This window comes from Metapseudomonas resinovorans DSM 21078 (assembly GCF_000423545.1).
Classification (GTDB): Bacteria; Pseudomonadota; Gammaproteobacteria; order Pseudomonadales; family Pseudomonadaceae; genus Metapseudomonas; species Metapseudomonas resinovorans.
Map to the genome: position 1 here is coordinate 1 of NZ_AUIE01000001.1, position 57671 is coordinate 57671.

General features: G+C 63.9%; 50 protein-coding genes (1 of these 50 running past the window's edge). 29 read left to right on the forward strand and 21 right to left on the reverse strand.

Features of this window, described 5'->3' with window-relative positions; genetic code table 11:
- Positions 1–99 precede the first annotated feature (99 nt).
- The 5 genes from G559_RS0100010 to G559_RS0100030 all read left to right on the forward strand — a co-directional run bounded on the left by G559_RS0100010 (position 100) and on the right by G559_RS0100030 (position 6374).
- Positions 100–1776: an FAD-binding protein gene (locus G559_RS0100010; RefSeq protein WP_028626264.1), complete on the forward strand. Its 1677-nt coding sequence runs from the start codon at positions 100–102 to the stop codon at positions 1774–1776.
- A complete protein-coding gene (locus tag G559_RS0100015) occupies positions 1773–2531 on the forward strand; it encodes a glucose 1-dehydrogenase (protein WP_028626265.1) in 759 nt (252 codons plus the stop codon). Before G559_RS0100010 ends, G559_RS0100015 begins: the two co-directional genes overlap by 4 nt.
- Before the next feature lie 13 nt (positions 2532–2544).
- Positions 2545–3603, forward strand: coding sequence for a ferredoxin--NADP reductase (locus tag G559_RS0100020; protein ID WP_028626266.1), 1059 nt, complete (start codon positions 2545–2547; stop codon positions 3601–3603).
- Positions 3604–3961: 358 nt separating this feature from the next.
- Positions 3962–4735: an SDR family NAD(P)-dependent oxidoreductase gene (locus G559_RS0100025; protein WP_028626267.1), complete on the forward strand. Its 774-nt coding sequence runs from the start codon at positions 3962–3964 to the stop codon at positions 4733–4735.
- 64 nt (positions 4736–4799) lie between these two features.
- The gene (locus G559_RS0100030; protein WP_028626268.1) at positions 4800–6374 is read left to right on the forward strand and encodes a FadD3 family acyl-CoA ligase; all 1575 of its coding nucleotides are present in this window, start codon (positions 4800–4802) and stop codon (positions 6372–6374) included.
- Between the two features lie 38 nt (positions 6375–6412).
- Here G559_RS0100030 and G559_RS0100035 read toward each other — a convergent pair whose 3' ends face one another.
- The 5 genes from G559_RS0100035 to G559_RS0100055 form a co-directional block, all read right to left on the reverse strand.
- Positions 6413–7111 carry a transglutaminase-like cysteine peptidase gene (locus tag G559_RS0100035; protein ID WP_028626269.1) on the reverse strand — a complete coding sequence of 233 codons (699 nt, stop codon included), beginning with the start codon at positions 7109–7111 and terminating at the stop codon, positions 6413–6415.
- Positions 7112–7412: 301 nt separating this feature from the next.
- Positions 7413–7712, reverse strand: a complete 300-nt coding sequence (locus G559_RS0100040; protein ID WP_028626270.1) for a hypothetical protein — start codon at positions 7710–7712, stop codon at positions 7413–7415.
- Positions 7713–8005: 293 nt separating this feature from the next.
- Positions 8006–9439 (reverse strand): AdeC/AdeK/OprM family multidrug efflux complex outer membrane factor, encoded by a 1434-nt coding sequence (adeC, locus tag G559_RS0100045; RefSeq protein ID WP_028626271.1) that lies wholly within the window; start codon positions 9437–9439, stop codon positions 8006–8008.
- On the reverse strand, positions 9436–12570 hold the full coding sequence (locus G559_RS0100050; protein WP_028626272.1) for an efflux RND transporter permease subunit: 3135 nt from the start codon (positions 12568–12570) through the stop codon (positions 9436–9438). The genes adeC and G559_RS0100050 overlap by 4 nt, the downstream gene beginning before the upstream one ends.
- An 11-nt stretch (positions 12571–12581) precedes the next feature.
- Positions 12582–13724 carry an efflux RND transporter periplasmic adaptor subunit gene (locus G559_RS0100055; protein WP_028626273.1) on the reverse strand — a complete coding sequence of 381 codons (1143 nt, stop codon included), beginning with the start codon at positions 13722–13724 and terminating at the stop codon, positions 12582–12584.
- A gap of 202 nt (positions 13725–13926) precedes the next feature.
- On the opposite strand from G559_RS0100055, the gene G559_RS0100060 reads away from it, so the two are divergent.
- From G559_RS0100060 to G559_RS0100075, 4 genes are all read left to right on the forward strand, one after another.
- The gene (locus tag G559_RS0100060) at positions 13927–14568 is read left to right on the forward strand and encodes a TetR family transcriptional regulator (protein ID WP_028626274.1); all 642 of its coding nucleotides are present in this window, start codon (positions 13927–13929) and stop codon (positions 14566–14568) included.
- Between the two features lie 528 nt (positions 14569–15096).
- Positions 15097–16833 carry a type I secretion system permease/ATPase gene (locus G559_RS0100065; protein ID WP_028626275.1) on the forward strand — a complete coding sequence of 579 codons (1737 nt, stop codon included), beginning with the start codon at positions 15097–15099 and terminating at the stop codon, positions 16831–16833.
- A 66-nt stretch (positions 16834–16899) separates the two neighbouring features.
- Positions 16900–18183, forward strand: coding sequence for an HlyD family type I secretion periplasmic adaptor subunit (locus G559_RS0100070; RefSeq protein ID WP_371926442.1), 1284 nt, complete (start codon positions 16900–16902; stop codon positions 18181–18183).
- 1 nt (position 18184) lies between these two features.
- Positions 18185–19528 carry a TolC family outer membrane protein gene (locus G559_RS0100075; RefSeq protein ID WP_028626277.1) on the forward strand — a complete coding sequence of 448 codons (1344 nt, stop codon included), beginning with the start codon at positions 18185–18187 and terminating at the stop codon, positions 19526–19528.
- 142 nt (positions 19529–19670) lie between these two features.
- On the opposite strand, the gene metR is transcribed toward G559_RS0100075, so the two are convergent.
- Positions 19671–20588, reverse strand: a complete 918-nt coding sequence (metR, locus tag G559_RS0100080) for a transcriptional regulator MetR (RefSeq protein WP_028626278.1) — start codon at positions 20586–20588, stop codon at positions 19671–19673.
- A 109-nt stretch (positions 20589–20697) separates the two neighbouring features.
- Between metR and metE the strand changes: the two genes are divergently transcribed.
- Positions 20698–22992, forward strand: coding sequence for a 5-methyltetrahydropteroyltriglutamate--homocysteine S-methyltransferase (gene metE / locus G559_RS0100085; protein ID WP_028626279.1), 2295 nt, complete (start codon positions 20698–20700; stop codon positions 22990–22992).
- Between the two features lie 40 nt (positions 22993–23032).
- On the opposite strand, the gene G559_RS0100090 is transcribed toward metE, so the two are convergent.
- Positions 23033–23938, reverse strand: a complete 906-nt coding sequence (locus G559_RS0100090) for a LysR family transcriptional regulator (RefSeq protein WP_028626280.1) — start codon at positions 23936–23938, stop codon at positions 23033–23035.
- 168 nt (positions 23939–24106) lie between these two features.
- Between G559_RS0100090 and G559_RS0100095 the strand changes: the two genes are divergently transcribed.
- From G559_RS0100095 to G559_RS0100115, 5 genes are all read left to right on the forward strand, one after another.
- On the forward strand, positions 24107–25615 hold the full coding sequence (locus tag G559_RS0100095) for an aldehyde dehydrogenase family protein (protein ID WP_028626281.1): 1509 nt from the start codon (positions 24107–24109) through the stop codon (positions 25613–25615).
- A gap of 99 nt (positions 25616–25714) precedes the next feature.
- Positions 25715–25888: a hypothetical protein gene (locus G559_RS30655; protein ID WP_169338764.1), complete on the forward strand. Its 174-nt coding sequence runs from the start codon at positions 25715–25717 to the stop codon at positions 25886–25888.
- A gap of 3 nt (positions 25889–25891) precedes the next feature.
- Positions 25892–27373 (forward strand): purine-cytosine permease family protein, encoded by a 1482-nt coding sequence (locus tag G559_RS0100105; RefSeq protein ID WP_028626282.1) that lies wholly within the window; start codon positions 25892–25894, stop codon positions 27371–27373.
- Positions 27366–29051 carry a choline dehydrogenase gene (betA, locus tag G559_RS0100110; protein WP_028626283.1) on the forward strand — a complete coding sequence of 562 codons (1686 nt, stop codon included), beginning with the start codon at positions 27366–27368 and terminating at the stop codon, positions 29049–29051. The genes G559_RS0100105 and betA overlap by 8 nt, the downstream gene beginning before the upstream one ends.
- A gap of 158 nt (positions 29052–29209) precedes the next feature.
- Positions 29210–30205, forward strand: a complete 996-nt coding sequence (locus G559_RS0100115) for an alpha/beta fold hydrolase (RefSeq protein WP_028626284.1) — start codon at positions 29210–29212, stop codon at positions 30203–30205.
- Positions 30206–30251: 46 nt separating this feature from the next.
- Here the strand turns inward: G559_RS0100115 and glpD are convergent, their stop codons facing one another.
- Together glpD and G559_RS0100125 are read right to left on the reverse strand one after the other, a co-directional pair.
- Positions 30252–31781 (reverse strand): glycerol-3-phosphate dehydrogenase, encoded by a 1530-nt coding sequence (glpD, locus tag G559_RS0100120; protein WP_028626285.1) that lies wholly within the window; start codon positions 31779–31781, stop codon positions 30252–30254.
- A gap of 137 nt (positions 31782–31918) precedes the next feature.
- Entirely contained in the window at positions 31919–32677 is a 759-nt protein-coding gene (locus G559_RS0100125) for a DeoR/GlpR family DNA-binding transcription regulator (protein WP_028626286.1), read from the reverse strand.
- A 102-nt stretch (positions 32678–32779) separates the two neighbouring features.
- Between G559_RS0100125 and ybaK the strand changes: the two genes are divergently transcribed.
- From ybaK to G559_RS0100145, 4 genes are all read left to right on the forward strand, one after another.
- Positions 32780–33250, forward strand: a complete 471-nt coding sequence (gene ybaK, locus G559_RS0100130; protein WP_028626287.1) for a Cys-tRNA(Pro) deacylase — start codon at positions 32780–32782, stop codon at positions 33248–33250.
- 32 nt (positions 33251–33282) lie between these two features.
- Complete coding sequence (glpK, locus tag G559_RS0100135) at positions 33283–34770, forward strand: glycerol kinase GlpK (RefSeq protein ID WP_028626288.1); 1488 nt, start codon at positions 33283–33285, stop codon at positions 34768–34770.
- A gap of 28 nt (positions 34771–34798) precedes the next feature.
- Positions 34799–35590 (forward strand): substrate-binding periplasmic protein, encoded by a 792-nt coding sequence (locus tag G559_RS0100140; protein WP_028626289.1) that lies wholly within the window; start codon positions 34799–34801, stop codon positions 35588–35590.
- 99 nt (positions 35591–35689) lie between these two features.
- Positions 35690–36472 carry a PhzF family phenazine biosynthesis protein gene (locus tag G559_RS0100145; RefSeq protein ID WP_028626290.1) on the forward strand — a complete coding sequence of 261 codons (783 nt, stop codon included), beginning with the start codon at positions 35690–35692 and terminating at the stop codon, positions 36470–36472.
- A 98-nt stretch (positions 36473–36570) separates the two neighbouring features.
- Here the strand turns inward: G559_RS0100145 and G559_RS0100150 are convergent, their stop codons facing one another.
- The 4 genes from G559_RS0100150 to G559_RS30840 form a co-directional block, all read right to left on the reverse strand.
- Positions 36571–37680, reverse strand: coding sequence for an ABC transporter ATP-binding protein (locus G559_RS0100150; protein WP_028626291.1), 1110 nt, complete (start codon positions 37678–37680; stop codon positions 36571–36573).
- The gene (gene argF, locus G559_RS0100155) at positions 37677–38594 is read right to left on the reverse strand and encodes an ornithine carbamoyltransferase (RefSeq protein ID WP_028626292.1); all 918 of its coding nucleotides are present in this window, start codon (positions 38592–38594) and stop codon (positions 37677–37679) included. Before argF ends, G559_RS0100150 begins: the two co-directional genes overlap by 4 nt.
- A 184-nt stretch (positions 38595–38778) precedes the next feature.
- Positions 38779–39348: a site-specific integrase gene (locus G559_RS28325; RefSeq protein ID WP_371926443.1), complete on the reverse strand. Its 570-nt coding sequence runs from the start codon at positions 39346–39348 to the stop codon at positions 38779–38781.
- Between the two features lie 4 nt (positions 39349–39352).
- On the reverse strand, positions 39353–39523 hold the full coding sequence (locus G559_RS30840) for a hypothetical protein (protein ID WP_245586460.1): 171 nt from the start codon (positions 39521–39523) through the stop codon (positions 39353–39355).
- 232 nt (positions 39524–39755) lie between these two features.
- Between G559_RS30840 and G559_RS0100165 the strand changes: the two genes are divergently transcribed.
- The 3 genes from G559_RS0100165 (at position 39756) to grxD (ending at position 42857) form a co-directional block, all read left to right on the forward strand.
- Entirely contained in the window at positions 39756–40193 is a 438-nt protein-coding gene (locus tag G559_RS0100165; RefSeq protein WP_028626293.1) for a hypothetical protein, read from the forward strand.
- 135 nt (positions 40194–40328) lie between these two features.
- Positions 40329–42437, forward strand: a complete 2109-nt coding sequence (locus G559_RS0100170; RefSeq protein ID WP_028626294.1) for a molybdopterin oxidoreductase family protein — start codon at positions 40329–40331, stop codon at positions 42435–42437.
- Between the two features lie 93 nt (positions 42438–42530).
- Positions 42531–42857: a Grx4 family monothiol glutaredoxin gene (gene grxD, locus G559_RS0100175; RefSeq protein WP_028626295.1), complete on the forward strand. Its 327-nt coding sequence runs from the start codon at positions 42531–42533 to the stop codon at positions 42855–42857.
- Positions 42858–43036: 179 nt separating this feature from the next.
- Here grxD and bfr read toward each other — a convergent pair whose 3' ends face one another.
- Together bfr and G559_RS0100185 are read right to left on the reverse strand one after the other, a co-directional pair.
- Entirely contained in the window at positions 43037–43507 is a 471-nt protein-coding gene (gene bfr, locus G559_RS0100180; protein ID WP_028626296.1) for a bacterioferritin, read from the reverse strand.
- A gap of 204 nt (positions 43508–43711) precedes the next feature.
- The gene (locus tag G559_RS0100185) at positions 43712–43930 is read right to left on the reverse strand and encodes a bacterioferritin-associated ferredoxin (RefSeq protein WP_028626297.1); all 219 of its coding nucleotides are present in this window, start codon (positions 43928–43930) and stop codon (positions 43712–43714) included.
- Positions 43931–44215: 285 nt separating this feature from the next.
- Between G559_RS0100185 and G559_RS0100190 the strand changes: the two genes are divergently transcribed.
- Entirely contained in the window at positions 44216–44818 is a 603-nt protein-coding gene (locus G559_RS0100190; RefSeq protein WP_028626298.1) for a peroxiredoxin, read from the forward strand.
- Positions 44819–44888: 70 nt separating this feature from the next.
- Here the strand turns inward: G559_RS0100190 and rnt are convergent, their stop codons facing one another.
- Both rnt and pyrC read right to left on the reverse strand, forming a co-directional pair.
- On the reverse strand, positions 44889–45563 hold the full coding sequence (gene rnt, locus G559_RS0100195; RefSeq protein WP_028626299.1) for a ribonuclease T: 675 nt from the start codon (positions 45561–45563) through the stop codon (positions 44889–44891).
- Positions 45560–46606 (reverse strand): dihydroorotase, encoded by a 1047-nt coding sequence (gene pyrC / locus G559_RS0100200; protein WP_028626300.1) that lies wholly within the window; start codon positions 46604–46606, stop codon positions 45560–45562. The genes rnt and pyrC overlap by 4 nt, the downstream gene beginning before the upstream one ends.
- A 167-nt stretch (positions 46607–46773) precedes the next feature.
- On the opposite strand from pyrC, the gene G559_RS0100205 reads away from it, so the two are divergent.
- From G559_RS0100205 to modC, 6 genes are all read left to right on the forward strand, one after another.
- The gene (locus G559_RS0100205; RefSeq protein ID WP_036996753.1) at positions 46774–47772 is read left to right on the forward strand and encodes a flagellar protein MotY; all 999 of its coding nucleotides are present in this window, start codon (positions 46774–46776) and stop codon (positions 47770–47772) included.
- Positions 47773–47901: 129 nt separating this feature from the next.
- Complete coding sequence (locus tag G559_RS0100210) at positions 47902–49119, forward strand: argininosuccinate synthase (RefSeq protein WP_028626302.1); 1218 nt, start codon at positions 47902–47904, stop codon at positions 49117–49119.
- Between the two features lie 92 nt (positions 49120–49211).
- A complete protein-coding gene (gene gloA / locus G559_RS0100215) occupies positions 49212–49604 on the forward strand; it encodes a lactoylglutathione lyase (protein ID WP_028626303.1) in 393 nt (130 codons plus the stop codon).
- 57 nt (positions 49605–49661) lie between these two features.
- On the forward strand, positions 49662–50108 hold the full coding sequence (locus tag G559_RS0100220) for a diguanylate cyclase domain-containing protein (protein WP_028626304.1): 447 nt from the start codon (positions 49662–49664) through the stop codon (positions 50106–50108).
- Between the two features lie 75 nt (positions 50109–50183).
- Complete coding sequence (gene modB, locus G559_RS0100225; protein ID WP_028626305.1) at positions 50184–50870, forward strand: molybdate ABC transporter permease subunit; 687 nt, start codon at positions 50184–50186, stop codon at positions 50868–50870.
- Positions 50871–50873: 3 nt separating this feature from the next.
- Complete coding sequence (modC, locus tag G559_RS0100230) at positions 50874–51959, forward strand: molybdenum ABC transporter ATP-binding protein (RefSeq protein ID WP_028626306.1); 1086 nt, start codon at positions 50874–50876, stop codon at positions 51957–51959.
- A gap of 63 nt (positions 51960–52022) precedes the next feature.
- Here modC and G559_RS0100235 read toward each other — a convergent pair whose 3' ends face one another.
- The 4 genes from G559_RS0100235 to uca all read right to left on the reverse strand — a co-directional run.
- Entirely contained in the window at positions 52023–53516 is a 1494-nt protein-coding gene (locus G559_RS0100235; RefSeq protein WP_028626307.1) for a sensor domain-containing diguanylate cyclase, read from the reverse strand.
- 55 nt (positions 53517–53571) lie between these two features.
- Complete coding sequence (locus G559_RS28330; protein ID WP_051246321.1) at positions 53572–54426, reverse strand: DUF4824 family protein; 855 nt, start codon at positions 54424–54426, stop codon at positions 53572–53574.
- Complete coding sequence (locus G559_RS0100245; RefSeq protein ID WP_028626308.1) at positions 54423–55493, reverse strand: DUF2157 domain-containing protein; 1071 nt, start codon at positions 55491–55493, stop codon at positions 54423–54425. Before G559_RS0100245 ends, G559_RS28330 begins: the two co-directional genes overlap by 4 nt.
- Positions 55494–55597: 104 nt before the next feature.
- Positions 55598–57671, reverse strand: partial view of an urea carboxylase gene (uca, locus tag G559_RS0100250; RefSeq protein ID WP_028626309.1) — the 3' portion only. 1535 nt of this gene lie beyond the right edge of the window; only the last 2074 of its 3609 coding nucleotides appear in the window; its start codon lies off the right edge, out of view; it ends in the stop codon at positions 55598–55600.

Genomic DNA, 57671 nt, shown 5'->3' on the forward strand with positions numbered 1-57671 from the left:
GCGATCCACAACAGCGCGGAGATCAGCCCGCTGGTCTACCTCGACGGCGCCTACACCACCACCGCGCCGGCCTTGGCCGCTGCTTGCTGAGGACGCCGCATGACCGTGATGGAGCAGAGCCCGGAAGACCCGCTGCAGGTGGTTGACGCTGCGCAGCTCAATTGGGATGACAGTACTGACCTGCTGGTGGTCGGTTTTGGCGGCGCCGGTGTCTGCGCTGCTCTGGAGGCTCGCGACCAGGGAGCTTCCGTGCTGGCGTTGGATCGCTTCGCTGGTGGTGGCGCGACGGCGCGCAGCGGTGGCGTGGTCTATGCCGGCGGTGGAACTCCGCAACAGGCCGAGGCGGGGGTCAGCGACTCGTCCGAGGCGATGTTCGATTACCTGTGCCAGGAAGTGGGCGACGCGGTGTCCGCCGAGACGCTGCAGGATTTCTGCGAGCGCAGTAGAGACAACCTGGCCTGGCTGGAGCGGCAAGGCGCCGCCTTCCAGGGCAGCGTGCCGCCGATGAAAACCTCCTACCCGAGCGATCAGTACTTCCTCTATTACTCCGGCAACGAAGCCGTGCCGAGCTATGCCGCTACGGCCCGGCCCGCACCGCGTGGCCACCGTGCCCTGGGCTCCGGGATGTCCGGTTACAACCTGTACGCACCGCTCAAGGCCAGTGCCCTGCGCCAGGGTGTGCGTCTGCGCACTCAGTGCGAGGTACGTCGCCTGGTGCTGGATGGCACCGGTCGGGTTATCGGTGTCGAGGCCTGGGAAATTCCGGCGGGCAGCCGCGCCGCGCGACGCCATGCACGGCTGGCGCGCTGGACCGACGCCTTGCACCCCTATGCACCGGCCCTGGCCGAACGCCTGCGGCGCAAGGTGCGTGGGCTTGAACTGGCCCATGCGGAGCGGCGGCTGATCCGTGCCCATCACGGCGTACTGCTCAGTGCCGGCGGATTCGTGTTCAACCGCGCCATGCTCACCGTCCATGCGCCGCGCTACCTCGGTGGGTTGCCGCTGGGTACCAGCGGCTGCAACGGCAGCGGCATGCGTTTGGGTCACAGCGCAGGCGGTACGCTGCAGCGTATGGAAAAAGTCAGCGCCTGGCGCTTCATCAATCCCCCCTTGGCCTGGGCCAAGGGGGTGATCGTCAACGGCGCCGGGTATCGCTACTGCAACGAAGAGGTCTATGGCGCCAAGCTCGGCCACGCCATGGTGGAAGAACAGGGTGGCCGCGCGATCCTGATTATCAATCGTGCGCTGTTCCGCGAGGCGTTCGCGCAGATCGGCCCGGGCAAGGTCTGGTCCTTCCAGCGCCTGCCGGCCCTGCTCAACCTGCTGTTCAATGCCAAGCGCGGCAACAGCGTCGGCCAGTTGGCTGCACGGGTCGGTCTGCCCCGTGAAGCCCTGGAGCAGACGCTGGCGGACTACGGTGATGCCGCTCGTGGCCTGCGCGAGGATGCCTTGGGCAAGTCGCGCGGTTTCCTCGCGTCGCTGGACGAGGGGCCCTGGTATGCCCTGGACCTGTCCTTCACCAGCACGCTCTATCCCTGTCCGGTGATCACCCTGGGCGGCCTGGCTGTTTGCGAGCGCAGCGGCCAGGTGCTGGACCGCGACGGTCAGGCGGTCTCCGGTCTGTTCAGTGCCGGCCGCAACGCGGTTGGCGTTGCCTCCAACTTTTACGTATCCGGTCTGTCCCTCGCTGACTGCGTTTACTCAGGGCGCCGTGTTGGCGCTCACGTGGCCGGTCTGGTTCGGGCTGCCAAAGCTTCCCAAGGAGAACAACAATGAAACGAGTCGAAGGCAAAGTCTGCATTGTCACCGGCGCCGCCAGCGGGGCTGGGCGCGAGGACGCACTGCTGTTGGCCAGAGAGGGGGCGAAGGTGGTGCTCACCGACCTCAATGACGAGGCCGGTCGCCAGGTCGCCGCTGAGATTGGCGAGAACGCGCTGTTTATCCGCCAGGATATTTCCAGCGAAGCCGACTGGCAGAACGTCATCAGGCTCACCCTGGAAACCTTTGGCCGTCTCGATGTGCTGGTGAACAACGCCGGCATTCTGGCCCTGGCCAGCATCGAAGACACCAGCCTGGAGCTCTGGCAAAAGATCCAGCGGGTCAACAGCGATGGCTATTTCCTCGGCTGCAAGCACGCTATCGCGGCGATGAAAGACAGCGGTGGCGGTTCCATCATCAATATGTCCTCGGTGGCGGCGCTGGGCGGAATGCCGGCCTTCTGCGCCTACTCCGCCTCCAAGGGAGCCGTGGCAGCGCTGACCCGCTCGGTGGCGCTGCACTGCAAGGAGCAGGGTTACCGCATCCGTTGCAACAGCGTGCACCCGGACGGTATCAACACCCCCATGACCCAGCCCCTCACCGGTCTCCAGGACGTGCCGCAGGACGTGCTGGACCAGAACCCGAAGAATCGCATGTGCGCCCCACGCGACATTGCCAATCTGGTGCTCTTCCTGGCGTCGGACGAGTCACGCTTCATCAATGGCAGTGAACTGCGCATCGACAACGCGCAGACCGTCAGCGGCCTGTTGTAACGCGGAGATGGCCATGGGCAGCGCGCAGCCTCTCGTGATCGAACCCCAACACTCCGGCGCCTTCCACCTGGAAGTGGCGGAGGTAATCGCCGAAACCCACGACAGCCGTTCTTTGGTGCTGCGGATTCCTGCAGGGCTGGAAGAACGCTTCCGCTACAAGGCGGGGCAGTATCTCGGCTTTCGCGTGATGCTCGGTGGCAAGCGGCTGACGCGTTGCTATTCCATGTCCAGCTCGCCGGATTGCGATGCCTTGCCCAAGGTCACCATCAAGCGGGTGGAAGGCGGCCGGGTGTCCAACTGGTTCAACGACCAGGTGGGCCCCGGCGACTTGCTGGAGGTGCTGCCGCCGGCCGGGCACTTCCACCTGCGCCCCGGCGAGCATGACCTGGTGCTGTTCGGCGGTGGTTCGGGGATCACCCCGGTGTTCTCCATTCTCAAGTCGGCACTGAAGACCACCCGGCGTCGAATCAAGCTGGTGTACGCCAATCGCGACGAGGCTTCGGTGATCTTCCGCGACGAGCTGAAGGCGCTGGCCAAGGCCCACGTGGAGCAGCTGGAAGTGGTGCATGTGCTGGACTCGCTGCAGGGCTTTCTCAGCGAAGGCGAGGTGCACCAACTGGTACGTGGCCATGCGGGTGCGGAGTTCTACATCTGTGGGCCGGGGCCGTTCATGGATACCGTGGAGCGCGCGTTGCTGGCGCGAGGAGAAGCGCGTGAGCGCATTCATGTCGAACGCTTCGTCTCACCGCCCGACGCGGATTTGCAGGCGGTCATGCCAGTACCCGCCAGCGCGGCGGTGGAGGAGCTTCTGGTGGAGCTGGATGGCCAACTTAGCCCAGTGACCGTTCAACCCGGTGAGACCCTGTTGCAGAGCATGCGCAATGCCGGCCTCGATGCGCCCTATTCCTGCGAAGAGGGCTTCTGCGGCGCCTGCATGTGCAAGGTGGAGGAGGGCGAGGTGGTGCTCTCCCGCAACGATATTCTCAGCCCCGCCGAGCTGGCCGAAGGCTGGACCCTGGCGTGCCAGGGCCGCCCAGGCAGTGCGCGGCTGAAACTGAAGTTTCCGGGGTGACAGCCGGAGGCTACCGCCCTCGCGGGTGGTATTGAGCGTGTATGTCTGTGCCTTTACGCCCGGCTTCGGCCGGGTTTTTTCTTGGTGCGGAAATTGGTGGTGCGCTTGATACCAAGCCTGCCGGGTCTGAACCGGGGGAGAGGTTTTGTGGGGGCGATTTAAATCGCCATGCGGACCGAAGGTTCGCCCGATGGCTCTGCGGGGGCAGTTGCGCCGCTCTTTGCGAATGAATTCGCCGCCGCATTGATCCGTGTGAAACCCTCCCTGCAGGCGTAGTCCCAATGGACGATCATCCACCGTACCGGTTTCTGTAGACTCGCTGAAAAAACCATTCCAAGAACAAGTAATGAGGTTTCCCATGGCACGTCTGTCTAGCAAAGTCGCGGTCATCACTGGCGCCGCATCGGGTATTGGTCTGGCTTGCGTCCGGCGCTTCGTTGCAGAGGGTGCGCAGGTAGTCGGGCTGGACGTGGGGGAGCCTCGCGCGGATGTTGCGGCGAGCCTGGAGGGATTGATCCCGGCACCGCTGTTCATGGCCCTGGATGTACGTGACGAGGCGCGGGTGCAGGCCGTGATGGAAGAGGTGGTGCGCCGCTTCGGGCGTATCGATGCGCTGGTCAACGCCGCCGGAGTCGCCAGCCAGGGCAACATCACCAGCGCGCCCACCAGTGAATGGCAGCGGGTGCTGGACATCAACCTGACCGGCAGCATGCTCACCAGCAAGTACGCCCTGGTGCCGATGCTGGCGCAAAGGAGCGGCTCCATCGTCAACGTCGGCTCGATCTTCGGTGAGCAGGGCTGCGACAACAACACCGCCTACAACGTCTCCAAGGGCGGCATCAGCCAGCTCACCCGCTCCCTGGCTATCGACTACGGCCATGCCAACATTCGCGTCAACGGCCTTTGCCCGGGACTGATCGATACCCCCATGACCCAGATGGTCAAGGAGCAGGAAGCCTTCCACGCTTTCTTCGCCTCCCAGCACATGCTGTGCCGCGCGGGGCGTCCGGAGGAGGTGGCCAATGTCGCGCTGTTCCTCGCCTCGGACGATGCGTCCTTCGTCAGCGGGCAGATGATCGGTGTCGACGGCGGCTTCTCCGCCGGTCGCCGCTTCGCACCGCCACAAGCCTGATTTCTTTGCCTTCACCACGGCCGGGGTTGCCCGGCCGCTGTCCCGTCGCGCCCGAGAAAAGCCCATGCCAAACCTGGAAAGCGCCCTGACCATTCCTGAACTGCTGGCCGCTGCTGCAACGCGCTACGGCGAGTCCATGGCCATCGAGGACGACAACACCCGCATCAGCTATCACCGGCTTGACCAGTTGCGCCGTCAGGCCGCGCGCGCCTTGTTGGCGCTGGAGGTGCAGTCCGGCGAACGCGTGGCGATCTGGGCCCCGAACATCCACGAATGGATAGTCGCCGCCATCGCCCTGCAGAGCGTGGGGGCGGTGCTGGTGCCGCTGAACACGCGGATGAAGGGCTCCGAGGCGGGCTTCATCCTGCGCGAGAGCGGCGCGAGTCTGCTGTTCGTGATCGGAGAGTTCCTCGGCACGGACTACCCGGCATTGCTGGCCGGTGAGGCGCTGCCGGCCTTGCGTACGCGGGTCTGTCTGCGTGGCATGGCCGAGGGCTGCGTGAGCTGGGACGCCTTCATGGCGCTCGCCGAGGAGGTTTCTCCGGCGGAACTGGCGGTGCGCGAAAGCCAGGTTGGTCAGCACAGCCTGTCCGACCTGCTGTTCACCTCAGGCACCACCGGCAAACCCAAGGGCGTGATGACGGGGCATGGCCAGAACCTGCGTATCGTCCGCGACTGGAGCGCAATGGTCGGTTTGCGTCCCGGTGATCGCTACCTGATCGTGAACCCGTTCTTCCACAGCTTCGGCTACAAGGCCGGCTGGCTGGCGGCGTTGATGCGCGGCTGCTGCATCCTGCCGCAGCAAGTGTTCGACGTGCCGGCAATGCTGGAGCGCATTGCTCGCGAACGGGTCAGCGTACTGCCCGGTCCACCGACGTTGTACCAATCGATCCTGGCTTTCCCCGAGCGTGAGCGTTATGACCTGTCCAGCCTGCGGGTGGCGGTGACCGGCGCTGCCTCGGTGCCGGTGGAGATGGTGCGGCGCATGGGGTGCGAGCTGGGTTTCGAAACCATCGTCACCGCCTATGGCCTGACCGAAGCCTGTGGTTTCGTCACCATCTGCCGGCCGGGAGACTCGGCGGAACGGGTGGCGACTACCTCGGGTCGTGCCTTTCCAGATGTGGAAGTGCGCTGCGTGGACGGCACCGGCCAGCCGGTGCCGCCGGGCCAACCGGGGGAATTGCTGGTACGGGGCTACAACCTTATGCAGGGCTACTTCAACGACCCCGAGGCGACGGCCGAAGCCATCGATGCCGAGGGCTGGCTGCACACCGGGGATATCGGGGTACTGGACGAGGGGGGTTACCTGCGGATCACCGACCGCATCAAGGACATGTTCATCACGGGTGGCTTCAACGTGTACCCGGCGGAGATCGAGCAGGTCATCCTGCGTTATCCGGGCATCGCCCAGGCAGCGGTGATCGGTATCCCCGACGAGCGCCTGGGGGAAGTGGCCATGGCCTTCCTGCTGCCGGCTGCCGGGCAGCACGTGGATACCTGTGACTTCCTCGCCTGGTGCCGCGAGCAGATGGCCAACTACAAGGTGCCGCGTCGCGCGCAGGTGGTGGAGGCCATGCCGCTGAACGCGGCGGGCAAGGTCACCAAGGATGCGTTGCGCAGGATGGTGGAAGTCAGTTGAGTTCGTCCTGACCAGGAAGGATGCCGAGGCCACACGGCTCAGAGCGTGAAGCCTTCCTTCTCCATTCGCGCCAGCAGGCCTTGCCAGAACGGCAGTTCGGTGGTGCTGCCGACGCGTTTGAACGCACGGCCATTCACTGCGTAGAGGCCTTGGGTGTCGAAGGCGTAGCGCAAGGCCAGGTCCGTGCGGCGGGAGGCGGGGAGGATGTCGTCGACCAGGTTGTCCAGCACCAGGGGCTCGGCATCAGGGGTTTCGTAGTAGGTCACCACCATATGCGCCTGGTTCAGCTCCAGCGCGCGCGCGTAGGTGATGCGCAGCTTGTCCGGGGCGATGCCCAGTTGCAGCAGGGTGAAGTACTTGGCGAGGGCGAAGTCCTCGCAGTCACCGGCGCCCTTGGCCAGGGTTTCCACGGGAGTGGCCCAGTAGTCGCGGCGCTGCCAGAGTGCAGTGTCGTCGCTGAAGCGTACTTGGCGGTTGATCTCGCGGTTGACCGCCTGCAGCTGTTGCCGTTCGGTCAATCGACGACCGCCTTCCAGCAGGTCGTGCCAGGCCTGGAGACGGTCCTTGGCCGGGCCGCTTCGGCCGTAGCGCTTTTCCGCCTTGCGCAGCACCGGATCGACGCTCCAGGCGGCGTTGGCATCGCCAGTGCCGAGCAGCAGGCTGCCGCTGAAAAGGGTGACTGCCAGCAATTGCCAGGAAAGGGGTACGCCGAAGCGGCGTGAGACGGGCTTCTGCAACGGGTTGACTCTCCAGTGGAAAGCGGCCGGAGCCGGGTTCTGCGGTGGATCAATCCGTTGAGCGAATCACCGGAAAAGGAAATACCCTCCGCCGGTTCGAGGATGTGGGAACACTAGGGTCAGTACATGTGGCACCGCAAGCAGCAGGAGACGCACGGCAGAGTTGGCGAAGTTCCGGGAGCGGCCCAATGGCTCTGGGGCGAGGTCCGGCGTTTCTGGCCGGTTGTCGGAAACTTCGCTAACTGTCTGCCCGACGGGCGCGTAGGTTTGGGCGCGCACCCGACGGGCGGTCATTACGGGGTTACTTCCCGTATTCGACCCTCTGTTGGTGGATCAACGACTGATACTTCGGCTTTTGTCGCTCATCGGAGCGCATGCCTTCATCCTCATAAGACTGGCCAGCTGCGGTCGGCTGTTCCTCGACCATCCGGGTAAAGCTCTCGCTGGAATCCTCCCTCATCTGCAGCAGTTGCTGGTTGCGTATCCGGTACTCGTCCAGGCGGTCGCTTCCATTCTCCGCGAGGACCGTACCCGATCCCGTTATCACCGCCAGGGCCAGGAAAAGGCCGCTGAGGGTGGTCGTGCTGAATGTCGATTTCATCGTCGTTTCCTCTTGTTGCCCACTCGCCTCCCCACGAGTTGGATGAACAGGATCGGCCATTGTTACAGCGCGTGGCGGTGGCCTGACCGATGGCAAGGAAATGGACCGACGGGCACAGGCAAGCCAATGAATGGCATGGAGTTTTCCGAATTTCATGCCCGTTTTTGGGTGCCCTGTTGCAGGGCATCGGGGTGGTTGTGGCAGGCTGCGATGGGCGGAAAAATTACGCCCCCGCCAAGCATCGCGGGGGCGCCGCGTGGATTCCTCGTCCCTGAGGATAGGGGAGTCGCGGATCAAGCGTTCGGGGAGCTTTCTCCTTGTTCTTTCCAGCCGCCGCCGAGGGCCTTGTACAGGTTCACTTCGCTGGCGAGCTGGTTGAGGCGGTCACCGATCAGTTGCTGGCGGGCGCTGAACAGCTGGCGCTGGGCGTCCAGCAGGGTCAGGTAGCTGTCGACGCCGGTGCGGTAGCGACGCTCGGCGAGGCGGTAGTACTCCTCGGTGGTTTTCACCAGGGCGCGCTGGGCGCCGAGCTGCTGTTGGTAGGTCGTGCGCGCCGCGAGGCCGTCGGAAACTTCCTGGAAGGCGACCTGGATGGCCTTCTCGTACTGCGCCACCTGAATGTCCTTCTGCAGCTCGGTGTAATCGAGGTTCGCCTTCAAGCGGCCGGCGTTGAAGATCGGCAGGCTGATGCTCGGCTGGAACAGCCAGCTGCCGGAGCCGGCGTCGAACAGCCCGGAGAGCTCGTTGCTCATGCTGCCGGCGTTGGCGGTCAGGCTGACGCTGGGAAAGAACGCCGCGCGTGCCGCGCCGATGTTGGCGTTGGCCGATTTGAGCAGGTGCTCGGCCTGGACCACGTCCGGCCGACGCTGCAGCAAGTCGGACGGCAGGCCCGGCGGTACTTCGGCGAGCAGGTCCGCATCCAGCGCCAGGCCTTTGGGCAGGTCCGCCGGCAGGCCGGTGCCCACCAGTTGCGCCAGGGCATTGCGGTCCTGGGCCACCAGGCGGGTGTACTGCGCCAGGCTGACCTGGGCACTTTCCACGGCGGTGCGCGCCTGGCTCAGGGCCAGGGCGTCGGCAACCCCTACGTCGAAGCTGCGCTGGGTAAGGGCGTAGCTTTCCTGGTAGGTCTTGAGGGTGTCCCGGGTCAGTTGCAGCAGGGCCTGGTCGGCTTGCCAGTCGAGATAGGCGGTGGCCACAGAGGCCACCAGGCTTATCTGGGTGCTGCGGCGCGCCTGCTCTGTGGCGAAGTACTGTTCCAGGGACTGTTCGTTCAGGCTGCGCAGGCGGCCGAAGAAGTCCAGCTCCCAGGCGCTGGCGCCGAGGGTGGCGCTGTACTGGCCGCTGGTGGTGGCCTGGCCACTCTCGCTCAGGGAGCCGGGGAGGCGCTGGCGAGTACCGGTGCCGTCGGCCGAAACGCTGGGAAACAGCTCCGAACGCTGGATGCGGTAGAGCGCGCGGTAGGCCTCGACGTTCAGCGCGGCGGTGCGCAGGTCACGGTTGTTGTCCAGGGCGAGCTGCACCAGTTGGTGCAGCGCCGGGTCCTGGAAGAACTCGCTCCAGTCGAGGTCAGCAGCGGCGGTGTTCACCTGGGCCTCGCCCTGGCTGTACGCCTCGCCCTGGGGCCAGGCATTGTCCACGGGCGCCTCCGGGCGCAGGTAATCGGGAATCATGGAGCAGCCACCGAGCAGGGTCGCGGCGATGGCCAGGGAAATCAGGGAACGCCTCACTGCAGGGCCTCCTTCTTGATCGCGGCCTTGCTCGCCTTGTCTTTGAACAGCGAACAGACCAGCACGTAGAACAGCGGCACCCAGAAGATGGCCAGGACGGTGGCGGTGAGCATGCCGCCGATCACGCCGGTACCAATGGCGTGCTGGCTGCCGGAACCAGCGCCGTTGGAGATGGCCAGGGGCACCACGCCGAGGATGAACGCCAGCGAGGTCATGATGATCGGGCGCAGGCGCATGCGGCAGGCTTCCACGGCGGCATCGAACAGGCTCTTGCCCTGTTCGTGCAGCTCCTTGGCGAACTCGACGATCAGGATCGCGTTCTTCGCCGAGAGGCCGATGGTGGTGAGCAGGCCGACCTGGAAGAACACGTCGTTGGACAAGCCGCGCATGCTGGTGAACATCAGCGCACCGATGACGCCAAGCGGAACCACCAGCATCACCGAGAACGGGATCGACCAGCTCTCATACAGCGCCGCGAGGCAGAGGAACACCACCAGCAGCGACAGGGCGTAGAGCGCCGGGGCCTGGGCACCGGACAGGCGTTCCTCGTAGGAGAGGCCGGTCCAGGAGTAGCCGACGCCGGCTGGCAACTGCTTGGCGATTTCTTCCACCGCAGCCATGGCTTCACCCGAGCTGTGGCCCGGAGCCGCCTCGCCGAGGATTTCCACCGCCGGCACACCGTTGTAACGGGCCAGCTTGGGTGCGCCGTAGGTCCATTCGCCGCTGGCGAAGGCACTGAACGGCACCATCTGGCCCTCATCGTTGCGTACGAACCACTTGTTCAGGTCTTCCGGGTTCATTCGGGCTTCGGGTTCACCCTGCAGGTAGACCTTCTTCACCCGGCCACGGTCGATGAAGTCATTGACGTAGCTGGCGCCCCAGGCGATGGAGACGGTGTTGTTGATGTCGGCGAGGGAGATGCCGTGGGCACGGGCCTTCTCGTCGTCGATCAGCAACTGGTACTGGGGCTCGTCGCGCAGACCGTTGGCGCGCACGCGGTTGAGCACCGGGTTCTTCGCCGCCAGTTCGAGGAACTGGTCACGGGCGGCGTTCAGCGCTTCATGGCCGACACCTGCACGGTCCTGCAGGAAGAAGTTGAAGCCGGTGGCGTTACCCAGTTCCATCACTGCCGGCGGGGCGAAGGCGAAGACCATCGCGTCGCGGAAGCTGAAGAAGTGCTGCTGCGCGCGCTGGGCCAGGTCGAACACGCTCTGGCCTTCGGCGGTGCGCTCTTCCCACGGCTTGAGCATGATGAAAGCCATGCCCGAGCTCTGGCCACGGCCGGCGAAGTTGAATCCGGTCACGGTGAACACGGATTTCACGGTGTCTTTCTCATTCTCCAGCAGGTATTCGCGCATCTGGTCCACGACCACCTGGGTGCGCTCGGCACTGGCGCCGGACGGCGTCTGCACCTGGGCGAAAAGCACGCCCTGGTCTTCCTCGGGGAGGAAGGCGGTGGGAATGCGGGTGAACAGCCAGCCCATGGCGATGAGGATCACCACGTAGAGCAGCAGGTAGGGCGCCTTGCGCTTGAGGATGCCGCGCACGCCACGCTCGTAGCTCTGCACGCTGCGGTCGAAGCTACGGTTGAACCAGCCGAAGAAGCCGCGCTTCTCGTGGTGGCCCTTGGCGACGGGCTTGAGCAGGGTGGCGCACAGGGCCGGGGTGAAGATCAGCGCCACCAGCACCGACAGGGCCATGGCCGAGACGATGGTGATGGAGAACTGCCGGTAGATCACGCCGGTGGAACCACCGAAGAAGGCCATCGGCAGGAACACGGCCGAGAGCACCAGGGCAATGCCCACCAGTGCGCCCTGGATCTGGCCCATGGATTTGCGGGTGGCCTCCAGCGGTGACAGGCCTTCCTCGGCCATCACCCGTTCGACGTTTTCCACCACCACGATCGCATCGTCCACCAGCAAGCCGATGGCGAGCACCATGGCGAACATGGTCAGGGTGTTGATGGTGAAACCGAACATCGCCAGCACGCCGAAGGTGCCCAGCAATACCACGGGCACGGCCAGGGTCGGAATGATGGTGGCGCGGAAGTTCTGCAGGAACAGGAACATCACCAGGAACACCAGGACGATGGCTTCGCCCAGGGTGTGGATAACGCCTTCGATGGAGGCGGAAACCACGGGGGTGGTGTCGTAGGGGAAGACCACTTTCATCCCGGCGGGGAAGAAGGGTTCCAGTTCTTTGATGGTGGTGCGGATCGCCTTGGCGGTATCCAGGGCGTTGGCGCCGGTGGCCAGCTTGATGGCCATGCCGGAGGCGGGCTTGCCGTTGAACTGGGCGCTGATGCTGTAGTTCTCGCCACCCAGTTCGATCTTCGCCACGTCCTGCAGGCGCACCTGGGAGCCGTCGCGGTTCACCTTCAGCAGGATGTTGCCGAACTGCTCGGGAGTCTGCAGGCGGGTCTTGCCGATGATGGTGGCGTTCAGCTGGGTCCCGGGGGAGGCGGGCAGGCCGCCGAGCTGGCCGGAGGAGATTTGCACGTTCTGCGCCTGGATGGCGGTCTTCACGTCTACCGGGGTCAACTGGTAGTTGTTCAGGCGCGCCGGGTCCAGCCAGATGCGCATGGCGTACTGGGCACCGAATACCTGGAAGTCACCGACGCCCTTGGTCCGTGAGATCGGGTCCTGGATGTTGGAGACGATGTAGTTGGCCAGGTCGTTCTTGTCCATGCTGCCGTCTTCGGAGACGACGCCGATGACCAGCAGGAAGTTCTTCACCGCCTTGGTCACGCGGATACCCTGTTGCTGCACTTCTTGCGGCAGCAGCGGGGTGGCTAGCTGGAGCTTGTTCTGTACCTGCACCTGGGCAATGTCAGGGTTGGTGCCCTGCTCGAAGGTGGCGGTGATGCTCATGCTGCCGTCGGAGTTGCTCTCCGACGAGATGTAGCGCAAGCCGTCGATGCCATTGAGCTGCTGCTCGATGATCTGCACCACGGTGTCCTGCACCGTCTGCGCCGAGGCACCGGGGTAGCTGACCTGGATGCCCACCGCAGGCGCGGCGATGCTGGGGTACTGGTTGATCGGCAACTTGAGGATGGACAGACCGCCGGCGAGCATGATCACCAGCGCGATCACCCAGGCGAAGATCGGGCGATCGATGAAGAATCTCGACATCTATGGGCTCCTCAGTGGCTCTTGGCCAGGTTGTCACCCGCGGGCTGCTGGGCAGCCACATTGGTCGCCGGCGCGGCATTCACTTCGACGCCCGGGCGCACGAACTGCAGGCCTTCGGTGATCAGGCGGTCGCCCGGGTTCAGGCCTTCGCTGACCAGCCAGCGGTCACCGACGGTGCGCTCTGCTTTCAGTTGGCGCAGTTCGACCTTGTTCTCGGCGTTCACCACCAGCGCGGTGGCCTGGCCCTTGAGGTCGCGGGTCACGCCTTGCTGCGGCGCAAGGATGGCTTGTTGCTTCACCGCCGAGCCCAGGCGGGCGTGGACGAACATGCCCGGCAGCAGGGTGTGTTCCGGGTTGGGGAAGACCGCGCGCAGGGTCACCGAGCCAGTGCCTTCGTCCACCGAGACTTCGGAGAACTCCAGGCTGCCCTTGTGCGGGTACTCGCTGCCGTCTTCGAGCAGCAATGAAACTTTTGCGCCATTGCCCCCGGCCTTTTCCAGCTGACCTTCAGCCATCTCTCGCCGTAGGCGCAGGAGGTCCTTGGTGGACTGGGTGACGTCAACGTAGATCGGGTCGAGCTGCTGGATGGTGGCCATGGCCAGTGTCTGGCCGTTATTCACCAGGGCACCTTCGGTGACCGTCGAGCGGCCGACGCGTCCGGAAATCGGTGCCAGCACCTTGGTGTAGCGCAGGTCGATCTTCGCTTTCTCCAGCGCGGCCTCGGCCTGCAGGCGGGCAGCCTGGGATTCGTCATAGGCCTGCTTGCTCACGGCCTGGTCGCTGACCAGATCCTTGTAGCGATCCGCCAGCGACTGCGCCGACGCCAGGCTGGCCTGGGCGCTTTTGTAAGTGGCGGAGTAGACGGACGGGTCGATCTGGTAGAGCTGCTGCCCGGCCTTGACCTCGCTGCCTTCGGCGAACAGGCGCTTCTGGATGATGCCGTCCACCTGCGGACGCACTTCGGCAATGCGGAATGCTGCGGTGCGGCCTGGGAGTTCGGTGGTCAGGGTGAAGCTCTGGGGCTGGAGGGTGACGACGCCAACCTTGGGCGTCTCGGCGGGCGGGGGAGCCGAGGCTTCCTGACAGCCGGTCAGGGCGAGTGTGGCCAGAGCGATGGCGGAAACCAAGGCGGCAAAGGCTGGCTTCATGGGCATCTGAAGGGACCTCATTGTTTCTGGGATGCGGCCCTGGGGGAGGGCCGGGCGCAAGGCGGGTTCTGGATTCTTACAGAGGTGTACGAATATACTTACATGCGTGAATGTTTGTAAATCGAATCTTCCAGAGCCGGTGTCAGAAATTATTTCGGCGGAATGATGATTTTTCCTTTGTCAGCAATCAGATAGGTCCCAGTGGCGAATGGCCAGACGTACCAAAGAGGAAGCCGAAGAAACCCGCGTGCAGATACTCGACGCCACCGAGCGGGTATTTCACGAGAAGGGGGTTTCCCGCGCCTCGCTGGCTGAGATTGCTGCTGCCGCCGGAGTGAGCCGCGGTGCCATCTATTGGCATTTCGAGAACAAGACCGATCTGTTCCAGGCCATGCTGGAGCGAATCCACATGCCCCTGGAGGAACTGGCCCGCGCCAGCGAGAGCGAAGACGAGCCCGATCCCCTGGGACGCATGCACCAGTTGCTGGTGCGCTTGCTCAAGCGCGTGGAACTCGACCCGCAGAGCCGGCGCATCCACGAGATCCTGCGGCACAAGGTGGAGTACACCGAAGAGCTGGGTGACTTGCGGCAGAAGATGCAGGACCAGAGTGCCGAGTGCGACTTGCGCATCACCAAGGCCCTGCGCAATGCGGTGAGTCGTGGCCAGCTACCCGCCAACCTGGACTGCCGCCGTGCCGCCATCAGCGTGCATGCGTACATGGAAGGCATCCAGACCAACTGGCTGCTGGTGCCGGACGGATTTTCCCTGGCCGGCGAGGCGGAGAACCTGGTGGATAGCCTGATGGATATGCTGAATTTCAGCCCGGCGCTACGGGTCAGGACGGCGTGACACTCGGTTGCAACGCTTCAGTCCTCTTCCTGGACCGTGTGTCGGCTGTGGGGGCGAATTCGTCGACGAACCGCTGAAGCGCCACTTACTGCGACGCATCAGGCTCCACCCGCTCCACCTGCGCGCTGTGACCGCGCGGAAGGGTGGATGGAGGCGTTCGGTTCACGCGGAATCGGTGCGGCCTCTTTCCCGGTATCCGATGGGTGTGTCATTTATCCGGCGCCAATTCGGCTCGCCAACTCCCCTCCAGGTGTCTTCATTTTTCTCGAGAATCAGGCTGCACGCCGTCTGGAACGGTGCTTTCAGGGTTAATACGAAGTTCTCTCATCCGTCCGCTGGTGTCGCTGGTCGGGGTTAATCCCGCAGCCGTCCGGCAGGTGGGGTCCGTCACTGGCGGCCAGCATGAGACTTGGCTAAGGATGTCTGTAGGCTTCTGTGGGGGCAGCGCCGTTTCGCTCCAGGGGCTCGAACTATAAGAAGGCGGCCGGACCATCGCCTAACCCATCACTCAGCCAGTGGATCGCCGAGATGAAGAATTTCTCGCAGCCCCGTACCGAGTTGTCCGAAGCCCTGAACCGCTTGCGCCGCACGTTCTATGTCGTTGGCGGTTTCAGCGGGGTTATCAACCTGATGATGCTGGCGCCCGCCCTCTACATGCTGCAGGTCTACGACCGCGTGCTGGCGAGCAGCAACGTCACCACCCTGTTGATGTTGACGGTCCTGATGCTTGGGCTCTACGTGCTCATGTCGTTGCTGGAGGTGGTGCGCTCGACCGTGCTGATCCGCCTTGGCAACCGACTGGACATGAGCCTGAACAAGCGCATCTTCAATGCCTCCTTCGAACGCAACCTGCGCCGCGCCGGTGGCAATCCGGCCCAGGCCCTGCAGGATCTGTCCATGGTCCGCCAGTTCCTCACTGGCAACGGCCTGTTCGCCTTCTTCGATGCCCCCTGGACACCCATCTATCTGCTGGTGATCTTCCTCGTGCACCCGCTGCTGGGCATTATCACGCTGGTCGGTTCGGTCATCCTGTTCGGCCTGGCCCTGCTCACCGAGGTGATAACCCGTGGCCCGTTGGCGGAGGCCAACCAGGCGTCGATGGCGTCTGGCTCCTTCGCCAACAACAATCTGCGCAACACCGAAGTGATCGAAGCCATGGGGATGCTGCCGGCGATCCGCGAACGCTGGTACGGCAACCATCAACGCATTCTCGAGAAACAGACCCTGGCCTCTGACCGCGCCGCCTACATCAACGGCGCCAGCCGTTTCGTGCGCATCACCCTGCAATCGCTGATCCTCGGCGCTGGCGCGTTGCTGGCGATCAAGGGAGAGATCACGGCAGGCATGATGATTGCCAGTTCGGTCCTCAGCGGTCGTGCCATGGCGCCGGTGGAACAGGCCATCGGGGTATGGAAGCAATTGCTGTCCGCCCGCACTTCCTGGGAGCGCCTGTCCAAACTGCTGCAGGACTTCCCCGCACGCAAGGACGCCATGGCGCTGCCCAAGCCCCTGGGCGCGCTGTCGGTGGAACAGGCCATGTCGGCGGCACCCGGCGGCGTATCGACCATCCTGCGTGGGATCAATTTCAGCCTTTCGCCTGGTGAGGCCTTGGGCATCATCGGGCCGTCGGCTGCCGGCAAGTCCACCCTGGCCCGCCTGCTGGTGGGCGTCTGGCCGGCGCAGTCGGGCAAGGTGCGCCTGGACGGTGCTGACATCTACCAGTGGAACAAAGAAGAACTGGGGCCCTGGATCGGTTATCTGCCGCAGGACGTGGAGCTGTTCGAGGGCACGATTGCCGACAACATCGCCCGCTTTGGCGAGCTGAACAGCGAAGAAGTGATACTCGCGGCCAAGCGTGCCGGGGTGCACGAGATGATCCTGCACTTCGAGAAGGGCTACGACACGCCGTTGGGGATAGACGGCAGCCCGCTGTCCGGTGGGCAGAAACAGCGCATCGCCCTGGCCCGTGCCATCTATGGCGACCCTTCGTTGATCGTGCTCGACGAGCCCAACGCCAACCTCGACGACCTGGGCGAGGCGGCGCTGGTGGAAGCCATCCTCGACCTGAAGAAGCGCGGCAAGACACTGATCCTGATTTCCCACCGCCCCAGCGTGCTCAGCACGGTGGACAAGGTCCTGCTGCTGCGCGATGGCGGCATGCAGTTGTTCGGTCCTCGCGACGAGGTGTTCGCAGCGCTGCGCCAGGCCAGCGTCATGCCCTCTGTGGGCACGCCCAACCTGGCCTCGATGCGGGCAAAGGAGTAATCGATCATGCAAGCGGCAAGCGAAAGCAAGGCCCTGGTACGGGTCGAACAACCGATACAGGTGGACATGGATGACACCCGCCCGGCCCGTTGGGGCATCTGGATGGTGCTGGCTGGCTTCGGCGGCTTCCTGGTCTGGGCCGTGCTGGCTCCCCTGGATGCTGGCGTAGTGGCCAATGCCACGGTCAACGTCACCAATGCCCGCAAGACCGTCCAGCACCTCACCGGCGGCACGGTGGACTCCATCCTGGTACGCGAGGGCGACAAGGTGCGCGCCGGCCAGGAGTTGGTGCGTCTGGACCCGACCCAGGCGATTGCCGAGCAGGGTGCCCTGAGCTCCCAGTACATCGTGGCCAAGACGGTGGAAGATCGCCTGTCCGCCGAGCGTGATGGCGCTGATTCGGTGACCTTCACACCGGACCTGCTGGAACGTTTTGCTGGCGACCCGCGCCTGCAGGAGGCAATAGCCTTGCAGCAACGGCTTTTCCACACCCGGCGCAAGGCCTTGTTGGGCGAGATCAGCATCCTGCACGAGAACCTCAATGGCGCCGAAGAGCAACTCAAGGGGCTGCGCCAGGTGCAAGCCACCCGCGCCAGCCAGTCGAGCCTGCTGGGGCAGGAGCTGGAAGGTGTGCGCAGCCTCGCCGCGGAAGGCTACATCCCGCGTAACCGTATGCTCGAACTGGAACGCAGTGCCTCGGAACTGAACGGCTCCATGGCGCAGAACATCGCGGACATCGGCCGCACCCGGAACCAGATCGCCGAACTCAAACTGCGCATCCTCCAGCGGGAGCAGGATTTCCAGAAGGAAGTGGAGTCGCAGTTGACCGATGTACAGAAGGAAACCACTTCCTTGGGCGAACGCCTACGTTCGGTGGATTACCAGGTGGAAAACACTGTGATCCGTTCCTCCATCGACGGCATCGTCCTGGGCCTGAACGTCGCCACCGTCGGTGGTGTCATCCAGCCCGGTGAGCGGATCATGGACGTGGTGCCGGACAAGGAACCCCTGCAGGTGGATGCCCAGGTGCCGGTACAGGCTATCGACAAGATGGTGCCAGGACTGCCTGTGGATATCACCTTCCCGGCCTTCAACCATGCGCAGACACCCAACATTCCCGGTCGGGTGATGACGGTCGCGGCCGACCGTCTGGTGGACGAAGCCAGCAAACAGCCCTATTACTTGACGCAGGTGGAAGTGACCGAGGAAGGCATGAAGCTGCTCGGGCCTAACAATATCCGGGCAGGTATGCCGGCCACCGTGACCATTAAGACCGGCGAGCGCAGCCTGATGAGTTACTTGATGAAACCCCTGCTGGGCCGCGTCGGAAGTGCATTCAAGGAGCAGTAAAATGAGACTCCGGAAGGCTCTAGCCGGTTTTCTCGGAGCCGTCGCCCTGCCTGCGACGGCCATGGACCTCAGCGAAGCTTGGAACGTTTACCAGAATCAGGGGCCGACCTACCTGGCCTCGGTGCACGAACGCCAGGCCGGCCAGGAATACAAGGAACTGGGCAAGGCCGGCCTGCTGCCGAACATCAGTAGCACCGTCTACTGGAAACGGGTGGACGGCACCAGCGAACAGGACAATGTCTTCGGTAGCTCCGTGGAGAGCGACCTGGAGTACGACTCAAGGGGGGCGGTGGTGGAGCTGCGCCAACCGCTGTTCAACAAGCAGCGGATGGCGGAGTTCCGCCAAGGCAAGCAACGCACCCTGTTCAGTGACGCAGTGTTCGATGCCAAGACGCAGGAATCGGCAGTCAGTCTGGCTAGCCGCTACTTCGCCGTGCTGCTGGCGCTGGAAACCATCGACCTGGCCAACGCCAAGCTGAAGAACCTGGAGAACCAGGTGATGGCCGCCAAACGACGCTACGAGCTGGGTGACGGGACGGTGATCGATGTCGATCAGGCGTCCGCTCGGCGCGACCTGGCCCAGGCGGAGCTGATCGAAGCCGAGGACAACCTGCTGGTGGCACGGCGCCTGCTGCAGGAACTGCTTGGCGTGCTGCCGGAGCAGATGTCCACCTTGCGTACCGAGTTCCCTACGCCACCATTGGAGCCCCCAAGCCTGCAGGACTGGATCAACGACGCACGGGCCAATAACCCGACCATCATTGCCCGTAGCCGCAGTCTGGACATCGCCGATGAAGAAGTGAGCCGGGCCAGGGCCGGGCACTGGCCGACCCTGGACTTCGTCGCGGCCTACAACGATTCGGAAAGCGATTCGGTCTCTACCCAGGACCAGACGAACAAGTACGGTTCGGTGGGCGTGGAGTTCCGCATGCCGATCTTCGCCGGCGGCGCCACCAGCGCCCAGGTGCGTCAGGCGTCTGCCAACCGCGAGCTGGCCAACGACCAGTTGAACTCCAGCCGCGAGGAAGTGCTGTCGGGCACTACTCGTGAGTTTCGCGGTGTGCAGAGCGGCGAGCAGCGGGTGCGCGCACTGGAGACCGCAGTGGTGTCCAGCGAACGGGCGCAGGACTCGGCGCGCAAGGGCTTCCAGGCGGGCACCAGTACCAACCTGGACATCCTCAATGCCGAGGAGCAGGCCTTCATCGCCCGCCGTGACCTGTTGGAGGCCAAGTTGCGATATCTGCTGTCGCGCCTGCGCCTGGCTTCGTCGGTGGGCTCACTGGGTGAGGACGACATCCAGCAGGCGAATGCCTACCTGGGGCCGACAATTCCGATGCGCCCTTGAGGTGATCGAAGGGCGCGAAGCTACGGACTGACAGGTAGGGTGGATGTCGCTTTTCACATCCACCAGCCCTTTGTCGGGCCTGGCTTCGTTCTAGCAAAACACCGCCCGTCATATCAGGCGCGAGTCACCGGTGAGGGACTGTTCAGCGCGCCGCACATACCCCTTCAAGGGTGGCAAACGACGTGTCCTTGGCCGTCAGCAGGAAGTCGCGCATGAAAGGCGCATCCAGCATATCGGCACGGATCGCCGCGAACAGGGTGCAGTACAGGCCTTTCTCACCCAGACGCTTGGCGGTGACGTAGCCGCGCGAGCTGTACTCGTGCAAGGCCCAGTTGGGCAGGCAGCAGACGCCGCGACCGCTGGCGACCAACTGCATCATCATCACCGTGAGTTCCGAGGTGCGCACCTGGGCGGGCTCCACGTCGGCCGGCTCGAGGAAGCGGGTGAAAATATCCAGGCGGTCGCGTTCCACCGGGTAGGTAATCAGGGTCAGGCTGGCGAGGTCATCGGGAACGATGAATGGCTTGCTGGCCAGGGCGTGCTGGTTGTCCACCGCCAGCAGCGCCTCGTAGGTGAACAGCGGCACATAGGTGATGCCGGCGAGGTCGATGGGGTCGGACGTCACCACCAGGTCCAGGTCCCCTCGGGCCAGGGCGGGCAGGGGGGCGAAGGAGAAGCCTGAGGCGAGGTCCAGCTCCACCTCGGGCCAGGCATCGCGAAACTGGTCGATGGTCGGCATCAGCCACTGGAAGCAGCTATGGCACTCGATGGCCATGTGCAGACGGCCTGCGGTGCCGCCGGCGAGGCGAGCCAGGTCCCGCTCGGCGCTGCGCAGTTGCGGCAGCACGCTGTCGGCCAGCTGCAACAGGCGCAGGCCGGCGCTGGTGAATCGAACGGGCTTGGTCTTGCGCACGAAGAGCTGCATGCCGAGGCGCTCTTCCAGTTCCTTGAACTGGTGGGAGAGGGCGGACTGAGTCAGGTGCAGGCGTTCGGCAGCTTCCACCAGGCTGTCGGCTTCGCGCAACGCGTGCAGGGTTTTGAGATGGCGCAGCTCGAGCATGGTGCTCTCCATGAATGGAATTTGAGATCAATGCGAATAAGTTGAGTTTGTCTCAAGTGCCATGGGCTGTCGACAATTGGCTCCATCATTTGCATGGAGATTCGACAACATGGCCCTGTCTCATTCCCTCGGCTTCCCGCGCATCGGCCGTGACCGAGAGCTGAAGAAAGCCCAGGAAGCCTTCTGGAAGGGCGAGCTGGATGAAGCCGGCCTGCGCGCCGTCGGCCGGCAACTGCGTGCCGAGCACTGGCAATTGCAGAAGGAAGCCGGCATCGAGCTGCTGCCGGTGGGTGACTTCGCCTGGTACGACCAGGTGCTGACGCATTCCCTGACCTTCGGCGTGATTCCCGAGCGCTTCCGGCCAGAGAACGGCAACGCCAGCCTGAACACCCTCTTCGCCATGGCGCGAGGCGTCAGCAAGGGCTGCTGTGGCGGTGCCCATGCCCAGGAAATGACGAAGTGGTTCGACACCAACTACCACTACCTGGTACCGGAATTCTCCGCCGACCAGCAATTCACCCTGAGCTGGGAGCAGTTGTTCGAGGAAGTGGAAGAAGCTCACGCCTTGGGCCACGCAGTGAAACCGGTACTGATCGGCCCTCTGACCTACCTCTGGCTGGGCAAGGCCAAGGGGGGCGAGTTCGACAAGCTGGACCTGCTGGAGCGACTGCTGCCGGTCTACGGCGAGATTCTCCAGCGCCTGGCTGCCCAAGGTGTGGAATGGGTGCAGATCGACGAACCGATCCTGGTGCTGGACTTGCCGCAGGACTGGAAGAACGCCTTCGAGCGCGCCTACAACCTGCTGCAGAGAGATCCGCTGAAGAAGCTGATCGCCACCTATTTCGGCGGCCTGGAAGACAACCTCGGCCTGGCTGCCGGCCTGCCGCTCGATGGTTTGCACATCGACCTGGTGCGCGCGCCCGAGCAGTATCCGACCATCCTCGACCGCCTGCCGGCCTACAAGGTGCTGTCCCTTGGCCTGGTCAACGGCCGCAACGTCTGGCGCTGCGACCTGGACAAGGCGCTGGACGTGCTGCGCCATGCCCACGAGCGCCTGGGCGACCGTCTTTGGGTGGCACCGTCCTGTTCGCTGCTGCACAGCCCGGTCGATCTGGTTCGCGAAGACGAGCTGGATGCCGAACTGAAGAGCTGGCTGGCCTTTGCTGTGCAGAAGTGCGAGGAGGTCGCCGTATTGTCCCGCGCCCTGACCGAGCCGGAAGCGCCGCACGTGTTGCAAGCCCTGGCCGCCAGCCGTGCCGTGCAGGCCGGCCGTGCTGCCTCGCCGCGCATCCACAATCCGGCCGTGCAGGCTCGCGTGGCGGCTCTGAAACCGGAAGACAGCCAACGTCCGTCGCCCTTCGCCGTGCGTATCGCCAAGCAGCATGAGCGTCTGTACCTGCCGGCGTTCCCGACCACCACCATCGGCTCCTTCCCGCAGACCTCTGCCATTCGTCTGGCGCGCCAGTCCTACAAGCAGGGCAAGCTTTCCCACGCTGAATACACCGAGGCCATGCACAGCGAAATCCGGCACGCGGTGGACGTGCAGGAGAAGCTGGGCCTGGACGTCCTGGTGCATGGCGAGGCTGAGCGCAACGACATGGTCGAATACTTCGCCGAACAGCTGGATGGCTATGTCTTCACCTGCTTCGGCTGGGTGCAGAGCTACGGTTCCCGTTGCGTGAAGCCGGCGGTGATCTTCGGCGACCTGAGTCGCCCGAAAGCCATGACCGTGGAGTGGATCACGTACGCGCAGGGTCTGACCGCCAAGTGGATGAAGGGCATGCTGACCGGCCCGGTGACCATGCTGATGTGGTCCTTCCCCCGCGAGGACGTGCCCCGCGAGGTGCAGGCCAGGCAGCTGGCGCTGGCCATCCGCGACGAAGTGCTGGACCTGGAAGAGGCCGGCATCCGCATCGTGCAGATCGACGAAGCGGCTTTCCGCGAAGGCTTGCCGCTGCGCAAGGCCGATTGGCAGGCCTACCTGGACTGGGCGACCGAAGCTTTCCGCCTGACCGCCAGTGGCGTACAGGACGAAACCCAGATCCACAGCCACATGTGCTACAGCGAGTTCAACGATGTGATCGAGTCCATCGCCGCGATGGATGCCGACGTCATCACCATCGAGACCTCGCGCTCGGACATGGAGTTGCTGGATGCCTTCGAGGCCTTCGCTTATCCAAACGAGATCGGGCCGGGCGTCTACGACATCCACTCACCACGGGTGCCGGACAGTGCCGAGATGGCCAAGCTGCTGCGCAAGGCCGCCGAGCGCATTCCTGCCGAACGTCTCTGGGTCAACCCCGACTGTGGCCTGAAGACCCGTGGCTGGCCGGAAACCGAGGCGGCGCTGGTGAACATGGTCGCGGCCGCGCGGCAGTTGCGGGCGGAGTTCAACTGCCGTTGAAGGGGGGCTTCCTTCCCCTCTTCGCAGTGGGGAAGGGGGCTCAGACGTGCAGTGCGCTGCTGGCCAGGTCATCGAGAAATGCCCGCAGTATGGGCGGCGGCGCCACGCCACGACGGGTGATGGCGTCGAAGCTGGCCGACGGCGCCAGGCGTTCGGGAAGCAGCGGACGCATGTCGCCACTGTCTACCCAGCGGGCGGCGAAATGCCGGGGCAGCAAGCCCAGGTAGGCGCCGGAGATGATCAGGATCGCCAGTGCCTCGATATTGTCGACCGTTGCGGCGGCGCGGTTTGCGCCCACCAGTTCCAGATCGCTTTGCTGCATGAATCCGCGTGCCACCAGCTTCGAGGCAGCGATCTGCCGCTGCAGTTCGTCGTCATCCGCTTCGCAGCCGTACAGCGGGTGGTGGCGGCCGCAGTAAAGGCCTAGCGCCTCCTGGTAGAGCGGCGAGTAGTTCAGGCCTGGAACACGGAACGGGAAGTGGCCGATGGCGAGGTGCAGGCGGCCGTCCAGGACCCGTTCTTCCAGCTCCGACGGGGTGCCCACATAGACGCTGAGATGGACATCGTGCCCACGCGCGACGAAACGCTGGGTCGTGCTTGGGAGGGGGGAGTCCGGGTCGGTGATGGTGGTGTCGATGATGCCGAGGTTGAGGGTGCCGCTGATGTGCTGTTTCAACACGTCGGCATCCATGCAGAAGGCCTCCACCGCCGATAGCAGGCGCTGAGTCGCTTCGTGGATGGCCACGCCCTGCTCGGTGAGGCGAAAGCCGCTGCGCCCGCGCTGGCAGAGCTTCACCCCGAGGCGGGCCTCCAACTGGGTCATTTGTTCGCTGATGGTGGACTGGCCGACATTGAGAGCGGCCTGGGCAGCAGAGAAGCCGCCGCATTTGACGATGGTCTCGAAAACTCGCAGCAGTTTCAGGTCGACGTCATAGAGCTGGATCATCGCAACCTCCCGCCATCAGATGCTTCGGTAAACGCCGATTCATGTATCTGATATTTTGCATTTTACCAATGTTAGGCCGGGGCCATAGTCAGCTCAACGGCGATCCCTGGCAAGACCTGTTCGCCGTCATTCCCTCCACGCGACCTGCGCATGAAGACGAGAGCGACGATGGACACCAGAACAAAAAACTACCTGCAGCAATTCGGCGTTTCCGAAGCGACCCAACACTTCCTCTCCAGGCCCAGGAAGCTGTTCATTGGCGGGGCCTGGCAGGACGCCTCCGACGGTGCCAGCGCCGACGTGATCGAACCCTCCAGCGAAGGTGTGCTCGGGCGCATTCCCATGGGCACGGCTGATGATCTGGATCACGCCGTGCAAGCCGCCCGCGCGCAATTCGACGGCGGCCCCTGGCGCCAACTCAAGCCCCTGGAGCGGGAGCGTCTGCTGCATCGACTGGCCGACCTGATCGAAGCGAATGCCGATGAGCTGGCTGAGATCGAATCCATCGATATGGGCAAGTCCGTGACCCAGGCCCGCGCGGTGGATATCCAGGGCACCATCGACACCTTCCGCTATTTCGCCGGCTGGGCCAGCAAGATTCATGGCCGTACCGTGGAGCCGTCGCTGCCCGGCAATTACCTGGCCTACACCCGCAAGGAGCCGGTGGGCGTAGTGGGGGTGATCGTGCCCTGGAACTTCCCGCTGCAAACCATGGCCTGGAAGCTTGGGGCTGCGCTGGCGGTAGGTTGCACCGTGGTCGTGAAGCCTGCGGAGCTGACTTCCCTCTCGGCCTTGCGCTTCGCCGAGCTGGTACAGGAGGCGGGCATTCCCGGCGGCGTGGTGAACATCGTTACCGGGCGCGGCAGCGTGGTGGGGGCGGCCATGGCCAGCCACCCGGGCATCGACAAGCTCAGCTTTACCGGCTCGACCCCGGTGGGATGTTCGGTAGGCAAGGCAGCCATGGACCAGATGAAGCGCCTGACCCTGGAGCTGGGCGGCAAGTCACCGGTGATCGTCCTGGCCGACGCCGACCTGAAGGCAGCGGCCCAGGCGGTGGCCAACGGGGTGTTCTTCAACTCCGGGCAAGTCTGCGACGCCGGCACCCGTGCCTATGTCCATCGCAGCGTCTACGCCGAGTTCCTGCGCGAGCTGGCCGATTACACCGCAACCCTGAAGATTGCGCCCGGGTTGGACCCCGATTGCTTCATCAGCCCGATGGTGTCCCGCGAGCAACAGCAACGCGTGTTGGCGTACATCGAGGCCGGCAAGGCGGAAGGTGCGGAGCTGTTCTACGGCGGCGAGCCCGTGGAAGGCCCCGGCTTCTTCGTGCAACCGACCATCTTCGCCAACTGCCGCAATGACATGCGCATCGTCCAGGAAGAGATCTTTGGCCCGGTGCTGGTGACCGCCCCCTTCGACGATGAGGAAGAGGTGCTGGCCCTGGCCAACGATTCGCCTTTCGGGTTGGCCGCCGCGCTCTACTCCAACGACCTCGGTCGCGTTCACAGCCTGATTCCGCGCCTGCGTGCCGGTTCGGTGTACGTCAATGCCCACAGCACCATCGACCCTTCCATGCCCTTCGGCGGCTACAAGCAGTCGGGCTATGGCAAGGACCTCGGGGCGGAGCAACTGGAATACCTGCTGGAAACCAAAGCCGTGTGGATCACACTGCCCTGAGGAGTGGGGCGGAACCCGCCACCGGGGCTTCGGCGCCGGTGGCCACTGGCCGGGATGCATCGAATTTCAATAACAAGAACCCCTTGAGGTGATGCCCAGATGAACAGCCAACCCGATATCGAGCGTGCGCAGGAGCTTGAAAGACGCATACGCGTGTATGAGCAGTTGGAAGAGAGCAAGGAGTGGCCGGGGGCGTTGACCGCCGTCGACTACATCGCAACCACCCTGATGACGCTGGTCCTGGTCGTCGGCTTCTACCTCTGGGGGTATTGAGCCATGGCCAATCACGAACCCGTCAATCACAGCCTAGAAGCGGAGCGGGGAGACACGCCGCTGCTACCCGCCGAACGCATGTGGGGTTTCTGGGAATTCACCTACGCCAACTCCGCCCTGGCCATCGCTACCTGGGCCTTCCTCATCGGTGGCGCCACAGCGCTGTTCGTCGGGCCCATGCAGGGCATTGCCGCCATCGTCATCGGCAACATTCTCGGCGTGCTGCTGACCACCTTCGCTACCTGCGTGCCGTGCGGCAAGTACGGCACCGAGCAATTCACCTTTCTGCGCAGCATGTTCGGCGGCAACGGCAGCCGGCTGGTGTACGTGCTGGCGGTAGTGTTCCTCACCATGGGCTGGCTGGCGGTGCTGGGGCTGATGTTCGGCCGCTCCATCGACGGTCTCACCGGTCTGGTGTCCGAGCACAAGACCGATGCCGACGGCTGGCTGGTACTGGCCTCCGGTTTCTTCGCCATCGTCCTGACCGGCTTCGTGGTCGCCAAGGGGCCGACGTCGATCAAGGTGTTCAACACCATCGTCGCGCCGGCGCTGGTGCTGATCATGGGCGCGATGTTCTACATGATCCTCAGTGAGCATGACTTCTCCGAGCTGATGGCCCTGCCCGCGCTGGACGCACCCTTCGACGACAAGCGAGTGAACTTCATGATCGCCGTCGAGGTGAACATGGCCGCCGGGTTCTCCTGGTGGCCCTATGTGGGCAACCTGGCGCGCCTGTCGAAGAACCAGCGGACATCCTACTGGCCGAACATCATCGGCATCTTCGCCGCCGCCGTTCTGGGCGAAGTCGTGGGGCTGCTGGCCGCCTCCGCGCTGGGTGACAGCGACCCGACGGTGTGGATGACCCGCATCGGCGGCCTGACCTTCGGCGTGATCGCCCTGGGCTTCGTGGCCTTCGCCAACGTCACCAGCATGGTGAACATCCTCTACACGTCCATTGTCGGTTTGCGTCAGTTGGCGGGGCAGACGTTGCGGGAGATGAGCTGGGAGTGGCTGGTGGTGCTGTTCTGCGTGGCGCCGGGGCTGATCGTGCTGTTCGCACCGGGTATCTACGACGGCTTCTTCATCTTCCTGGTGTGGACCTCGGCCTTGAATAGCGCCCTGGCGGGCATCGGCATAGCCGACTACTTCTTCCTCCGTCGGCAGCGCCTGAACCTGCGCCATCTCTACGCAGACGAAGCGCACTCGCCATTCCGCTTCTGGCGCGGTTTCAATCCGGCCGCCTTGGTTGCGCTGGTAGCGGGCTTCGCCATCTACGTGGTGGTGTTCAACCCGCAGACCCTGGCCAACACCACCTTCTTCACGTTCGCCACCGCCTCCCTGCCGTCCTGCCTGCTGGCCGGGGTGGTCCACTACGCACTGACCCGCGTGCTGGCTGCCCGCCTGGGCTGGGGCGCCTACCCAAAGAGCAGCGACCGCAAGACCGAGGCCCTGGGCCTCACCGCAAAGGGTTACAGCAATGAATAAGCGATACGACTACATCATCATCGGTGCGGGCTCTGCAGGTTGTGTGCTGGCCAACCGCCTGACCGAGGACGCCGGCACGTCCGTGCTGGTCCTGGAGTTCGGCGGCAGTGACCGCAGCGTGCTGATCCAGATGCCCAGCGCCTTCTCCATTCCGATGAACACGAAGAAGTACAACTGGCGCTACGAGACGGTGGCCGAGCCGCATCTCGACGGCCGTCGCCTGCACTGCCCAAGGGGCAAGGTGCTCGGTGGCTCGTCCTCCATCAACGGCCTGGTCTACATCCGCGGCCACGCCTATGACTTCGACGAATGGGAAAGCCTGGGGGCGAAGAACTGGGGCTACCGGAACTGCCTGCCTTACTTCAAGCGTGCTGAGACGTACAAGTTCGGCGGCGACGACTACCGCGGCGCCAGCGGCCCACTGGCCACCAACAATGGCAACAACATGCAGAACCCGCTGTATGGCGCCTGGGTGGAGGCGGGTGCGCAGGCTGGCTACATCAAGACCGACGACTGCAACGGCTACATGCAGGAAGGTTTCGGCGCCATGCACATGACGGTGAAGGATGGCGTGCGCTGGTCCACCGCCAACGCTTACCTGCGCCCGGCCATGGAGCGGCCCAACCTGACGGTGGTCACCCACGCCATGACCCGGCGCATCCTCCTCGAGGGCAAGCGCGCGGTGGGCGTGGAGTACGACCAGGGTGGCCAGACCCACACCGTTCACTGCAATCGCGAGGTGCTGGTGTCCTCGGGCCCCATCGGCTCGCCTCACCTGCTGCAGCGTTCCGGCATTGGCCCGACGGAGGTGCTGAGGCAGGCTGGCATCGAAGTCCGTCACCATTTGCCGGGTGTGGGGGAAAGCCTCCAGGACCACTCGGAAATCTATATCCAGTACGCCTGCAAGGAGCCGATCACCCTCAACGGCAAGATGGGGCTGCTGGGCAAGGCTCTGATCGGCCTGCGCTGGTTGTTGTTCAAGGACGGCCTGGGTGCCAGCAACCACTTCGAGGCGGGTGGTTTCATCCGCTCCGAACAGGGGCTGCGTTGGCCGGACATCCAGTTCCACTTCCTGCCGGCGGCGATGCGCTACGACGGTGACAAGCCGTTCCGTGGGCACGGGTTCATGGTGCTGACCGGCCCCAACAAGCCGAAAAGCCGGGGGCATGTCCGCGCCGTGTCGGCCGACCCCTACGAGCATCCGGAAATTCGTTTCAACTACCTGGAGAGCGAGGAGGACCGTGAAGGCTTCCGTCGCTGTGTGCGCCTGACCCGCGAAATCATCGGCCAGCCCGCCATGGACCGCTACCGTGGTGAAGAGTTGGCTCCCGGCCCGGCGGTGCAGACGGACGAGGAGATCGACGCCTTCGTGCGTGCCAACATGGAAAGCACCATGCACCCCTGCGGCTCCTGCCGCATGGGCGAGGACGATATGGCGGTGGTGGATTCCGAATTGCGGGTGCGCGGCATCCAGGGGCTGCGGGTTATCGATTCGTCGGTCTTCCCCACGGAGCCCAACGGCAACCTCAACGCGCCGACCATCATGCTCGCCGAGCGTGCCTCGGACCTGGTGCGCGGGCGCCGGCCACTGGCGCCCGAGGACATGCCGGTGGGGCTTGCCGACAACTGGGAAACCGCCCAACGCACTAGCGCCCCTCTGCGCCAGGTGGGCGCCTGAGTCCAGGCCCGAGGCAGCGGCCGGATCGGCCGCCGCCCTGGGCCTGGCAATGACCGTTCAGCGCTCGTCATGAAATTGTCACGGTTCTGTGGCAGTGCGAACGCAAGGAATTCATCAGAATCGCGTTCAACTGGGGTTTTGCGTTCTGGATTTCCATCATGCGTGTGCTGATCCTGCTCGCCGCGCTCATTTGCGGCCTGCCTTCCTTTACTTTTGCCGATACCCGCTGCGATGTGACCGCGCCGACGGAGACTGTCGACCTGGGCGAGGTGCGCCTGGCGTACCAGATCGTGGGCCGTGAGCGGGACCCGGCACTGCTGCTGATCATGGGCCTGGGCGGGCAACTGATCCATTGGCCGGACGAGGTGGTGCAGCGCCTTTGCAAGAGCGGCTTCCGGGTGATTCGCTTCGACAATCGCGATGTCGGCCTGTCCGCCTGGACGGGTGCCGCACCCACGGCGAACCTGGCCTATGAAGTGGTGCGCTACCGCCTCGGCCTGCCGGTCTCGGCGCCTTACGGCTTGCGCGACATGGCCGGCGATTCGCTGCGCCTGCTGGATGCGCTGCATATCCGGCAGGCCCACGTGCTGGGCGCCAGCATGGGCGGGATGATCGCCCAGCACCTGGCCGACCTGGCGCCGGAACGGGTACTCAGCCTGACCCTGGTGATGACCAGTTCGGGGGCCCAGGGCCTGCCGGCTCCCAACTCGGCCCTGCTGGAACTGCTGGCGCGGCGCGAGGCGCCGAGTCGTGAGGTGGCCCTCCAGCACCAGGCAGACCTGCTGGCGGCGTTGGGCAGCCCTGAGATCAGTGATGATCGCGAGCAGTTGCTGGAGCAGGCCGCCCGCGCCTATGACCGCTCCTTCAACCCCGAAGGTGTGCAGCGGCAGATCCTGGCGATTCTCGCCGAGCCGAGCCGCGTCGACATGCTCAATCGCCTGCAGGTGCCGACCCTGGTGGTGCACGGTACTGCCGATCCGCTGCTGCCCGTGATGCACGGTGTGCATGTGGCAGCGCACATCAAGGGTTCGGAGCTGAAGTTGATTCCCGGCCTGGCCCATCGCTTCCAGGACGCCTTCAAGGAACCGCTGTTATCCGCCGTGTTGCCGCACCTCATGGCCCATCGCGCCGAGGGGCATGTGGCGCAGCTCTGAGCCGCCTTGCAGTTGGGAGGGTAGGGATTGCTCGCGGATGGTTGGCTTACGCCGCATCCGCCCGTGGCCGGCGCGGGTATTCGTGTTTGAGGTACTGGGACAGCCGAGCCTGCTGGCTAGCGCTCATGAACAGGCCCAGCTTGGTGCGACGCCAGAGGATGTCTTCGGCGCTGACGGCCCATTCTTGCTGGCAGAGATAATCCACTTCCCGCGTGTAGAGGCCGGCCCCCAGGTGTTCGCCGAGGTCGGCCAGCTCTCGCACGTCGCGCAGCAGGTGCCAGCAGCGGCTGCCGTAGAGGTTGACCCAACGCCGGGCGATGTGGGTGGGCAACCAGCCGAAGCTCGCGCATAGGGCTTCCACCAGGGCGCTGCGGCTTTCCATCTTTTCGCCACCGGGTAGCGGCGCGGTCGCCGTCCAGGCGCCCTTGGCGAGCGGGAACCAGGGGGTCAGTTGCTCCAGGGCCGCTTCGGCGAGCCTGCGGTAGGTGGTGAGCTTGCCACCGAACACCGAGAGCAGTGGTGCGTCGCCGGGGTGGGCGGAAAGCGCCAGGGTGTAGTCGCGGGTCACTGCCGACGGGTCGGCCGACTCGTCGTCGCACAGCGGGCGCACGCCCGCATAGCTGTGGAGAATGTCCTGCTCGCTCAGCTGACGCTTGAAGTGGCGGTTGACCACCTCCAGCAGGTAGCGGGTTTCCTCGGGCGTGATCGCCACTGAGGCCGGGTCGCCGTGGTATTCGCGGTCGGTGGTGCCGATCAGGGTGAAGCGTTCCAGATAGGGAATGGCGAAGACGATGCGGCGGTCTTCGTTCTGCAGGATGTAGGCCTGCTCGCCGTCATGCAGGCGCGGCACGATGATGTGGCTGCCTTGGATCAAGCGGATGCCGTACGGCGTCGACTGTTTGAGGTCCTGTTCGATGAAGCGAGCCACCCAGGGGCCGGCGGCGTTCACCAGGGCGCGAGCGCGGATCGACAGCAGGCTGCCGTCGGCGCGTTCCAGGTGGATATGCCAGAGGCCCTTGCTGCGCCGGGCGCTGACGCAGCGGGTTCGAGTATGAACATGGGCGCCGCGCTCGCGGGCCGCCATGGCATTGAGCACCACCATTCGGGCGTCGTCGACCCAGCAATCGGAGTACTCGAACCCATGGGTGATTTCCGCCTTCATCGGGCTGCCCGCACCAAAGCGCAGGCCACGGGAGGCAGGCAAGTGCTTGCGCTTGCCGAGGTGGTCATAGAGGAACAGGCCCGCGCATATCATCCAGGCCGGACGCAGGTGGGGCCGGTGGGGCAGGATGAAACGCAGGGGCTTGACGATGTGCGGCGCCTTGGCGAGCAGCACTTCGCGCTCGGCCAGGGCTTCGCGCACCAGGCGGAATTCGTAATGCTCCAGGTAGCGAAGGCCGCCGTGGATCAGTTTGCTGCTGGCCGAAGAGGTGTGTTGGGCGAGGTCATCCTTCTCGCAGAGAAATACCGACAGACCCCGGCCGGCTGCGTCGGCGGCGATGCCGACGCCATTGATGCCGCCGCCGACGACCGCCAGGTCATAGACTTCGGCGATGGGGGAGTGATTGTGGTTCATGGGCAGGCACCAAGGTCGAAATCGAACTTTCAATGTTCAGTTTCGAAAGTAGCCTAGTCGAGCGAGCGGAAAATGACTAGCCCGATGCGCGGTTTCGCGCCGGGTGGTCATGAAAAATTCATACAGTTGGGAAGGGGTCAGACCCGCTCGAGATGCACCTTGTGCTCGGCCAGCAGGCGGGTCAGGGCAGGGGAGGGCTGGTGGTCGGTGAACAGCCGGTCGACCTGGGTGATGGAGCCCAGGCGTACCACGGCGTTGCGGCCGAATTTGCTGGAGTCGGCGGCGAGGAACACGTGTCGTGCGTTCTCGATGATGGCCTGGGAGACGCGTACTTCCTGGTAGTCGAAGTCCAGCAGGCTGCCGTCTTCGTCGATGCCGCTGATGCCCACCAGGGCGTAGTCCACCTTGAACTGCTGGATGAAATCCACCGCTGCCTGGCCAACGATACCGCCGTCGCTGCGCACCGTTCCGCCCGCCACCAGGACTTCGAAGTCCGGCTTGTCGGCCAGTTGCGCGGCCACGTGCAGGTTGTTGGTGATTACCTTCAGGCCCTTGTGGCCCATGAGGGCACGGGCAATCGCTTCGGTGGTGGTGCCGATGTTGATGAACAGCGATGCATGGTCGGGGATGTACTCGGCTACCGCGTCGGCGATGCGCTGCTTTTCGTCGCGGTTCTGCCCGGCGCGCATGGCGTAGGCCGTGTTCTGGGTGCTCGAGGCTTCGCTGGCCGCGCCCCCGTGGGTGCGCCGCAGCAAGCCGTGCTCGGCGAGCTGGTTGATGTCGCGGCGGATGGTCTGCGGGGTGACGGCGAACGCCTGGGCGAGTTCGTCGATGCTGACGTAGCCGCGCTCGCGGGTGAGGTCGAGAATGTCTTGTTGCCGGGGGCCCAGGTTCATGCTGGCTCCTTGTTTTGCGCGGCATTATAGCGGCGGGCTGTCGAATGACGGTTTTTCCCGTTAAGGTACGCTGAATCTGTCGCCGGATTTTCATAATCGAACATGACGCCTGCCATCGACCTGCTGAAGAAAGCCAAGGCTGAGCACAAGGTGCACAGCTACCAACATGACCCCAAGGCGCCCTCTTATGGCCTGGAGGCCGCCGAGAAGCTCAACCTGGATCCGGCGCGAGTGTTCAAGACACTGCTCGCCGCCACCGAGAAAGGCGAGCTGCTGGTCGCCGTGGTGCCGGTGGTGGGCAGCCTCGACCTCAAGGCGCTGGCCCATGCGGCGGGCGTCAAGAAAGCGGAGATGGCCGATCCCAATCTGGCGCAGCGCACCACCGGTTACCTGGTGGGGGGCATCAGTCCGCTGGGGCAGAAGAAGCGTCTGCGTACCTTCATCGACAGCACTGCGCGCAATTTCGACACCGTGCACGTCAGCGCTGGCCGGCGCGGGCTGGAAGTCGAGCTCTCCGCCGACACCCTGGCCGCCCATACTCAAGGTCAGTTCGCCGATATCGGTCGTCCATAAAAAGCCCAGAACAAGAACAAGGAAGCATCGCCATGGCCCATTACCTGCTCGCCATCGACCAGGGCACCACCAGCAGCCGCGCCATCGTTTTCAGCGCCCAGGGCTTGCCAGTGGCGCGTGCCCAGCAGGAGTTCAAGCAATACTTTCCCAAGGACGGCTGGGTGGAGCATGACGGCGAGGAAATCTGGCTGACTACCCTGAAGGTCTGTCGCGAGGCCATCGAGCAGAGCGGATTGAATCCGGCCGAGATCGCCGCCATCGGCATTACCAACCAGCGTGAGACCACCCTGGTCTGGGACGCGGTGACCGGTACTCCCATCCACCCGGCCATCGTCTGGCAGGACCGCCGCACTGCCGACTACTGCGCCACGCTCAAGGCCGCCGGCCATGAAGCGGATGTGGCCCGTCGAACCGGTCTCCTCATCGACCCCTACTTCTCTGCCACCAAGCTGCGCTGGGTGCTGGAAAACGTGCCAGGCGCCCGCGAACGCGCCGAGCGCGGCGAGCTGCGTTTCGGCACCGTGGACTGCTTCCTGCTCTGGCGCCTGACCGGCGGCAAGGTGCATCGCACCGATGCCACCAACGCCTCGCGGACCCTGCTGTTCAATATCCACAGCCAGCAATGGGATGCAGAGCTGCTGCGTCTGTTCGACATCCCCGCAAGCTTGTTGCCGGAAGTCCTCGACTGCGCCGCAGAGTTTGGCGATACCGAAGTCAGCTTGCTCGGCGCCAGCATCCCGGTGCGCGGCATGGCCGGAGACCAGCAGGCGGCGTTGATCGGCCAGGCCTGCTTCCAGCCGGGCATGGTGAAGAGTACCTACGGCACCGGCTGCTTCATGATCCAGAACACCGGTGAGCAGCCAGTGGTCTCGCGCAACCGCCTGCTGACGACGGTTGGCTATCGCCTGAATGGCAAGGTGACCTACGCGGTGGAGGGCAGCATCTTCGTTGCCGGCGCTGCGGTGCAGTGGTTGCGTGATGGCATCAAGCTGATCAGCCACGCCCGCGATACCGAGGCCCTGGCCGAGCAGACCGGCGATGCCTGCGGCGTTTACCTGGTGCCGGCCTTCACCGGCCTTGGAGCGCCCTACTGGGACCCGCGCGCGCGCGGCGCCATCTTCGGCTTGACCCGCGATACCGGCATCAAGGAAATCGTCACTGCCGGGTTGCAGTCGGTCTGCTACCAGACCCGCGACCTGCTGGAGGCCATGGCCCAGGACGGCGCCGCCGCGCCCAGTGCCCTGCGAGTGGACGGCGGTATGGTGGAGAACAACTGGGTGATGCAATTCCTTGCCGACATCCTCGGGGTACCGGTGGAACGCCCGGAAGTCACCGAGACCACGGCCCTGGGCGTGGCCTACCTCGCAGGTTTGCAGGTGGGGCTCTATCGCGATCTGGACGAAGTGGCCAGTCACTGGCATCGTCAGCAACGTTTTGCCCCACGCATGGCCGAAGACCACCGCAAGAAACTTTATGACGGCTGGCTGGATGCCGTGCAAAGGGTGCGCAGCGGTGCGTGAAGGCACCGCATAGACACCGGGAGGCAGGATGGGAGAAGGGCGAGGGTCGCTGAAGCGCCGCTGGCAGGTACTGGGCCTGCTGGTCGCACCTTTGCTCTTCCCGTCGGCTCATGCTGAGACCCTGGTGATCGCCGGGGACATCTGGTGTCCGATCAATTGCCAGCCCGGCTCGGAGCGGCCCGGCATCTTCGTCGAACTGGCGCAGGAAATCTTTGGTGAGGCGGGTATCCGCGTGGAGTACCGCCAGGTGAGCTGGGCACGAGCTGTCCACGACACGCGCAATGGTCGCCTGGATGCGTTGATCGGTGCCGGCGTCCAGGACGCTCCCGACTTCGTGTTCACGCCCACCGCGCCTGGTGTGTCGCGTATGTGCTTCTACGCTGCCCGCGGTGCCACGTGGCGCTACCAGGGCCTGCTTTCCCTTTCCGGGATCAGGCTGGGCAGTATCAACGGCTACAGCTACGGGCAGGAGCTCGATACTTACATCCGTATCAACCGGGACAAGCCGGCGCATGTCCAGGTGGTATCCGGTGACCAGGCCCTGGAAATGAACGTGGAAAAGATCCTGCTCGGGCGTATCGACGCCACCATCGAGAATGCCTGGGTCATGGATGCCTACCTGGCCGGAAGTGGCCAGCAGGCCAAGCTGGTCAAGGCTGGCTGCCGATCGCCCGATGTACCCATCTACCTGGCATTTTCACCGGCCCTGGAGGCCAGCCCGCGTCATGCGGCGATGTTCGAGGCCGGGCTCCAGCGTTTGCGCGCGTCCGGGCGGATGAACGAGCTGCTGCAGCGCTATGGCCTGCCTCCGCTAGACTGAGCTGGCTGTATCCGTGATAGAACCTGGCCACTGTACGGTGCGTGGGGCGTTGCTGGCTGGCATGCTGAATCTTCCCGTCCCCACTCCAAGGAGCGTGTCATGCAGCTGGATTTCCATCAGGTCGATGCCTTCACCCAGCGTCCTTTCGGCGGCAATCCGGCCGTGGTCTATCGCCTGGATGCCTGGCTCGACGAGCAGCTCATGCAACGCATTGCCGCCGAGCACAACCTGTCGGAAACCGCCTTTCTGGTGAAGGAAGGCAATGCCTGGCACATCCGCTGGTTCACCCCCAGGGCCGAGGTGCCGCTTTGCGGTCACGCCACCCTGGCCGCCGCCCATGTGCTGTTCGAGCTCTATCAGGAGCCCGGGAATCGCCTGGAGTTCATGAGCAAGTCCGGCGAGCTGCGGGTGACGCGCGAAGAGGAAGGCCGCCTGGCATTGGACTTCCCGGCCCAGGTACCGCAGGAGGTGGGCGTGACCCTGGACCTGGAGCACGCCTTGGGTGTGGCGCCGGTGGATGCCTTGGGAGCCAACTTCCTGCTGGCAGTGCTGGAGTCGGAACAGGCGGTGCGCGAGTGCACGCCGGACTTCAAGGCGTTGGCCAAGTTGCCCTGGTCCGGCGTGATCATCACCGCACCGGGTATGAAGCACGACTTCGTCTCGCGCTTCTTCGCACCGGTGATCGGCATCGAGGAGGACCCGGTGACCGGGGCCGCCCACTGCGCACTGATTCCTTACTGGGCGAATCGCCTTGGCAAGCGCGTGCTGCGAGCCGAACAGTGCTCCACCCGCAGCGGCGATCTCTGGTGCCGCCTGGATGGCGACAGGGTGAGCATTGCCGGGCATTCAGTGCTGGTGGCCAGCGGGCGGCTGTGGGTGTAGGTGCGAATTCATTCGCCAAGCAGGCCGAAGGTCTGTCTCGGGAACTCTGTCAGGGGCAGCTGCGCCACCCTTGGCGATTGAAATCGCCCCTACAGGTTTCAGAGTGCACCGCTGATGCGGCGTACTCCGGATTCCTGTGGGGTGAAATGGGCGGCGACGCTCCCCTGTGCGGGGAATACCACCAGGTGATCGGCGGCGATACGGATGCCGACATCCTGCCCGGGCTGGTGGTCGGCATGGCTGGGGAATATGGACTCCAGCTGACTGCCGGTGGCCAGTTGCAGGCGATAGAGGGTGGCGGCACCGAGGAAGGTCTTGCCGATCACTGTGGCGCGCAAGTCGCTGTCCGGTGCGTGGACAATGTCGTCCGGGCGTAGCAGGACATCCACTGCCGAGCCCTGGGGCCAGGTATAGGCGCGGTTGCCGCGGATGGTGCCCAGTTCCGTATTCACGGCGTCGGCGGAAATCAGCTGGCCGCGTATGAAATAACCCTGGCCGACGAAGCTGGCGACAAAGGGGGTCAGCGGCTCGTGGTACAGGTTATAGGGCGTGTCCCACTGCTCCAGCAGGCCGTTTCGGAACACGCCGACATGATCACTGACGGCAAAGGCCTCTTCCTGGTCGTGGGTCACCAGGATGGCGCTGGTACCGCGCGCCTTGAGAATCTCGCGAACCTCCTGGCTGAGGCGTCTGCGCAGTTCGCCATCGAGGTTGGAGAAGGGCTCGTCGAGCAGCAGCAGGCGTGGTTCCGGCGCCAGGGCACGGGCCAGGGAAACGCGCTGTTGCTGGCCGCCAGACAGTTCATGGGGATAACGCCTGGACAGATGACCCAGCTTCACCAGCTCCAGCAGCTCGGCGACCTTGCGTTCGCAGTCGGGCTCCTTGCGGATGCCAAAGGCGATGTTGTCAGCCACGGTCAGGTGCGGGAACAGGGCGTAGTCCTGGAAGACCATGCCGATCCGTCGCTTCTCCGGTGCCAGGGTGAAGCCGGCGCGGGAGATGACCTCGTCAGCCAGCTGGATTTCACCTTCCAGCACCGGTTCGAAACCAGCGATGGCACGCAGGGTGGTGGTCTTGCCGCAGCCGGAGGGGCCCAGCAGACAGCCGATATCACCGGCATTGAGATGCAGGTTGAGGCCACGCACAACCTGCTGGTCGTGATAACCGCAGGTAAGGTTGCGCAGGCTGAGGAGCATTTCGCGATTCATGCGTGATGGGCGTGTTCGACCAGGAGTTCGAGCAGGGCCTTTTGGGCGTGGAGACGGTTTTCCGCCTGGTCCCAGGCTACCGAGCGCGGATCATCGAGCAGGTCGACGCTGATCTCTTCACCGCGGTGGGCTGGCAGGCAGTGCATGAATATCACGTCTTCCGCGGCCAGGTCGAGGAGTGCCTTGTTCACCTGGTAGGGGGCGAACAGCGCCAGGCGCCTGGCGGTTTCCTCCTCCTGGCCCATGGACGTCCAGACATCGGTGCTGACCAGGTGGGCGCCGGCCACGGCTTCACGCGGGTCGCGCACGACCTTGACGCGGTCGCCGGCTGTGGCGAGGAACTCGGCCTTGGGTTCGTAGCCTTCGGGGCAGGCGACACGCAACTGGAAGTCGAACTGGATGGCCGCTTCTATATAGGTGTTGCACATGTTGTTGCCGTCGCCGATCCAGGCCACGGTCTTGCCCTGGATGTTGCCGCGATGTTCGAGGAAGGTCTGCATGTCGGCCAGCAGCTGGCAGGGATGCAGATCGTCGGACAGGCCGTTGATCACCGGCACCCGCGAATGGGCGGCGAACTCGGTCAGCTTGCTGTGGGCAAAGGTCCGGATCATCACCGCGTCGAGCATGCGCGACATGACGATGGCGCAGTCGCTGATGGGTTCTCCACGGCCGAGCTGGGTATCGCGCGGCGACAGGAAGATGGCCTGGCCGCCGAGCTGGATCATGCCGGCCTCGAAGGAGAGACGGGTCCGGGTGGACGCCTTTTCGAAGATCATGCCCAGTACGCGGCTTTTCAGGGGCTCGTAACGCACGCCTCGGTTGCGCAGATCCTTCAGCTCGGTGCCTCGACGGATCAGGCTGTTCAGCTCCTGGGGAGTACAGTCCATCAGGGAGAGAAAATGCCTAGCGCTCATGGTTACTACCTTTCTTCTTTTGCCACTGGCCGCGTGTCCTGGCCGGGTATTGCGGGAACAATGCAGGCGGGACGGGCGGTTGAAGCCGCACGGGGCGACGATTTAGGGGGAAGGCGCGATCTTATAAGGAAATGTCGCATGATGCCAACAGAGGCCAGACAGGGCGCGGCCTAGAGGGGTATCGCTATTTTTCCTGTACCAATTTCGTACCAATTTGCTGGTTTTCCAGCTTCTGCAACTCGCTCCAATCCGAGGTGGAATTGAGCCACTTCGCATAGGTCGAGAGCAGCATTTGTACACTGTGCCCCAACTGGTTCGCAATGAAGGCAGCATTCATGCCGGCCATCAGGCACATGGTGGCGTAGGTGTGGCGGGTGTCGTATTGGCGCCGCACGCGGATGCCCAGGGCGCGAAGGGCCTGGTTGACGTAGCCCTTCGTCGTGCTGTCACTCCTGATCCAATCCTGTCCCTCCTCCATCCTCGCCGGCGCGAAGACGAAGGCACTCCGTGCCTGGGTCAGCGTCCGCGCCTCCTTCAGGGCATGTGGCGCCCTGTCATTCAGCAGCACTTGCCGGTGGTGCTTGGTCTTCACGCGATCCTTGATCGCGTCGTCGACCACGATCCGGCAGACGTGTGCGTTCCTTCCTTTGAAATCGATCTCCTCCCAGCGAAGCGCCATCAACTCGCCCGGCCGCATTCCAGTGAAGAACGCGAACTCGAAGTAGCAGGCATGGATGCGGGTCAGCCCGGCCAGCTTCTTATAAAAGGTGCTCGATCACCGCTTCGGCTTCCTCGCGGGTGAACGGGTCCATCACCTTCTTCGTCACCCGTGGCCGCGCGATCGAGGCCACTCGGTTGCGTGCGATCAGCCCATCCTTTACCGCTGCCTCCATCACGCTCGACAGCGTGTCCCGGGCATTGCGGCGCACCGTGGCGATGACCAGGTCGTCTCGGCCAACACCTTGAAGCCGGATGCCGGGTGGTTAGGAGCGGTACGACGGGAAACTATCTGAACGTCTTTTCGGAAAGCATGAACTGATGCTTCGCGGCGCTGGTTGGTAGGTTTGCGGGTCCCCGGAATCGGGTGATTCCCGGGGACGGCATCCGCGCTAGGAACATCAGCGGAGCCGCTCAGACTTTCAATGATCCATGGAGATCCCAATGAATAAGTTCCTCGTTCCCGCCGCCCTGGCTGCTGCCCTTGCTGCCCTGACCGGTTGCAGCAGCTACAACGTCAGCCAGCCGACTTCACCGCTGAATGGCAAAGTGAAGACCGACCTGAAGGCTGATGTCGCTGTGGGCGAGCAGATCAGCGGACAGTCCGAGGTGAACATTCTGTTCAACGTCCTGCAGTTCGGTGGGGACTCTCAATTTGCTGATGGCGTAGCCTACGGTGGCGGTAGCAGTGGTGGACTGCCCTTCGGTCCGGACCCGATTTCCTCCGTCAAGTCCGCAGCCGCCTACAAAGCGGTCAAGGAGTCCGGTGCCGACCTGATCGTCGCGCCGCGCTATGAACTCACCGTGCAGGACTATGTCGTGTTCAAGAAGGTGACCGCCAAGGTCACCGGCAACAAAGGCACCATCAAGTCCATCCGCTGACCGGGGTGGCGAATCGGCAGGCATGATGCCTGCCGATTCATGGCGCTGACGCTGCTGGTCGAGCAGCGAATCTGGCTCCATAGTCTTGTTCTTGCGACCCAACCGGTCGTCTCGAACAAGAATAGAGGCCAGGCCATGACCAAGACCCTCCACCACCGTGCGTGCCATCTCTGCGAGGCCATCTGCGGCCTGACCATTGAGACCGAGGATCAGGATGACGGCACGCGTCGCATCCTTTCTATCAAGGGTGACGCCCAGGATAGCTTCAGTCGTGGCCATATCTGCCCCAAGGCCGTGGCCCTGCAGGACATTCAGAACGATCCAGATCGCATCCGTCAGCCCATGCGCCGTGCCGGAAACGAATGGATGCCCATTGAATGGAATGAGGCCTTCGCCCTGGTCGCCGAGCGCCTGGCTGACATCCAGGCGCGCCACGGTAACAACGCGGTGGCCGTGTATCAGGGTAATCCGAGCGTGCACAACTATGGGCTGATGACCCATAGCAACTACTTTCTCGGCCTGCTCAAGACCCGAGGGCGTTTCTCCGCCACCTCGGTGGACCAGTTGCCCCATCACCTGATCAGCCAGCAGATGTACGGCCATGGCCTGCTGATTCCGATCCCCGATATCGATCACACCCAGTTCATGCTGATCCTCGGCGGCAACCCGCTCGCCTCCAACGGCAGCATCATGACCGTACCGGACGTCGAGAAGCGCCTGAAGGCCCTGCAGGGGCGAGGCGGCAAGCTGGTGGTGGTGGACCCGCGCCGCAGCGAAACCGCGGCCATGGCCGACCAGCATCTGTTCGTGCGGCCGGGGCAGGATGCGGCGTTGCTGTTCGGCCTGCTCAATACCTTGTTCGAAGAAGGGCTGGGCCGCGCAACCCATTTGCAGGTCGAAGGGCTGGAGCAGGTGCGGGACGCCATCGCTCGCTTCACGCCGGAAGCCATGAGCCTGCGTTGCGGTATTCCGGCAGATCAGATTCGCCAACTGGCGCGGGATTTCGCCGCAGCGGAAAGCGCGGTCTGCTATGGCCGGATGGGTGTGTCCACTCAGGCCTTCGGTAGCCTCTGTCAGTGGTTGATCCAACTCATCAACCTGGTTACCGGTAATGTGGATCGGGTTGGAGGCGTGCTCTGCACCGAGCCGGCAGTCGACTTGGTGGCTGCGACCTCCGGTGGCCACTTCAATCGGTGGCAGAGCCGCGTATCCGGTTTACCCGAGTACGGCGGTGAGCTGCCAGTGGCAGCGCTTGCCGAGGAGATGCTCATCCCCGGTGAGGGGCAGGTAAGAGCATTGGTGACAGTCGCCGGCAACCCGGTGCTGTCCACACCCAACGGCCGGCAACTGGAACAGGCCCTGGACGGTCTGGAGTTCATGCTCAGCATCGACTTCTACATCAACGAGACCACCCGTTACGCCGACCTGATCCTGCCACCCACCGCACCGCTGGAGCACGAGCACTACGACACCACGTTCAACCTTTTCGCCGTGCGCAATGTCACCCGTTTCAACGAGGCGGTGCTGACCAGGCCGGTGGGGGCGCTGCACGATTGGGAGATCTTCGTCGGTTTGGCCAAGGCATTCGCCGCGCGTACCGGCATCGAACTGAAGCCGACCCTGGCACCGGAGCAGATGATAGACCTCGGCCTGCGTGCGGGCCCCTACGGCGACCGCACCGAGCACAAGCTTTCCGTGGCTCACCTGCGTGACTATCCCCATGGCATCGACCTTGGACCGCTGAAACCCAATCTGGCCGGTCGCCTGAAGACCGCCAGCGGCAAGGTGGAGGCCGCGCCGGCGATTCTTCTCGGCGACCTCGAACGCTTCGCGTCGCAACCTGCGCCCCGTGAAGGTGAGCTGGTGCTGATTGGTCGCCGCCATGTGCGCAGCAACAATTCCTGGATGCACAACTATCACCGTCTGGTGAAGGGCAAGCCGCGCCACCAGTTGCTGATGCATCCGCGCGATCTGGAAGTCCGCGGACTGGTGGACGGGCAGCGGGTAAAAGTGCGCTCGCGAGTGGGCATGATCGAGGTGGAGGTGGGCGCCAGCCTGGACATGATGCCCGGAGTGGTCAGCCTGCCCCATGGCTGGGGTCACGCGCGGCCTGGTGTGCGCATGGGCATCGCCAGCGAGCAGCCGGGCGCCAGTGCCAACGACCTGACCGACGAGCGCCAACTGGACGCGCTTTCCGGCAATGCGGCGCTCAATGGCGTTCCTGTGGAAGTGGTGGCCGCCTGAGGACAAGGGAAGCCCGAGCGCGCCGCTCGGCTTTCCGTTACAATGCCGCCATCCTGCCGACTCGACAGTCGGAAAGTTCAGCCGAGGTGCCCAATGGATATCATCGAAACCATCAAAGAGCAGATCGCCAACAACACTGTCCTGCTGTACATGAAAGGCTCGCCGAACGCTCCGCAGTGCGGCTTCTCGGCCCGTGCCGCGCAAGTCCTCATGGCTTGCGGCGAGAAGTTCGCCTACGTCGACATCCTGCAGAACCCGGAAATCCGCGCCAATCTGCCGAAGTACGCCAACTGGCCGACCTTCCCGCAGCTGTGGGTAGGCGGTGAGCTGGTTGGTGGCAGCGACATCATTACCGAGATGTTCGAGAAGGGCGAGCTGCAGACCCTGGTCAAGGAAGCTGTGAGCAAGGCTAGCGCCTGATCCTCCCTTGAATAAAAAAGAGCCCCGCAAATGCGGGGTTTTTTTTATTTCTAATGGTTCTTCGTATATATCGGTGTTCTATTTGCTAATTGAAAACAATCTTGTTTGGAAGGTTTTGATTTGTAGACGTTATAAATGAAAGAGCCCCGCATATGCGGGGCTCTTTGTCCGGTTCCAGATTACTCGTCCATCTGCGATTGCAGGTAATTTTCCAGGCCGACTTTCTCGATGAGGCCCAGTTGGGTCTCCAGCCAGTCGATGTGTTCTTCTTCGGACTCGAGGATATCTTCCAGCAGTTCGCGGCTGCCATAGTCGCCCACGCTTTCACAGTAAGCGATGGCGGCCTTCAGGTCCGGTATGGCCTGCTGCTCCAGCTTCAGGTCGCTGGCCAGCATTTCCTTGGTGTTCTCGCCGATCATCAGCTTGCCAAGGTCTTGCAGGTTGGGGAGGCCTTCGAGGAAGAGGATGCGCTTGATCAGCGTGTCAGCGTGCTTCATCTCGTCGATGGACTCGTGGTACTCGTGGTCGCCCAATTTCTTCAGGCCCCAGTCTTCGTACATGCGGGCGTGCAGGAAGTACTGGTTGATCGCAACAAGTTCGTTGCCGAGGATCTTGTTGAGATGCTGAATGACCTTCTTGTCGCCTTTCATGTGGAGTCCTGCCGTCGGAATAGTTGAAGATCAGCAAATTTTGATCTCCGTATTGTTGTATGTCAAATATAAGTAGTTGAATTGCAAATGAATTTGAATATGAATAAGAATGTTTAACTTCTACATTTGAAGTCTAAATATTTGAAAAACAGGCACAAAAAAACCGGACGCTGAGGTCCGGTTCTTTTCGTTTCCGCCAAACGGTCAGCCGATAGCGTATGCGGCAGGGTAGGCGAGGGCGGCCTGGCTGCTCTGCACCTCGGCGAGGGTTTCCTTGACCACCTGTTTGGCGAGGCAGGCGCACTTGCCGCATTGGGTACCCACTTCGAGGGTGTTGCGTACTTCGCGGTAGCTGCAGCAGCCTTCGTAGATGGCTTCGCGAATTTGACCGTCAGTGACACCTAGACAGAGACAGACGTACATGGCGACTCAAAGCTCGGAGGGAGTTATTGGATGGATGGGATACTAATAGTAATGAGAATGATTGTCAAAACTTTGGCTGAAAGACCCGGACTAGAGGCTTTCCTGGCCTCTCGGACGGGGATTCGTCGGACTTGACCCACTAGTCGAAAGCGGTGGGCGGAGACCTTTGCCGAGTGTATGATTGCCAGTCGTTTTTGGAGCGGGTGTCATGGCGTCGCCACATTGGTCGGCCAGGCTGTGACGCCCGGCCCCGTTGATTACTCATGACAACTCAGGAGACATGGAATGAGCGTACTCGTAGGCAAGCAGGCTCCGGACTTCACCGTTGCCGCCGTTCTGGGCAATGGCGAAATCGTTGACAGCTTCAACCTGTCCTCGGCCATCAAAGGCAAATACGGTCTGGTGTTCTTCTACCCGCTGGACTTCACCTTCGTTTGCCCGTCCGAGCTGATCGCCCTGGACCACCGCATTCCCGAGTTCCAGGCTCGCGGTGTGGAAGTGATTGGCGTATCGATCGACTCCCACTTCACCCACAACGCCTGGCGCAACACCCCGGTAGACAAAGGCGGCATCGGCCCGGTCAAGTACACCCTGGCCGCCGACATGAAGCACGAAATCGCCAAGGCCTACGACGTTGAGTCCGAAGACGGTGTGGCTTACCGTGGCGCTTTCCTGATCGACAAGAATGGCGTTGTCCGTTCCCAGATCGTCAACGACCTGCCGCTGGGTCGTAACATGGACGAGCTGCTGCGTCTGGTCGACGCCCTGCAGTTCACCGAAGAGCACGGTGAAGTCTGCCCGGCCAACTGGAAGAAAGGCGACAAGGGCATGACCGCTTCTCCGGAAGGCGTTGCCCAGTACCTGGCCGAGAACGCTTCTTCCCTGTAAGCGTTTCCAGGCTGAAAGAAAAAGCCCCGAAAGTTCGGGGCTTTTTCATGTCTGGCGTTTCGCCGACGACTCAATCGTCGTCGTCGATCCAGCCGCCCATTTCCTTCCAGCGGTTGACGATGCCGCAGAACAGTTCGGCAGTCTTCTCGGTGTCGTAGCGCGCCGAATGGGCCTCGCGCCCGTCGAACTCGATGCCGGCTGCCTGGCAGGCCTTGGCCAGGACGGTCTGGCCATAGGCGAGGCCGGCCAGCGTCGCGGTGTCGAAGCTGGAGAAGGGGTGGAAGGGGTTGCGCTTGAGCGCGGTCCGGTTCACCGCGGCGTTGAGGAAGCCGAGGTCGAAGCTGGAGTTGTGGCCGACCAGGATGGCGCGCTTGCAGCCATTGGCTTTGATCGACTTGCGCAGGCCACGGAAGATTTCCGTCAGCGCGTGCTCCTCGCTCACTGCCATGCGCAGTGGGTGATCCAGCTTGATGCCGGTGAACTCCAGCGCGGCCTGTTCGATGTTGGCGCCTTCGAATGGCTCGACGCGGAAGAAGTGGGTGTGATCCGGGTAGAGGAAGCCCTGCTCATCCATGGCGATGGTGGTCGCGGCGATTTCCAGGAGGGCGTCGGTGGCGGCATTGAAACCGCCGGTTTCCACGTCCACCACAACGGGCAGGTAGCCGCGGAAGCGCGCCGCCATGGGGTGGCGGGGGCCTGACGGCAGGCTGCCGTCCAGTTCGTCGTCGTACAGGTCTTCGCTCACGCTTGTTCCTCCAGCAGGCGCCAGCGCAGTTTCTCGCCGGCACGCAGCGGCACCACTACCTGTTCGCCCAGCGGCAGGGTGGCGGGTGCGGTCCATTCCTCGCGCACGAGGGTGATGCGGTCGGTGTTACGCGGCAGGCCGTAGAAGTCCGGGCCGTGGAAGCTGGCGAAGGCTTCCAGCTTGTCCAGGGCGTTGCGCTGCTCGAAGGCTTCGGCGTACAGCTCGATGGCCGCATACGCGGTGTAGCAGCCGGCGCAGCCGCAGGCAGCTTCCTTGGCGTGCTTGGCGTGCGGGGCCGAGTCGGTGCCCAGGAAGAACTTGGTGTTGCCACTGGTGGCGGCATCCAGCAAGGCTTCCTGGTGCACGTTGCGCTTGAGGATCGGCAGGCAATAGAAGTGCGGACGGATACCGCCTACCAACATGTGGTTGCGGTTGTACAGCAGGTGGTGGGCGGTGATGGTGGCACCGACGTTGGCCGAAGCTGACTCTACGAACTGCACCGCGTCGCCGGTGGTGATGTGCTCGAACACCACCTTCAGGGTCGGGAAACGCTCGACCACGCGGGTCAGGTGCTCGTCGATGAACACTTTCTCGCGGTCGAACACGTCGATCTCGCCGCGGGTCACTTCACCGTGGACCAGCAGCAGCATGCCGACTTCGGCCATGGCTTCCAGGGCCGGGAAGATCTTGTCGACGCTGGTGACACCGGAGTCCGAGTTGGTGGTGGCGCCGGCCGGGTAGAGCTTGGCGGCGTGGACGAAACCGGAAGCCTTGGCCGCGCGGATGTCCTCCGGGCTGGTGCGGTCGGTGAGGTAGAGCACCATCAGCGGCTCGAAGCGGCTGCCGGCCGGACGTGCCGACAGGATGCGCTGGCGATAGGCATCGGCTTCCTCGGCATTGCGTACCGGGGGCACCAGGTTGGGCATGATGATGGCGCGGCCGAAAGTACGGGCAGCATCGGCGACGGTATGGGCCAGGACGGCGCCATCACGTAGATGGATGTGCCAGTCGTCGGGACGCAGGAGGGTCAAACGGTCGGACATGGGGGGCTTCCAGGCGGGCAGAACTGGGCCGACATGCTACCGGAAAAGCCCTCCAGGGGCACGCGGGGCTTGAGCCAGCGGCAATCGGGCAACCAAATTCGCGCTCAAGTTTTGCCGAGCGGCACCGATATCCAGCAGGAACGCCGTAATTCCCCGTGGAGCCCGCCGTGCGCCAGCGCTATCTCGTCTTCCTGAGCTTGTTCGCCAGCCTGCCGGCCATGGCCATCACCTTCCAGACGCGTCTGGAGAAAGTCGAGTGGAAGGTCGAGGGGGACAAGTTCGAATGCCGCCTCTCGCAGCCCATCACGGACTTCGGTGCGGGCGAGTTCGTGCGCCGAGCCGGCGAGCAGGCCACCTTCCGCCTGAAGGCGCGCGAGCGTTGGATGGGAGCCGGCTCCGCCACCTTGCTGGCGGCTGCGGCGCCCTGGCAGCCGGGGAGGGGGGACATTAACCTCGGCGTCGTCAGCGTCGGGGGCGGTGAAGTACCCTTCAACAGTTCCCAGCAACAGGCCGGACGCCTGCTCACAGGTCTTTTGGAAGGCCGCAGCCCGCTGGTGCGCCACCGCACTCTGCAAGGCGGCGATGCCATGGAGGTACGCCTGCTGCCGGTGAAGTTCAATCAGGCCTATCAGGATTACCTGGCCTGCACCGCCAAGCTCCTGCCGGTGAACTTCGACCAGATCAGGCACCTGCAGCTCGGTTTCCCTGGCGGTGGCGTCGAGCTGGACGACATGGCCAGGGCCAAGCTGGAAATCATGCTCGACTTCATCAAGGCCGACCCCAGCGTCAATCACATCGAAATCGACGGTCACTCCGACAACAGCGGTAACCGCCTGACCAACCGCGATCTGTCACGTCGCCGCGCGTTGGCCGTGTTCGACTACTTCAAGGCCAATGGCTTCCCGGAGGCGCAAATGGTCATGCGCTTCCATGGTGAGCGTTATCCGCTGGCACCGAACAACAGCTCGGCCAACCGGGCGAAGAACCGCCGCGCCACCGTACAGCTTTCCCGCGTCGAGTTGCCTGTGGAGGCCCCAGCGACCGCTCCGGCTTCGACCACCACTCCGGCAGAGACACCTGCTCCCGCCGCTGCCCCGGCCGAAGCTCCCATCAAGCCTGGCGTCCAGGGTGCGGCCCCAAAATCCCAGTCGCCGGCCGGGTCCTGACCCGACCACTCGTCGCGCGGCCGACAGAATCTGTCGCCTCGTCGTCATAAGCTGTCGCGCCACTGTAATTTGGCCGCCAGGGTCAGTAGAATCACGGGTTTTTCGTACAACCCCCGTGGAGTTGATGGCATGGCGGACGTGAAGAAGGTTGTCCTGGCTTATTCCGGTGGCCTGGACACCTCGGTGATCCTCAAGTGGCTGCAAGATACCTATAACTGCGAAGTGGTGACCTTCACCGCTGACCTCGGCCAGGGCGAAGAGGTCGAGCCGGCCCGCGCCAAGGCCCAGGCAATGGGCGTCAAGGAAATCTACATCGACGACCTGCGCGAAGAGTTTGTTCGCGACTTCGTGTACCCGATGTTCCGCGCCAACACTGTCTACGAAGGCGAGTACCTGCTGGGTACCTCCATCGCCCGTCCGCTGATCGCCAAGCGCCTGATCGAAATCGCCAACGAGACCGGCGCCGATGCCATCTCCCACGGCGCGACCGGCAAGGGCAACGACCAGGTGCGTTTCGAGCTGGGCGCCTATGCGCTGAAACCGGGCGTGAAAGTGATCGCTCCCTGGCGCGAGTGGGACCTGCTGTCCCGCGAGAAGCTGATGGACTACGCCGAGAAGCACGGTATCCCGATCGAGCGCCACGGCAAGAAGAAGTCCCCGTACTCCATGGATGCCAACCTGCTGCACATCTCTTATGAAGGTGGCGTGCTGGAGGACACCTGGACCGAGCACGAAGAAGACATGTGGAAGTGGACCACTTCCCCGGAAAGCGCGCCGGACTCCCCGACCTACATCGAGCTGACCTACCGTAACGGCGACATCGTTGCCATCGACGGCAAGGACATGACCCCGGCCCAGGTGCTCACCGAACTGAACCGTGTCGGTGGCATCAACGGCATCGGTCGCCTCGACATCGTCGAGAACCGCTACGTCGGCATGAAGTCCCGCGGCTGCTACGAGACTCCCGGCGGCACCATCATGCTCAAGGCTCACCGCGCCATCGAGTCCATCACCCTGGACCGCGAAGTGGCCCACCTGAAAGACGAGCTGATGCCGAAGTACGCCAGCCTGATCTACACCGGCTACTGGTGGAGCCCGGAGCGTCTGATGCTGCAGCAGATGATCGACGCCTCCCAGGCCAACGTGAACGGCGTAGTGCGCCTGAAGCTGTACAAGGGCAACGTCATCGTGGTCGGCCGCAAGTCCGACGACTCCCTGTTCGACGCTAACATCGCCACCTTCGAGGACGATGCCGGCGCCTACAACCAGGCTGACGCTGCCGGCTTCATCAAGCTCAACGCTCTGCGCATGCGCATCGCAGCAGGCAAGGGCCGCAAGCTGTTCTGATAAGCTTGTCGGCATGAGCCTACGAACCCCGGCCACGAGCCGGGGTTCGCATTTATAGCCCGGGATAGCGGGCAACCGATGAGGAAGCAACGATGAGACTGCTGCATACCATGCTGCGAGTCGGCGATCTGGACAAATCCATCGCCTTCTACACCGAAGTGCTGGGCATGACCCTGCTGCGTCGCAAGGACTACCCGGATGGCCAGTTCACCCTCGCGTTCGTCGGCTACGGCGACGAAGCCCACAACAGCGTGATCGAGCTGACCTACAACTGGGGTGTGGACAAGTACGAGCTGGGTACAGCGTACGGTCACATCGCCCTGGAAGTGGATGACGTCTACAAAGCCTGCGAGGACATCCGCGCCCGTGGCGGCAAGGTCACCCGTGAGCCGGGGCCGATGAAACACGGCACCAGCATCCTGGCGTTCGTGGAAGATCCCGACGGTTACAAGATCGAATTGCTGTCTCCCTCTCGCAACGACTGAAGCTCTGTGCTGATATGAAACCGGGGCGTCATCGCCCCGGTCAGGAGGCGTGGGTCTATGGATGGTTCCGCAGTCAGCTACGAACGTAATCTCGAATGCCTGGTTCGGGCCATCCAGGAGCTTTCCCTGGCGCGTGATCTCGACCGTATCGCCGAGATCGTGCGCAGCGCGGCGCGGGAGTTGGTCGGTGCCGACGGCGCTACCTTCGTCCTGCGCGATGGCGATCGCTGCTACTACAAGGACGAGGACGCCATCTCGCCATTGTGGAAAGGCCTGCTGGCGCGTCTTGGCGGTGGTGAGTTCCTCGTGCTGACCACCGGCTACGGTGATCCGGATGCCGTGCTGCAACGCCTGCGTGCCGGTCTGGGTGCCTTCAACCGTGCCGCAGAGCAGAGCCTGACGCTGCGCATTGGCCATGCCGAGTCCACTCGCGGTCAGGACCTCGAGCAACTGCTGCTTGAAGCAGACAATGCCCTGCATCGCAGCGCGCCGGAAATCGACTGACGCCCGATTCTGGCTGGACGCAGCGCTTCGCTATATACTTCGCCACATAGCGAAAACCGATCATCCGGCCAACCCATGGATTTCCCCCTCGACCGTACCGACCTGGCCGCCATCTGGCTGACCCTGGAACTGGCGACCCTCACCACGGTGCTCCTGCTGGTGGTGGGTACGCCCATCGCCTGGTGGCTGGCGCGCACCCGCTCGCGCTTGAAGGGTCCGGTGGCCGCCATCGTCGCCCTGCCACTGGTGCTGCCGCCCACCGTCATCGGCTTCTACCTGCTGGTGAGCATGGGGCCCCATGGTTTTATCGGCCAGTTCACCCAGAGTCTCGGCCTCGGCACCTTGCCTTTCACCTTCGCCGGCCTGGTGGTGGGTTCGGTGATCTACTCCATGCCCTTCGTCGTGCAGCCCCTGCAGAACGCCTTCACCGCCATTGGCCAGCGCCCGCTGGAAGTGGCTGCGACCCTGCGCGCCAGCCCCTGGGACACCTTTTTCTCGGTGGTACTGCCCTTGGCGCGCCCCGGCTTCGTCACCGCCTCCATCCTCGGTTTCGCCCACACGGTTGGGGAGTTCGGCGTGGTGCTGATGATCGGCGGCAATATCCCCGAGAAAACCCGCGTGGTCTCGGTGCAGATCTTCGACCATGTCGAAGCCATGGAGTACGCCCAGGCCCACTGGCTGGCCGGCGGTATGCTGCTGTTCTCCTTCCTCATCCTGCTGGCGCTCAACACCAGCCGGCGCCTGAAACCCGGCTGGACCTGAGCCATGCAACAGATTCGTGCACGTTTCCGCCTGCGCCACCCGGGTTTTGCCTTGGAGGCGGACCTCGAACTGCCCGGCCGGGGCGTCAGTGCCCTGTTCGGCCATTCCGGCTCGGGCAAGACCAGCCTGCTGCGCTGCATCGCCGGCCTCGAGCAGGCCGCGGAGGGGTTCCTGGAAGTCAATGGCGAGGTCTGGCAGGACAGCGCCCGTGGCCATTTCCTGCCCACCCACAAGCGTCCCCTGGGCTATGTGTTCCAGGAAGCCAGCCTGTTCGAGCACCTCTCGGTGCGGCACAACCTGGCGTTTGGACTGCGGCGCATTCCTTCGGGGCAGCGTCGTGTCGAGCTGGACCAGGCCGTGGCGTTACTGGGAATCGGCCATCTGCTGGAACGCATGCCGGGCGGTCTGTCAGGCGGAGAACGGCAGCGCGTCGGCATCGCCCGCGCCCTGCTGACCAGCCCGCGCCTGCTGCTGATGGACGAACCCCTGGCGGCGCTGGACCTCAAGCGCAAGGCCGAGATCCTGCCCTATCTGGAGCGCCTGCACGACGAACTGGATATTCCGGTGATCTACGTCAGCCACTCGCCGGACGAAGTCGCGCGCCTGGCGGACCACCTGGTGCTGCTGGACAACGGCCAGGTGCTGGCCAGCGGTCCGTTGGACCAGACGTTGGCGCGCCTGGACCTGCCCACCGCCCGGGAAGATGAAGCGGGCGTCGTCATAGAAGGGCGGGTGCAAGGTTTCGATGCCCGGTACCAGTTGCTGACCCTGGGGCTGCCCGGCAGCTCACTCAGTGTGCGGGTGGCCCACTCGCCAGTCGCCGAGGGCCGCTCCCTGCGCTTCCGGGTGCTGGCGCGGGATGTCAGCCTGAGCCTGGAGAAGCAGCGCGACAGCAGCATCCTCAACCTGCTGCCGGCGCGGATGGTGGAAGAGTCTCCCGCCGCCAATCCGGCCCACGTTCTGGTACGCCTCGATGTGGATGGCACGCCGATGCTGGCGCGCATCACTCGCTTCTCCCGCGACCAGCTTGGTCTCTACCCGGGCCAGTCACTCTGGGCACAGATCAAGTCGGTGGCGCTGCTGGCCTGAGGTTGGTGGCGATGGGGGATTGTGGGAGCGAATTCATCCACGTATGAATTCGTTCCCACAGGATCACACGGCGTCGTGGTTTCCCGAAGGCTCCACGCACACGCAGTTGCGTCCGGACTGCTTGGCCCGATAGAGGCCACGGTCGGCGCGGCCGATCAGGCTGTCGAGCGAGTCATCCGGATGCATCTGGGCCAGGCCGATGCTGGTGGTCACCTGGAGGTTCACGCCTTTGAAGGGATAGCGCTTGGCGGCCACTTCGCTGCGGACCTTCTCGGCCAACTGGTGGGCGGTGGAATTTCCGGTGTCCTTGAGCAGGATGATGAACTCCTCGCCACCCCAGCGACAGATGATGTCTGACTGGCGCAGGCTGTCCCGCAGGTTTTGGGCGAAGCCCAGCAGCACCTCATCGCCAGCCTGATGGCCGTAGGTGTCGTTGAGCATCTTGAAGTGGTCGAGGTCCAGCATCAGCGCCACCAGCGGCTTGCGGTCGCGCCGGGCTTCTTGCAGTGCCTGGCCGGCGAGCAACTCGAAGCCGCGCCGGTTCGGCAGGCCGGTCAGGCTGTCGGTGGTGGCCAGCGCGGCGATGCTGTGCTGGTAGCGGCGCATCAGGCGGATCACCAGCACCAGCACGACGGCGGTGACCAGCAGGCAGATCAACAGGTTGAGGTAGAGGGTGTTGCGCAGGCTGGCGAGCAGGCCGCCTTCGTGTTTGTCGACGAACAGGTACCAGTCCAGCTCGGGGATGTAGCGCACATTCAGGTAGTGGTCGCGGCCGTGCTCGTGGTACTCGAATTTGCCGGTCTGTGGGCGGCGCAGCTTGGCCTGAAGGCCCTCGAGGCCCGGCACCTCGGCGAGCGACTGGCCGACCCGTGCACCCTGCGGGCCGCCATCCGCCCCGGTGAGGACGATGCGTCCAGTGGTATCGACGAAGTAGACGCTGCGGTCGTAGCGGCGCTGGTATTCGTCTATCAGTTTGATCACTGCATCTACCGTCAGGCCGACGCCGGTGGCGCCGAGGAACTTGCCGTCGTAGTCGAATACCTTGTAGTTGATGAAGATGGTCAACTGGTCCTGGTTGGCCATGTCCACATCGACGTTGATCTCGTAGGGCTCCTTCATGTCCCGTACGCGGAAGTACCAGATGTCCCGTGGCTCCTTCGGGTTCACCTTTTTCAGCACACCCTTGGTCTGGTAGTAGGTGAGCGTGCGTTCGGAGATGAAGAAGCTGGTGAAGGCGCCGTAGTGCTCCTGGATCTCGCGCAGGTAGCGGGTCATCGGCTCGATGTCTTTCTCACCCTGCATCACCCAGTCACGCACGAAGGTGTCGCGGCTCATCATCGAGGAAATCAGGATGGGCCGGACCAGGTCCTTCTGGATTTCCGAGTAGACGTTGTCCGAGGTCAGCGGCAATTCGGTGTTGATGATGCTGTTGCGAATGGACTTGAGCGACGCCTGGTAACTCACCAGAGAGGTGGCCAGGAAGCCACTGCCAAGCAGCAGTACCAGGGTGAGGACCAACAGGCGATGGCTTTGCTTGGCGTGTTCTTTTAACGGCATCGGGCAATCTGGCCTCTGGGTAGTGGCGCAATGCTAGCGTGCGCTAATGCGAGCGTCACGGACGGGTACTTGACGCCAGGCTAACGGCGTCTCCTGCCTTTGCGCGGGGCCCTTCGCGCGGAAACTCCGGGGGCGAATCGATCCAGGGCTCCAGGCGCTGGCCGACACTGAGCCACAGTCGAAAGCGCGGCGGTGTGTCGCCATTGCGGTTGCGCGCCAACTCCTCGTCCAGCCTTTCGCGCCAGGTGTGGGGGACGTTGATTTCAGTGATGCGCAGTCGGCTGATCTGACCGGTCAGGTGCCCCTCGCGTACCCAGGCGCTCACGTGGCCGGGCACGATGGCGTAGCGGCTACGGTCAGGGTAACGACTGCGCAGGACCTCCCTCTCCACGCCCACATCCACGGCAAGAAGTCGGCTGTCGCGTTGCTCTGCATCTTCAACATAGTCGCGGGCGGCGCTTTCGGCGTCCTGCAGGCGCTTATCGGTTGGCGCGGCGTGCAACTCGCTGCGGGCCTTCCTCAGTTGTTGGTTAGCGCGTTCGAGCTCGGCCCTGTGTGCCGGGCCGTCCAGTTCCAGCACCACCAGCGCTTCGCGGTTGCGGTGGTCGAAACGCCGTCCATCGCGCCCTTCGGTGGTGAAACCCAGGCCCAACAGCTGGGCCTCGCTCAGCATCAGGCTCTGGTAGCGGTCATCGCTGGTGGGATCGCTGGGACGGCGCCAGTCCAGACGCAGGGCCAGGCCGCTGTTTTCTCGGTCGGCCCAGTCGTGGCTGCGGCGCAGTTCCCGCTCGGTGAGCAGCAGGCGGCTATCCGGCTCACCGCTGCGGTTCAGCCAGACGCCACCAAGGGCGATGGCGTTGGTCAGGCCGATCAGGGCGAGTCCGCCGAGCAGTGCGTTGCGGTTTCTCATGTGCGCTGGCCCCCTTTGTGGGTGCGACGCAGGCGACCAAGCACCAGCAGGATGAGCACGGCGACCAGGCCAAGGACGAGGAAGAACAGGTACTTGGGCATTACCTCCCACCACCAGTCGAACAGCTTGATATAGAGGAAGAGGACGAAGAACAGCAGGCTGGTGTGCACCACTTCCGGCCAGTCGCGGCGGTTGCCGAGCCAGATGGCCAGGGCCGCGCCGCCGAAGCCGAGTAGCTGATAGATGACTTCCACCAGGTCGCGCGACCAGGGCAGGTAGCTGCCGTCAGCCCAGGTGGCCAGTACCAGCACCGGCACGAACAGGCCGAACAAGCCCAGTACCCGGAAGATTGCGGCGAAACCGCTGTAGCGCGCCTGAGAAATGAACTGCGGCACCAGGAAGATCAGCAATCCGGCAGGCAGCAGGTGTTCCGGCCGCTCGGTGCAGTCCAGCCAATAGAGCCCGCTCCAGCTCGCCAGGCGGGTGGCCACGAACGCCATGATGCACGCCAGTCCGGCCCCCAGCAGCAACCGTACCTCGCAGGCGTAGGCCAGCAGCAGGGCGTAGGCGGCCCAGGGCAGCAGGGCCTTGTCGCTGGGGGTGATATTGAAGATCTGCCCGAGCATGACCACATTCAGCACGAAGCAGGCGAAGGCCAGGATCGCCGCCAGCTTGGTGAAATACCCGGAGGGCGCGCGCTGGCGCAGCAGCAGGGTCAGCAGCAGGCTGCCCACGGAGAAGCCAGTGAGAATGCCCACCTGCGCGGTTTCCGGGAACAGGCCCCAGAACTGATAAAAGAAGAACAGCAGGCTGGCGGCCAGGGCCAAAGCGCCCAGCAAGGAAGCGATGCGCATGCCCAGCGACAGGCGTCTGGCCTGGGCGTCAGAGTCAATGTCGAAGGCGGTACGGTAATCCGCCAGCAACTGACGATGGTGCTCGCCGAGCTGCTCGATCTGTTCGGGGGAAAGCAGCAGCGCCTGCTCATCGTGCAGGCGCTCCACTTCCCGGTAGAAGGCCTGGATGTCGTCGGCGCGGTGTTGTGCCTGGTCGCGGCTGAGCGGCGGCATTGCGGGTCCTTTTGCGTGCGGTGCCGCTTGAACTGTAGGGCCGCGGATGGGGAGCGGCAATGGGGACTGGATGTTTCTGTAGGGGTTTCAGCCCAAGAGATTCCTCACGCCTCCTCCATCACCACCACCCGCTGCCCGGCGCGCACCGGCGAACCCGGCTGCACACGTACCTCGCGCACGACGCCATCACGGGGTGCGGTGAGGGGGATTTCCATCTTCATGGATTCGAGGATCACCAGAATGTCCCCGGCCTTCACGCTGGTGCCTGCTTCCACCTGCACCTGCCAGAGGTTGCCGGCGATATGGCTTTCCACAGCATGCTGGCCGGCCCCCAGCGGGGCATCCTCGCCGAGGTCGGCGGCGACGTCTTCGCTTTCGAAATGTGCCTGGCCAGTGGCGATCCAGCGTTCCCGCTCGGCATTGAAGGCCGCTTGCTGCTGCTGGCGGAAGGCGGCGATGCCCTCGGCTTCGCGGGTGAGGAAGGCCTGGTAGTCGGCCAGGCACAGCTCGCTTTCTTCGATTTGCAGTGGATAGCGACCCAGGGGGAAGTCGCGGCGGATGTGCAGCAGTTCTTCGGCGGATACCGGGTAGAAGCGGATCTGGTCGAAGAAGCGCAGCAACCAGGGTTTGCCGGCGAAGGCTTCCACTTCGCGGTAGCGGTTCCACATCTGCAGGGTGCGGCCGACGAACTGGTAGCCGCCGGGGCCTTCCATGCCGTACACGCACATGTAGGCGCCGCCGATACCCACCGAGTTCTCGGCGGTCCAGGTACGCGCCGGGTTGTACTTGGTGGTCACCAGGCGATGGCGCGGGTCCAGCGGCGTGGCCACCGGAGCACCGAGGTAGACGTCGCCCAGGCCCATGACCAGGTAGCTGGCGTCGAACACGGTGCGCTGTACGTCGTCGAGGTTTGGCAGGTCGTTGATGCGGCGGATGAACTCCAGGTTGCTCGGGCACCAGGGGGCGTCCTTGCGCACCGTGGTCATGTATTTCTCGATGGCCAGTTGGCAGGCCGGGTCATCCCAGGAGAGCGGCAAGTGGATGATCCGCGACGGCACTTTCAGGTCGCCGGCAGCGCAGACGCCATCCCAGAGTCCGGCAATGATTTCCAGCAGCGCCTCCAGGGGCAGGGTTTCCGGCTGGTAGTGCACCTGCAGTGAGCGAATGCCTGGCGTCAGGTCGATCACGCCATCCAGGGCTTTGGCCTCCAGCGCCTGCATCAGTGCATGGGCACGGAAGCGCAGCACCAGGTCCAGCTCCGGCGCACCGATCTCCAGCAGCAGGTGGGTGTCGCCGGAGAGGCGTGCGACCAGGCGTTTGTCGGCGTCACCCAGGTCGAGCACGACGGGTGAATCTGTAGGAGCGAGCTTGCTCGCGAATTCGACGCTGGGATGTTCGCGAGCAAGCTCGCTCCTACACAGCAGTGTCCGAGCCAGTTCACGTGCCTCGGCAATGCTCACCGGCACGAACCTTACCTTGTCCCCCGCCTTCAGCTGCCCCAGTTGCCACAGGTCCGCTTCGATGAGGGTTACCGGGCACACGAAGCCACCCAGGCTCGGGCCGTCCGGGCCGAGGATCACCGGCATGTCGCCGGTGAAGTCCACGGCGCCGATGGCGTAGGGGTTGTCGTGGATGTTGGAGGGGTGCAGGCCGGCTTCGCCGCCGCTCTCACGCACCCATTCCGGCTTGGGCCCGATCAGGCGCACGCCGGTGCGGCTGGAGTTGAAGTGCACTTCCCAGTCGGTGGCGAAGAAGGTCTCGATGTAGGCCGGGGTGAAGTATTCCGGTGCGCCATGGGGACCGTAGATCACCCGCAGGGTGCGAACTTCCGGCAGCGCGGTGCGCAGGGCCGGGGCCAGGGACTGACCGGCGCTGCAATCGGCCAGGGGTGGCAGGTGCAGCACATCACCGGCGCGCAGGGCGCGGCCGCCGTGACCGCCGAACTGACCAAGGGTGAAGGTGCTCTTGCTGCCGAGGTAGTCCGGCAGTTGCAGGCCCCCACGCAGGCAGAGGTAGCTGCGTGCGCCCGCACCGGCGATAGTGCCGAGGGCGAGGGTAGCGCCGGCCGGCACCCGCAGGGCGGTATCCATGGGCTGCGGCTGGCCATCCAGCGTCAGCGGGATTGGCGCACCGGTGACGGCGACCACGGCGTCGCAATTGAAGCGCAGGCTGGGGCCG

Excerpts from the sequence above, each read along its gene's own strand:
- G559_RS0100010 (WP_028626264.1), top strand. The coding sequence starts at position 100 with ATGACCGTGATGGAGCAGAGCCCGGAAGACCCGCTGCAGGTGGTTGAC.
- G559_RS0100015 (WP_028626265.1), top strand. The coding sequence starts at position 1,773 with ATGAAACGAGTCGAAGGCAAAGTCTGCATTGTCACCGGCGCCGCCAGC.
- G559_RS0100020 (WP_028626266.1), top strand. The coding sequence starts at position 2,545 with ATGGGCAGCGCGCAGCCTCTCGTGATCGAACCCCAACACTCCGGCGCC.
- G559_RS0100025 (WP_028626267.1), top strand. The coding sequence starts at position 3,962 with ATGGCACGTCTGTCTAGCAAAGTCGCGGTCATCACTGGCGCCGCATCG.
- G559_RS0100030 (WP_028626268.1), top strand. The coding sequence starts at position 4,800 with ATGCCAAACCTGGAAAGCGCCCTGACCATTCCTGAACTGCTGGCCGCT.
- G559_RS0100040 (WP_028626270.1), bottom strand. The coding sequence starts at position 7,712 with ATGAAATCGACATTCAGCACGACCACCCTCAGCGGCCTTTTCCTGGCC.
- G559_RS0100050 (WP_028626272.1), bottom strand. The coding sequence starts at position 12,570 with ATGTCGAGATTCTTCATCGATCGCCCGATCTTCGCCTGGGTGATCGCG.
- G559_RS0100055 (WP_028626273.1), bottom strand. The coding sequence starts at position 13,724 with ATGCCCATGAAGCCAGCCTTTGCCGCCTTGGTTTCCGCCATCGCTCTG.
- G559_RS0100060 (WP_028626274.1), top strand. The coding sequence starts at position 13,927 with ATGGCCAGACGTACCAAAGAGGAAGCCGAAGAAACCCGCGTGCAGATA.
- G559_RS0100065 (WP_028626275.1), top strand. The coding sequence starts at position 15,097 with ATGAAGAATTTCTCGCAGCCCCGTACCGAGTTGTCCGAAGCCCTGAAC.
- G559_RS0100070 (WP_371926442.1), top strand. The coding sequence starts at position 16,900 with ATGGATGACACCCGCCCGGCCCGTTGGGGCATCTGGATGGTGCTGGCT.
- G559_RS0100075 (WP_028626277.1), top strand. The coding sequence starts at position 18,185 with ATGAGACTCCGGAAGGCTCTAGCCGGTTTTCTCGGAGCCGTCGCCCTG.
- metR (WP_028626278.1), bottom strand. The coding sequence starts at position 20,588 with ATGCTCGAGCTGCGCCATCTCAAAACCCTGCACGCGTTGCGCGAAGCC.
- metE (WP_028626279.1), top strand. The coding sequence starts at position 20,698 with ATGGCCCTGTCTCATTCCCTCGGCTTCCCGCGCATCGGCCGTGACCGA.
- G559_RS0100090 (WP_028626280.1), bottom strand. The coding sequence starts at position 23,938 with ATGATCCAGCTCTATGACGTCGACCTGAAACTGCTGCGAGTTTTCGAG.
- G559_RS0100095 (WP_028626281.1), top strand. The coding sequence starts at position 24,107 with ATGGACACCAGAACAAAAAACTACCTGCAGCAATTCGGCGTTTCCGAA.
- G559_RS30655 (WP_169338764.1), top strand. The coding sequence starts at position 25,715 with ATGAACAGCCAACCCGATATCGAGCGTGCGCAGGAGCTTGAAAGACGC.
- G559_RS0100105 (WP_028626282.1), top strand. The coding sequence starts at position 25,892 with ATGGCCAATCACGAACCCGTCAATCACAGCCTAGAAGCGGAGCGGGGA.
- betA (WP_028626283.1), top strand. The coding sequence starts at position 27,366 with ATGAATAAGCGATACGACTACATCATCATCGGTGCGGGCTCTGCAGGT.
- G559_RS0100115 (WP_028626284.1), top strand. The coding sequence starts at position 29,210 with ATGCGTGTGCTGATCCTGCTCGCCGCGCTCATTTGCGGCCTGCCTTCC.
- glpD (WP_028626285.1), bottom strand. The coding sequence starts at position 31,781 with ATGAACCACAATCACTCCCCCATCGCCGAAGTCTATGACCTGGCGGTC.
- G559_RS0100125 (WP_028626286.1), bottom strand. The coding sequence starts at position 32,677 with ATGAACCTGGGCCCCCGGCAACAAGACATTCTCGACCTCACCCGCGAG.
- ybaK (WP_028626287.1), top strand. The coding sequence starts at position 32,780 with ATGACGCCTGCCATCGACCTGCTGAAGAAAGCCAAGGCTGAGCACAAG.
- glpK (WP_028626288.1), top strand. The coding sequence starts at position 33,283 with ATGGCCCATTACCTGCTCGCCATCGACCAGGGCACCACCAGCAGCCGC.
- G559_RS0100140 (WP_028626289.1), top strand. The coding sequence starts at position 34,799 with ATGGGAGAAGGGCGAGGGTCGCTGAAGCGCCGCTGGCAGGTACTGGGC.
- G559_RS0100145 (WP_028626290.1), top strand. The coding sequence starts at position 35,690 with ATGCAGCTGGATTTCCATCAGGTCGATGCCTTCACCCAGCGTCCTTTC.
- G559_RS0100150 (WP_028626291.1), bottom strand. The coding sequence starts at position 37,680 with ATGAATCGCGAAATGCTCCTCAGCCTGCGCAACCTTACCTGCGGTTAT.
- argF (WP_028626292.1), bottom strand. The coding sequence starts at position 38,594 with ATGAGCGCTAGGCATTTTCTCTCCCTGATGGACTGTACTCCCCAGGAG.
- G559_RS0100165 (WP_028626293.1), top strand. The coding sequence starts at position 39,756 with ATGAATAAGTTCCTCGTTCCCGCCGCCCTGGCTGCTGCCCTTGCTGCC.
- G559_RS0100170 (WP_028626294.1), top strand. The coding sequence starts at position 40,329 with ATGACCAAGACCCTCCACCACCGTGCGTGCCATCTCTGCGAGGCCATC.
- grxD (WP_028626295.1), top strand. The coding sequence starts at position 42,531 with ATGGATATCATCGAAACCATCAAAGAGCAGATCGCCAACAACACTGTC.
- bfr (WP_028626296.1), bottom strand. The coding sequence starts at position 43,507 with ATGAAAGGCGACAAGAAGGTCATTCAGCATCTCAACAAGATCCTCGGC.
- G559_RS0100185 (WP_028626297.1), bottom strand. The coding sequence starts at position 43,930 with ATGTACGTCTGTCTCTGTCTAGGTGTCACTGACGGTCAAATTCGCGAA.
- G559_RS0100190 (WP_028626298.1), top strand. The coding sequence starts at position 44,216 with ATGAGCGTACTCGTAGGCAAGCAGGCTCCGGACTTCACCGTTGCCGCC.
- pyrC (WP_028626300.1), bottom strand. The coding sequence starts at position 46,606 with ATGTCCGACCGTTTGACCCTCCTGCGTCCCGACGACTGGCACATCCAT.
- G559_RS0100210 (WP_028626302.1), top strand. The coding sequence starts at position 47,902 with ATGGCGGACGTGAAGAAGGTTGTCCTGGCTTATTCCGGTGGCCTGGAC.
- gloA (WP_028626303.1), top strand. The coding sequence starts at position 49,212 with ATGAGACTGCTGCATACCATGCTGCGAGTCGGCGATCTGGACAAATCC.
- G559_RS0100220 (WP_028626304.1), top strand. The coding sequence starts at position 49,662 with ATGGATGGTTCCGCAGTCAGCTACGAACGTAATCTCGAATGCCTGGTT.
- modB (WP_028626305.1), top strand. The coding sequence starts at position 50,184 with ATGGATTTCCCCCTCGACCGTACCGACCTGGCCGCCATCTGGCTGACC.
- modC (WP_028626306.1), top strand. The coding sequence starts at position 50,874 with ATGCAACAGATTCGTGCACGTTTCCGCCTGCGCCACCCGGGTTTTGCC.
- G559_RS0100235 (WP_028626307.1), bottom strand. The coding sequence starts at position 53,516 with ATGCCGTTAAAAGAACACGCCAAGCAAAGCCATCGCCTGTTGGTCCTC.
- G559_RS28330 (WP_051246321.1), bottom strand. The coding sequence starts at position 54,426 with ATGAGAAACCGCAACGCACTGCTCGGCGGACTCGCCCTGATCGGCCTG.
- G559_RS0100245 (WP_028626308.1), bottom strand. The coding sequence starts at position 55,493 with ATGCCGCCGCTCAGCCGCGACCAGGCACAACACCGCGCCGACGACATC.